At 57.9% G+C, this 50,963-nt stretch carries 68 protein-coding genes and 2 tRNA genes (1 of these 70 running past the window's edge); 34 read left to right on the top strand and 36 right to left on the bottom strand.

Going from position 1 to position 50,963, the window contains the following annotated elements:
- From KGB07_RS18805 to KGB07_RS18790, 4 genes are all read right to left on the bottom strand, one after another.
- On the bottom strand, window positions 1–560 hold the 5' portion of the coding sequence (locus KGB07_RS18805) for a phage antirepressor KilAC domain-containing protein (protein ID WP_317850411.1). The gene continues 133 nt to the left of window position 1, outside the view; 560 of the gene's 693 nt are visible here — the first part of the coding sequence; its start codon is at window positions 558–560; its stop codon lies beyond the left edge, outside the window.
- Between the two features lie 152 nt (window positions 561–712).
- Window positions 713–952 carry a hypothetical protein gene (locus tag KGB07_RS18800; RefSeq protein WP_223466210.1) on the bottom strand — a complete coding sequence of 80 codons (240 nt, stop codon included), beginning with the start codon at window positions 950–952 and terminating at the stop codon, window positions 713–715.
- 20 nt (window positions 953–972) lie between these two features.
- Window positions 973–1,161 (bottom strand): hypothetical protein, encoded by a 189-nt coding sequence (locus tag KGB07_RS18795; RefSeq protein WP_110658565.1) that lies wholly within the window; start codon window positions 1,159–1,161, stop codon window positions 973–975.
- 59 nt (window positions 1,162–1,220) lie between these two features.
- On the bottom strand, window positions 1,221–1,397 hold the full coding sequence (locus tag KGB07_RS18790) for a Cro/CI family transcriptional regulator (RefSeq protein WP_223466209.1): 177 nt from the start codon (window positions 1,395–1,397) through the stop codon (window positions 1,221–1,223).
- A gap of 87 nt (window positions 1,398–1,484) precedes the next feature.
- Here KGB07_RS18790 and KGB07_RS18785 point away from each other — a divergent pair, with 87 nt between their 5' ends.
- Genes KGB07_RS18785 through KGB07_RS18775 form a run of 3 tightly spaced genes read left to right on the top strand, consistent with a single transcriptional unit; the run spans window position 1,485 to window position 3,400 of the window.
- A complete protein-coding gene (locus KGB07_RS18785) occupies window positions 1,485–2,345 on the top strand; it encodes an XRE family transcriptional regulator (protein WP_223466208.1) in 861 nt (286 codons plus the stop codon).
- A 55-nt stretch (window positions 2,346–2,400) separates the two neighbouring features.
- Complete coding sequence (locus tag KGB07_RS18780; protein ID WP_223466207.1) at window positions 2,401–2,697, top strand: hypothetical protein; 297 nt, start codon at window positions 2,401–2,403, stop codon at window positions 2,695–2,697.
- The gene (locus KGB07_RS18775) at window positions 2,675–3,400 is read left to right on the top strand and encodes a hypothetical protein (protein WP_223466206.1); all 726 of its coding nucleotides are present in this window, start codon (window positions 2,675–2,677) and stop codon (window positions 3,398–3,400) included. The genes KGB07_RS18780 and KGB07_RS18775 overlap by 23 nt, the downstream gene beginning before the upstream one ends.
- Before the next feature lie 37 nt (window positions 3,401–3,437).
- On the opposite strand, the gene KGB07_RS18770 is transcribed toward KGB07_RS18775, so the two are convergent.
- Complete coding sequence (locus KGB07_RS18770) at window positions 3,438–3,755, bottom strand: DUF1654 domain-containing protein (protein WP_223466205.1); 318 nt, start codon at window positions 3,753–3,755, stop codon at window positions 3,438–3,440.
- A 459-nt stretch (window positions 3,756–4,214) separates the two neighbouring features.
- On the opposite strand from KGB07_RS18770, the gene KGB07_RS18765 reads away from it, so the two are divergent.
- From KGB07_RS18765 to KGB07_RS18705, 13 genes are all read left to right on the top strand, one after another.
- Entirely contained in the window at window positions 4,215–4,430 is a 216-nt protein-coding gene (locus tag KGB07_RS18765; protein ID WP_223466204.1) for a hypothetical protein, read from the top strand.
- Between the two features lie 752 nt (window positions 4,431–5,182).
- The gene (locus tag KGB07_RS18760; protein WP_223466199.1) at window positions 5,183–5,437 is read left to right on the top strand and encodes a hypothetical protein; all 255 of its coding nucleotides are present in this window, start codon (window positions 5,183–5,185) and stop codon (window positions 5,435–5,437) included.
- Window positions 5,427–5,660: a hypothetical protein gene (locus KGB07_RS18755; RefSeq protein WP_223466198.1), complete on the top strand. Its 234-nt coding sequence runs from the start codon at window positions 5,427–5,429 to the stop codon at window positions 5,658–5,660. The genes KGB07_RS18760 and KGB07_RS18755 overlap by 11 nt, the downstream gene beginning before the upstream one ends.
- Window positions 5,657–5,851, top strand: a complete 195-nt coding sequence (locus KGB07_RS18750; protein ID WP_223466197.1) for a hypothetical protein — start codon at window positions 5,657–5,659, stop codon at window positions 5,849–5,851. Before KGB07_RS18755 ends, KGB07_RS18750 begins: the two co-directional genes overlap by 4 nt.
- A complete protein-coding gene (locus KGB07_RS18745; RefSeq protein ID WP_223466196.1) occupies window positions 5,848–6,048 on the top strand; it encodes a hypothetical protein in 201 nt (66 codons plus the stop codon). The genes KGB07_RS18750 and KGB07_RS18745 overlap by 4 nt, the downstream gene beginning before the upstream one ends.
- A 165-nt stretch (window positions 6,049–6,213) precedes the next feature.
- The gene (locus tag KGB07_RS18740; RefSeq protein WP_223466195.1) at window positions 6,214–7,377 is read left to right on the top strand and encodes a hypothetical protein; all 1,164 of its coding nucleotides are present in this window, start codon (window positions 6,214–6,216) and stop codon (window positions 7,375–7,377) included.
- 10 nt (window positions 7,378–7,387) lie between these two features.
- A complete protein-coding gene (locus KGB07_RS18735; RefSeq protein ID WP_223466194.1) occupies window positions 7,388–8,146 on the top strand; it encodes an ERF family protein in 759 nt (252 codons plus the stop codon).
- Complete coding sequence (locus KGB07_RS18730) at window positions 8,143–8,910, top strand: lambda exonuclease family protein (RefSeq protein WP_223466193.1); 768 nt, start codon at window positions 8,143–8,145, stop codon at window positions 8,908–8,910. Before KGB07_RS18735 ends, KGB07_RS18730 begins: the two co-directional genes overlap by 4 nt.
- Complete coding sequence (locus tag KGB07_RS18725; RefSeq protein ID WP_223466192.1) at window positions 8,907–9,341, top strand: hypothetical protein; 435 nt, start codon at window positions 8,907–8,909, stop codon at window positions 9,339–9,341. The genes KGB07_RS18730 and KGB07_RS18725 overlap by 4 nt, the downstream gene beginning before the upstream one ends.
- 1 nt (window position 9,342) lies before the next feature.
- On the top strand, window positions 9,343–9,699 hold the full coding sequence (locus KGB07_RS18720) for a hypothetical protein (RefSeq protein WP_223466191.1): 357 nt from the start codon (window positions 9,343–9,345) through the stop codon (window positions 9,697–9,699).
- 81 nt (window positions 9,700–9,780) lie between these two features.
- Window positions 9,781–10,092 (top strand): hypothetical protein, encoded by a 312-nt coding sequence (locus tag KGB07_RS18715; RefSeq protein WP_223466190.1) that lies wholly within the window; start codon window positions 9,781–9,783, stop codon window positions 10,090–10,092.
- Between the two features lie 25 nt (window positions 10,093–10,117).
- Window positions 10,118–10,468, top strand: a complete 351-nt coding sequence (locus KGB07_RS18710; protein WP_223466188.1) for a hypothetical protein — start codon at window positions 10,118–10,120, stop codon at window positions 10,466–10,468.
- Window positions 10,469–10,477: 9 nt separating this feature from the next.
- On the top strand, window positions 10,478–10,708 hold the full coding sequence (locus KGB07_RS18705; RefSeq protein ID WP_223466186.1) for a hypothetical protein: 231 nt from the start codon (window positions 10,478–10,480) through the stop codon (window positions 10,706–10,708).
- A 13-nt stretch (window positions 10,709–10,721) separates the two neighbouring features.
- Here the strand turns inward: KGB07_RS18705 and KGB07_RS18700 are convergent, their stop codons facing one another.
- Together KGB07_RS18700 and KGB07_RS18695 are read right to left on the bottom strand one after the other, a co-directional pair.
- On the bottom strand, window positions 10,722–11,234 hold the full coding sequence (locus tag KGB07_RS18700; RefSeq protein WP_223466184.1) for a hypothetical protein: 513 nt from the start codon (window positions 11,232–11,234) through the stop codon (window positions 10,722–10,724).
- Window positions 11,235–11,331: 97 nt separating this feature from the next.
- On the bottom strand, window positions 11,332–12,021 hold the full coding sequence (locus KGB07_RS18695) for a hypothetical protein (protein ID WP_223466183.1): 690 nt from the start codon (window positions 12,019–12,021) through the stop codon (window positions 11,332–11,334).
- 254 nt (window positions 12,022–12,275) lie between these two features.
- Here KGB07_RS18695 and KGB07_RS18690 point away from each other — a divergent pair, with 254 nt between their 5' ends.
- The gene (locus tag KGB07_RS18690; protein WP_223466182.1) at window positions 12,276–12,584 is read left to right on the top strand and encodes a hypothetical protein; all 309 of its coding nucleotides are present in this window, start codon (window positions 12,276–12,278) and stop codon (window positions 12,582–12,584) included.
- Window positions 12,585–12,588: 4 nt separating this feature from the next.
- On the top strand, window positions 12,589–12,951 hold the full coding sequence (locus KGB07_RS18685) for a hypothetical protein (RefSeq protein ID WP_223466181.1): 363 nt from the start codon (window positions 12,589–12,591) through the stop codon (window positions 12,949–12,951).
- A 27-nt stretch (window positions 12,952–12,978) separates the two neighbouring features.
- Here KGB07_RS18685 and KGB07_RS18680 read toward each other — a convergent pair whose 3' ends face one another.
- Complete coding sequence (locus tag KGB07_RS18680; RefSeq protein WP_223466180.1) at window positions 12,979–13,191, bottom strand: hypothetical protein; 213 nt, start codon at window positions 13,189–13,191, stop codon at window positions 12,979–12,981.
- Window positions 13,192–13,273: 82 nt separating this feature from the next.
- On the opposite strand from KGB07_RS18680, the gene KGB07_RS18675 reads away from it, so the two are divergent.
- Complete coding sequence (locus KGB07_RS18675) at window positions 13,274–14,197, top strand: DNA cytosine methyltransferase (RefSeq protein WP_223466179.1); 924 nt, start codon at window positions 13,274–13,276, stop codon at window positions 14,195–14,197.
- Between the two features lie 22 nt (window positions 14,198–14,219).
- Here the strand turns inward: KGB07_RS18675 and KGB07_RS18670 are convergent, their stop codons facing one another.
- Window positions 14,220–14,555 carry a hypothetical protein gene (locus KGB07_RS18670; RefSeq protein WP_223466178.1) on the bottom strand — a complete coding sequence of 112 codons (336 nt, stop codon included), beginning with the start codon at window positions 14,553–14,555 and terminating at the stop codon, window positions 14,220–14,222.
- A gap of 87 nt (window positions 14,556–14,642) precedes the next feature.
- On the opposite strand from KGB07_RS18670, the gene KGB07_RS18665 reads away from it, so the two are divergent.
- From KGB07_RS18665 to KGB07_RS18650, 4 genes are all read left to right on the top strand, one after another.
- Window positions 14,643–15,218, top strand: coding sequence for a hypothetical protein (locus KGB07_RS18665; protein WP_223466177.1), 576 nt, complete (start codon window positions 14,643–14,645; stop codon window positions 15,216–15,218).
- A gap of 130 nt (window positions 15,219–15,348) precedes the next feature.
- Window positions 15,349–15,753, top strand: a complete 405-nt coding sequence (locus tag KGB07_RS18660) for a hypothetical protein (RefSeq protein ID WP_223466175.1) — start codon at window positions 15,349–15,351, stop codon at window positions 15,751–15,753.
- 212 nt (window positions 15,754–15,965) lie between these two features.
- Entirely contained in the window at window positions 15,966–16,382 is a 417-nt protein-coding gene (locus tag KGB07_RS18655; protein WP_223466174.1) for a hypothetical protein, read from the top strand.
- The gene (locus KGB07_RS18650) at window positions 16,283–17,434 is read left to right on the top strand and encodes a tyrosine-type recombinase/integrase (protein WP_223466228.1); all 1,152 of its coding nucleotides are present in this window, start codon (window positions 16,283–16,285) and stop codon (window positions 17,432–17,434) included. Before KGB07_RS18655 ends, KGB07_RS18650 begins: the two co-directional genes overlap by 100 nt.
- A gap of 82 nt (window positions 17,435–17,516) precedes the next feature.
- Here the strand turns inward: KGB07_RS18650 and KGB07_RS18645 are convergent.
- From KGB07_RS18645 to thrS, 9 genes are all read right to left on the bottom strand, one after another.
- Window positions 17,517–17,593: transfer RNA gene (locus tag KGB07_RS18645), tRNA-Pro, on the bottom strand.
- 89 nt (window positions 17,594–17,682) lie between these two features.
- Entirely contained in the window at window positions 17,683–18,039 is a 357-nt protein-coding gene (locus tag KGB07_RS18640; RefSeq protein WP_003179985.1) for a MerR family transcriptional regulator, read from the bottom strand.
- On the bottom strand, window positions 18,020–18,322 hold the full coding sequence (gene ihfA, locus KGB07_RS18635; RefSeq protein WP_002553164.1) for an integration host factor subunit alpha: 303 nt from the start codon (window positions 18,320–18,322) through the stop codon (window positions 18,020–18,022). The genes KGB07_RS18640 and ihfA overlap by 20 nt, the downstream gene beginning before the upstream one ends.
- A gap of 3 nt (window positions 18,323–18,325) precedes the next feature.
- Window positions 18,326–20,704, bottom strand: coding sequence for a phenylalanine--tRNA ligase subunit beta (gene pheT, locus KGB07_RS18630; protein ID WP_223466171.1), 2,379 nt, complete (start codon window positions 20,702–20,704; stop codon window positions 18,326–18,328).
- Between the two features lie 26 nt (window positions 20,705–20,730).
- Window positions 20,731–21,747 carry a phenylalanine--tRNA ligase subunit alpha gene (gene pheS, locus KGB07_RS18625; protein WP_007975711.1) on the bottom strand — a complete coding sequence of 339 codons (1,017 nt, stop codon included), beginning with the start codon at window positions 21,745–21,747 and terminating at the stop codon, window positions 20,731–20,733.
- Between the two features lie 109 nt (window positions 21,748–21,856).
- Window positions 21,857–22,213 (bottom strand): 50S ribosomal protein L20, encoded by a 357-nt coding sequence (rplT, locus tag KGB07_RS18620; protein ID WP_007905879.1) that lies wholly within the window; start codon window positions 22,211–22,213, stop codon window positions 21,857–21,859.
- A gap of 28 nt (window positions 22,214–22,241) precedes the next feature.
- Complete coding sequence (rpmI, locus tag KGB07_RS18615; protein ID WP_002553160.1) at window positions 22,242–22,436, bottom strand: 50S ribosomal protein L35; 195 nt, start codon at window positions 22,434–22,436, stop codon at window positions 22,242–22,244.
- Between the two features lie 60 nt (window positions 22,437–22,496).
- Window positions 22,497–23,048: a translation initiation factor IF-3 gene (gene infC / locus KGB07_RS18610; RefSeq protein ID WP_172668659.1), complete on the bottom strand. Its 552-nt coding sequence runs from the start codon at window positions 23,046–23,048 to the stop codon at window positions 22,497–22,499.
- Complete coding sequence (gene thrS, locus KGB07_RS18605; protein WP_046041582.1) at window positions 23,048–24,970, bottom strand: threonine--tRNA ligase; 1,923 nt, start codon at window positions 24,968–24,970, stop codon at window positions 23,048–23,050. Before thrS ends, infC begins: the two co-directional genes overlap by 1 nt.
- A 383-nt stretch (window positions 24,971–25,353) precedes the next feature.
- Between thrS and KGB07_RS18600 the strand changes: the two genes are divergently transcribed.
- Both KGB07_RS18600 and KGB07_RS18595 read left to right on the top strand, forming a co-directional pair.
- A complete protein-coding gene (locus KGB07_RS18600; RefSeq protein WP_223466170.1) occupies window positions 25,354–25,653 on the top strand; it encodes a hypothetical protein in 300 nt (99 codons plus the stop codon).
- A gap of 292 nt (window positions 25,654–25,945) precedes the next feature.
- The gene (locus KGB07_RS18595) at window positions 25,946–26,158 is read left to right on the top strand and encodes a cold-shock protein (protein WP_003179963.1); all 213 of its coding nucleotides are present in this window, start codon (window positions 25,946–25,948) and stop codon (window positions 26,156–26,158) included.
- 70 nt (window positions 26,159–26,228) lie between these two features.
- Here KGB07_RS18595 and KGB07_RS18590 read toward each other — a convergent pair whose 3' ends face one another.
- Window positions 26,229–26,549 carry an I78 family peptidase inhibitor gene (locus KGB07_RS18590; protein WP_223466169.1) on the bottom strand — a complete coding sequence of 107 codons (321 nt, stop codon included), beginning with the start codon at window positions 26,547–26,549 and terminating at the stop codon, window positions 26,229–26,231.
- 433 nt (window positions 26,550–26,982) lie between these two features.
- Window positions 26,983–27,288 carry a hypothetical protein gene (locus KGB07_RS18585; RefSeq protein ID WP_007975706.1) on the bottom strand — a complete coding sequence of 102 codons (306 nt, stop codon included), beginning with the start codon at window positions 27,286–27,288 and terminating at the stop codon, window positions 26,983–26,985.
- A gap of 132 nt (window positions 27,289–27,420) precedes the next feature.
- Between KGB07_RS18585 and KGB07_RS18580 the strand changes: the two genes are divergently transcribed.
- Complete coding sequence (locus KGB07_RS18580) at window positions 27,421–27,612, top strand: hypothetical protein (protein WP_046041585.1); 192 nt, start codon at window positions 27,421–27,423, stop codon at window positions 27,610–27,612.
- A gap of 54 nt (window positions 27,613–27,666) precedes the next feature.
- Here KGB07_RS18580 and KGB07_RS18575 read toward each other — a convergent pair whose 3' ends face one another.
- The 8 genes from KGB07_RS18575 to KGB07_RS18540 all read right to left on the bottom strand — a co-directional run bounded on the left by KGB07_RS18575 (window position 27,667) and on the right by KGB07_RS18540 (window position 35,367).
- Window positions 27,667–28,695, bottom strand: coding sequence for a nucleoside hydrolase (locus tag KGB07_RS18575; RefSeq protein ID WP_046041586.1), 1,029 nt, complete (start codon window positions 28,693–28,695; stop codon window positions 27,667–27,669).
- Window positions 28,696–28,738: 43 nt separating this feature from the next.
- Window positions 28,739–29,143 (bottom strand): D-ribose pyranase, encoded by a 405-nt coding sequence (gene rbsD / locus KGB07_RS18570; RefSeq protein ID WP_046041587.1) that lies wholly within the window; start codon window positions 29,141–29,143, stop codon window positions 28,739–28,741.
- Window positions 29,140–30,057 carry a ribokinase gene (gene rbsK, locus KGB07_RS18565; protein WP_046041588.1) on the bottom strand — a complete coding sequence of 306 codons (918 nt, stop codon included), beginning with the start codon at window positions 30,055–30,057 and terminating at the stop codon, window positions 29,140–29,142. Before rbsK ends, rbsD begins: the two co-directional genes overlap by 4 nt.
- 92 nt (window positions 30,058–30,149) lie before the next feature.
- Entirely contained in the window at window positions 30,150–31,169 is a 1,020-nt protein-coding gene (locus KGB07_RS18560) for a LacI family DNA-binding transcriptional regulator (RefSeq protein ID WP_046041589.1), read from the bottom strand.
- Window positions 31,170–31,172: 3 nt separating this feature from the next.
- Window positions 31,173–32,150 carry an ABC transporter permease gene (locus KGB07_RS18555; protein ID WP_046041590.1) on the bottom strand — a complete coding sequence of 326 codons (978 nt, stop codon included), beginning with the start codon at window positions 32,148–32,150 and terminating at the stop codon, window positions 31,173–31,175.
- The gene (locus tag KGB07_RS18550; RefSeq protein WP_223466168.1) at window positions 32,147–33,700 is read right to left on the bottom strand and encodes a sugar ABC transporter ATP-binding protein; all 1,554 of its coding nucleotides are present in this window, start codon (window positions 33,698–33,700) and stop codon (window positions 32,147–32,149) included. Before KGB07_RS18550 ends, KGB07_RS18555 begins: the two co-directional genes overlap by 4 nt.
- Before the next feature lie 55 nt (window positions 33,701–33,755).
- The gene (locus KGB07_RS18545; RefSeq protein ID WP_046041592.1) at window positions 33,756–34,712 is read right to left on the bottom strand and encodes a sugar ABC transporter substrate-binding protein; all 957 of its coding nucleotides are present in this window, start codon (window positions 34,710–34,712) and stop codon (window positions 33,756–33,758) included.
- A gap of 193 nt (window positions 34,713–34,905) precedes the next feature.
- Window positions 34,906–35,367 (bottom strand): hypothetical protein, encoded by a 462-nt coding sequence (locus KGB07_RS18540; RefSeq protein ID WP_223466167.1) that lies wholly within the window; start codon window positions 35,365–35,367, stop codon window positions 34,906–34,908.
- A gap of 352 nt (window positions 35,368–35,719) precedes the next feature.
- Here KGB07_RS18540 and KGB07_RS18535 point away from each other — a divergent pair, with 352 nt between their 5' ends.
- The 3 genes from KGB07_RS18535 (at window position 35,720) to KGB07_RS18525 (ending at window position 37,954) form a co-directional block, all read left to right on the top strand.
- Entirely contained in the window at window positions 35,720–36,808 is a 1,089-nt protein-coding gene (locus tag KGB07_RS18535; RefSeq protein WP_046041594.1) for an asparaginase, read from the top strand.
- A 182-nt stretch (window positions 36,809–36,990) separates the two neighbouring features.
- Complete coding sequence (locus tag KGB07_RS18530) at window positions 36,991–37,260, top strand: DUF1654 domain-containing protein (RefSeq protein WP_046041595.1); 270 nt, start codon at window positions 36,991–36,993, stop codon at window positions 37,258–37,260.
- Between the two features lie 4 nt (window positions 37,261–37,264).
- On the top strand, window positions 37,265–37,954 hold the full coding sequence (locus tag KGB07_RS18525) for an endonuclease (protein WP_046041596.1): 690 nt from the start codon (window positions 37,265–37,267) through the stop codon (window positions 37,952–37,954).
- 84 nt (window positions 37,955–38,038) lie between these two features.
- Here KGB07_RS18525 and KGB07_RS18520 read toward each other — a convergent pair whose 3' ends face one another.
- On the bottom strand, window positions 38,039–38,404 hold the full coding sequence (locus KGB07_RS18520; protein WP_223466166.1) for an SPOR domain-containing protein: 366 nt from the start codon (window positions 38,402–38,404) through the stop codon (window positions 38,039–38,041).
- Between the two features lie 250 nt (window positions 38,405–38,654).
- On the opposite strand from KGB07_RS18520, the gene csrA reads away from it, so the two are divergent.
- Window positions 38,655–38,846 (top strand): carbon storage regulator CsrA, encoded by a 192-nt coding sequence (gene csrA / locus KGB07_RS18515; protein WP_007975691.1) that lies wholly within the window; start codon window positions 38,655–38,657, stop codon window positions 38,844–38,846.
- Window positions 38,847–39,030: 184 nt separating this feature from the next.
- Here the strand turns inward: csrA and KGB07_RS18510 are convergent, their stop codons facing one another.
- Window positions 39,031–39,486 (bottom strand): DUF2214 family protein, encoded by a 456-nt coding sequence (locus tag KGB07_RS18510; RefSeq protein ID WP_223466165.1) that lies wholly within the window; start codon window positions 39,484–39,486, stop codon window positions 39,031–39,033.
- A 203-nt stretch (window positions 39,487–39,689) separates the two neighbouring features.
- Here KGB07_RS18510 and KGB07_RS18505 point away from each other — a divergent pair, with 203 nt between their 5' ends.
- The gene (locus tag KGB07_RS18505) at window positions 39,690–40,442 is read left to right on the top strand and encodes a carbonic anhydrase (RefSeq protein WP_223466164.1); all 753 of its coding nucleotides are present in this window, start codon (window positions 39,690–39,692) and stop codon (window positions 40,440–40,442) included.
- Between the two features lie 75 nt (window positions 40,443–40,517).
- Here the strand turns inward: KGB07_RS18505 and KGB07_RS18500 are convergent, their stop codons facing one another.
- Entirely contained in the window at window positions 40,518–40,712 is a 195-nt protein-coding gene (locus tag KGB07_RS18500) for a hypothetical protein (protein ID WP_046041600.1), read from the bottom strand.
- 251 nt (window positions 40,713–40,963) lie between these two features.
- Here KGB07_RS18500 and KGB07_RS18495 point away from each other — a divergent pair, with 251 nt between their 5' ends.
- Together KGB07_RS18495 and KGB07_RS18490 are read left to right on the top strand one after the other, a co-directional pair.
- Window positions 40,964–41,170: a hypothetical protein gene (locus KGB07_RS18495; protein WP_046041601.1), complete on the top strand. Its 207-nt coding sequence runs from the start codon at window positions 40,964–40,966 to the stop codon at window positions 41,168–41,170.
- Window positions 41,171–41,650: 480 nt separating this feature from the next.
- Window positions 41,651–43,075 carry a DUF1254 domain-containing protein gene (locus tag KGB07_RS18490; protein WP_223466227.1) on the top strand — a complete coding sequence of 475 codons (1,425 nt, stop codon included), beginning with the start codon at window positions 41,651–41,653 and terminating at the stop codon, window positions 43,073–43,075.
- Window positions 43,076–43,235: 160 nt separating this feature from the next.
- Here the strand turns inward: KGB07_RS18490 and KGB07_RS18485 are convergent.
- Window positions 43,236–43,312: transfer RNA gene (locus KGB07_RS18485), tRNA-Val, on the bottom strand.
- Between the two features lie 184 nt (window positions 43,313–43,496).
- On the opposite strand from KGB07_RS18485, the gene KGB07_RS18480 reads away from it, so the two are divergent.
- On the top strand, window positions 43,497–44,780 hold the full coding sequence (locus KGB07_RS18480) for an NAD(P)/FAD-dependent oxidoreductase (RefSeq protein ID WP_046041602.1): 1,284 nt from the start codon (window positions 43,497–43,499) through the stop codon (window positions 44,778–44,780).
- A 123-nt stretch (window positions 44,781–44,903) separates the two neighbouring features.
- Here KGB07_RS18480 and KGB07_RS18475 read toward each other — a convergent pair whose 3' ends face one another.
- From KGB07_RS18475 to KGB07_RS18460, 4 genes are read right to left on the bottom strand one after another with little or no spacing between them, the layout of a single operon-like run.
- On the bottom strand, window positions 44,904–45,875 hold the full coding sequence (locus KGB07_RS18475) for an XdhC family protein (RefSeq protein ID WP_046041603.1): 972 nt from the start codon (window positions 45,873–45,875) through the stop codon (window positions 44,904–44,906).
- Between the two features lies 1 nt (window position 45,876).
- Complete coding sequence (locus tag KGB07_RS18470) at window positions 45,877–47,115, bottom strand: cytochrome c (RefSeq protein ID WP_046041604.1); 1,239 nt, start codon at window positions 47,113–47,115, stop codon at window positions 45,877–45,879.
- A gap of 2 nt (window positions 47,116–47,117) precedes the next feature.
- Window positions 47,118–47,657: a (2Fe-2S)-binding protein gene (locus KGB07_RS18465; protein ID WP_007982256.1), complete on the bottom strand. Its 540-nt coding sequence runs from the start codon at window positions 47,655–47,657 to the stop codon at window positions 47,118–47,120.
- Window positions 47,650–50,481 carry a xanthine dehydrogenase family protein molybdopterin-binding subunit gene (locus KGB07_RS18460; RefSeq protein ID WP_223466162.1) on the bottom strand — a complete coding sequence of 944 codons (2,832 nt, stop codon included), beginning with the start codon at window positions 50,479–50,481 and terminating at the stop codon, window positions 47,650–47,652. Before KGB07_RS18460 ends, KGB07_RS18465 begins: the two co-directional genes overlap by 8 nt.
- Window positions 50,482–50,963 lie beyond the last annotated feature (482 nt).

The following is a 50,963-nucleotide window of genomic DNA, read 5'->3' as shown; positions in this document are numbered from 1 at the left end:
TCGATGTGAGGCTGGTAGGCCTGCCATTCGCCGCCCATGCGGTACATGATTTTCTTGTCGAGCAGGAATTCACGGAACCGGGACTCATTGGCCTTGAGTAGCTTGGCGGTCTGGCGGAAGCCTTTGAGGCCGGTGGAGTCGACATAGTTGTCGACGAAGGCGATCTTCGGCGCCGCTTCAATGAGGGCCTGATTGGCGATCTGCTGAAGTTCGAACTGCTCGGCCCAGGCACGCGCGGCGGCAGCGGGATTGGAGAAGTCTGGAAGCGTGGCGATGATGCGCGGACCTTCCAGTTCCTTCAGCTTCTGCAGCACGGAACGGCGAACGGCCTTCGACTCGCGCATGCCGACGAGCATGCATTGATCGAGGGTCAGGTCGTAGCTGGCCATATCAACGCGGCTTTGAGGGTGTGCAATTGTTTTGCACTCCCCCAGCTCATCGCCGAGCTCGTCTTGCACGCGAATAATGAACTGGTCGTTCCGGACTTTTGGCTCGCCAGCCTGGCTGCGCGCCTCGTTGACCATGTCGCGCAGCTCGATGCTTGAAATAGTGCGCGACACGTTTTGCGAATGTAGAAAATGTGTCGCGGACTTTTTAAGGCCCTGTACATCGGTATTAGAGGAATGCATAATCGGCCTCACAGAGTTTTACGCAGTACGCAACTGAAAAAGCCGACCTAGCCCGTCGGTTTTTTTGTGCCTGCGATTTGAGGTCAAACACTTTTCAGGGCCTCATCAGCCCGACTTTTGGGGTGGGAATAGGGTCGCCGGAATGGCTGGACCGTCCCCGTCATTGTCTTGGGTCTCGTCCTGGTGACGATGAGCTTTTCAATCCTCTCCTTGGCCAGCTGCTCAATCGGGATACCGAGCATGATGGCGACTTCGTCAAGAAATTTGATGTCGTCTACGTCCGCGATCTGCCGCAAAAGCAGCTCGCTCTGGTTCTCAGGCATAGAGCCTCCATTGGGGGCCTTCAGGCGATGTCCTGAATCCGGGTAAGCTCATCCCTCATCTGCTGGATCGCAGCCTTCAGAATTTCACGGGCCAGCACGGCTTTTTGAGTGCCGTGGATCTTTGCAAGCGAGCGCAGGTATTCGTCGTACTCATCGCTGAGACGAACCTTTGTTTCGTTGTGATTTAGGTGCTTTGGGTCTTCGTACATTTGTTGCTCCTTGCGGCTTCTGAACGGTTAAAACTGTTGAATTGCAGGTGGCGACATGACTACGCAGCTTGTGATTTCTGCTCAGCTTTCAGCGCGCCCAGGGTGATTCGCTCGATCTGGTACTGGCGCAGTTCAGGCACGCATTCCCACTGGCGAACTGCCTCGTAGGTAACGCCAAGAGCCTTGGCCAGCGCTGAAACAGAGCCGAAATGCTTAATTGCTTGTGTTTTGGTCATGTCGACCTCCTTTGCCTTACCAACATTCAAGCATGCTTGTGTTTGCAAGGCAAGCATGCTTGCCAAGCACTCTTGTAAATTGCGCATATGAAAACCACTGATCGAATTACAAAACTTGTGCTCGCGAGGAAGCCAGATATCGGCGTGCGCGGGTTCAAGCGTGACTTGGCGACCACCTGCGGGGTCAGCTACGAAGCTGTTCGCCAGTGGTTTGCCGGAGACACGGAGAACATCAAGAACGAGAACCTCATCGCGATTGCTGAGGGGTACGACACAACTGTCGACTGGCTGCTATCCGGAAAAGGAGAGCCGCCTCGCAGGAAAGGTGCATCGCCAGAGAGCTCGGACGCAGCGACGGCAGGAACTGGTGCCGCGCAAAAGATGCTTGAAATGATTCGCAAGCATGCGGGCAAAAGCCTCAACGCCGAGGCCCAGGAGAAACTTGCAATGGCGGCGCTGACGGTAGCGAGCGAGTCAGGCGGAAACGTGATTGAGGCCGACTTCTCAGGGCTGCGAGCGCGCCCAGACGAGATCCTGATTCCACAATACGACGTGCGCGCTGCGATGGGGCATGGCCAGGTTCCGGCCGACTACAACGAAGCCATTCGTAACCTGATCGTTCGGGAGGATGTGCTGCGTGAGAAGGGAGTGACCTATACCTCTGCTGCTGCGCTGGCGATGATCACCGGGTGGGGCCAGAGCATGGAAGGCACGATCAATGACAAGGACCCGGTAATCGTAGATCGCGGAGTTAACGAATTCATTGGTGATGGCGTTTACGTGCTCACCTGGCACGGACTCCTTTACATCAAGCGCCTGCAGCAGGTCGACGAGGATCATTTGCGGATGATCTCTGACAACAAACATTACGAGAATCAGACGGCACGGATCGACGATGTAACCATCCATGCGAAGGTTCTGCTGGTTTGGAATGCGCAAAAGGTATGACAAGTTTTTATGGCTAATGCGACAGATGTAGGCCTATGAATTACAGGAAAAAGTCATGACCGTAGAGAACAGAAAACCTCGAATTAACATTGAAAAAATGTCTGAATGGCTGAACGCCCGCATAAAAACTAACGAATGTCCTTTCTGCAAACAAACACGGTGGGAAGCCATAAACGGAACGGCGTTCGTAGGTTGCGCGATACCTTATGGTGACGGGCGAGGTGAAATGTATTTAGGTGGATACCCCGTATTACCGCTTATTTGCACCACATGTAATTTTGTCCGAAACATCGCTCTGACGAGCGAGGTTCTGGAACAAGTGCTCGAGGATGAGCAAATTGCTACTCAATGATGAACATGCGACAAACGTCCACCACCTGAGGCCATGGAGTGAAGGCAGAAGGAAGAAAGCTCCAAATTGGGCCGACATAGCCGTTGAGGGCTTCCAGACAGTTAAACTACCGCCCTATACTGAAGCCATGAACGACATTACTCGCGAAGAATTGAGATCGACGTTGTCCGCTATCGAAGAGCGGATGGATAGGCGTATCGATCGGATGGAGATCTCAGAAGAGAAGCGTTCTGACTCTTACCGTCGTGAACAAGAGTCGAGAGATAGGCTGTACACCGAGCGGTTTGAGGCTATGCACAAACGCCTTGAAGATCGAGACGCTGTGATCGACTCAAAGCTTGACGCTGTAAATACATCCGTAAAAAGGATGAGTGAAAAGGTCGATGGCTTCGAAAAACAACTCGATGGAAAACTAATCGACGTTAAAAGCTCCAATCGAAATGCTGCCTGGGCGATGCTTGCCATCGCCGCAGCCACCGTCGTCGGTATCTGGGGAGTAAACTCAACGATCATCGGTAGTGTTACGGGGTTCTTCGATGCCGGGAAGACCTCTATGGAGAATCAGCAAGGTATCGAAAAACTGTTACAAGACTCGAAGCTTCAAAGCGAAGAGACCTTCAAACTCCTTCAGCAAATACAATCTCAGCAAAATGCGTTACAGAAAGGGTCCCTTCCTCCCAGTTCGGGCGGGAAAGGAAAATAACAAAAAGCCCGCCACTGAGCGGGCTTTTTTGTGTTCATCAGAAAGGTGCCGGTTCTTCCACCTCATCCAGGTCCGCGACCTCAAGCACGCGATCCTCATCTGACCTGGCTTCCCACCGCAGTGTCACCGACTCGTCATCGTTGAACGTCATCTCCAGATCATCTGTTTCGGACAGCAGCCCCATCACTTCCTCCCATTCTTGATCCTCGTCCGTGTCGAGGCGATGGATTGTCACCCAGCGCTGATGTTGAGCGGTCGGGTGATTGATCATCGACGAAACCCTTAATCCAAGCCGCTCTAACCCGGTCATTTCCTGCCGCGCCGCCGGTGCTGCCTTGCCCTTCTGCCTTGCCATGACTCCATCCTTCTTTAGCTGTATATCCATACAGTACAAAAAATAAATACAAGCGTGCTTGCATTCAAATCACCAGCATGCTTTTATTAATGCAAGTTTACTTGCACTTGAAAACACAAGCGCAACGGGACTAGGGCCTCAAAGGGCCTGACCGCTCTTTAACAATCAGCGCAATACGAACAAAGACGGCACTGCCTCTACGGCGACCGGAGATCAGATAGCCCCGAAAGGCTACCAACGCGAGGATCACCTCGACGGCTGACTAGAGCGAAAGGCTCGAACCGCGTGAATGACCCGATAAGCAGAGCCAGCACAAACGGAACATTTCACTGATGCACCTGGTTACCCGGGTGCATTGGGAAAACGACCGAGGGCAGGACGATGTGCGATTGCAGAAGCAAGAACGAAGAGCGGCTAACCGAGCACTTCGCCAAGCAACTCCCTGAAGGAGCAACAGGCTTGAAGGTGAGTCTCGGCGGCTACGCGATGATCTTCAGCGGCCCGGTGAGCATGAAAAACTATTCCGAAGTGACGGCGACGTACAGCACGCAAACCAAGGGCACAGCCAAGAAGCCAAGCCGAATGCGCGAACAAAAAGAGACGGTGAGCCTACTCGGCAACTACTGCATGTTTTGCGGCGAGAAGTACGACAAAGGCGAACCGGAATCGGCATGAAGATTTCACTGGCTGGCCTTGGCGACAGGGCCAGACGGGAAATCAACCGAGGGCAAGACGATGAACAAGGTCATTCACATCACCCTGCGCGGAGAGCTGCAGGTATTCGCCGATGACGACTTGGACGCCTGCATCCGAGAGGCAAACAGGATTAACGCTGAGCGTGGATACACCAGCGGCGTGCACGTAGTTGAGTGCGAAGACGGCCAACGAATGACGGCAGCCGACTGCAAAGCTGCTGCCCGATCCTCTCTATGAGAGCGCATCGGGGTGTGATCTGAGGCTAAGTCTCGGGCGGCGGATGTGCCAACAGGCAGTCTTTAGGGCTGCCCCATCCGCTAAATGCCGGTTGAGCCCCGGCCAGATCACACCCCGATGCGGACGATTCTGCACCGCGCAACGCGGCCCCCTGCATTCCCACAACCAGACAGAACGGAGGATTGGCAGCCATGCAGCAGTAAGCGATTCACCTGCGTGGCACAGCAAGCCTGAAGGCTGCGCCCAACACCTGACAGGCAGCGGACAGTGGGGCCGAGGATGTGACCGCGCATCAACCGGGGACCGGTAGGCCCAACCGAACGACATCGCACATCGCTGATGCTGCAACCCCAGGCCGTCGCCAGTAGCGGGCCTGGGCAACTCTCCATCGACACAACCCGCATGCACTCCCCTCCGCGCCCAACGGCAACCAGCGGAATGGATGAGTGCAGCCGAGTTTTGTTGGATCAACACCCGCCACTCTGGAGGCGACCATGGCAACCAGCTACGCAGACAGTGCGCAGGCCCGAGAGTGGGACAGGCGCTACGACGCTTGGGGGCGCGAGAAGAGATCGCAGCCCGAAGAATTCCACGACTACGAGGCTGTCGAGCAGATCCGGACCCAGGCGCTGGCCGATCGGGAAGCGAGGCGGCTGGAGGAGCGCAAGAGCCTCAAGCGGCGCATTGGCCTGGCCATGGCGAAAATGGAAATGGTCTGCCCACCCAGCGGAGGCGCACATGAACGATGAACAGCGCGACCACCAGACGGCAGTCAACTGGATCGAGGGCGAGATCAACAACATGATCCGCGACCTCGGCAAACCCAACGCCAGTTCCGCGGCGACATCGTCCATCACCCTGGCCTTCATGTTGCGCGCCATCAATGAAGACGAGCACCGGCACTACAGGGCGCGCATTGACCAGATTTACACCACGTATAACGCCCAGTTCGGGCAAGGGGTTGCAGCATGACCACGCCAATCGTGAAAAGCCTGATCGACGAACAGCTCGACGAAATCGAGCGGCGCATCGCCATTCTCGGCTTCGGCCTTCCCTTCAACGAGGTGATCGGCCGCCAGCGTGACGAGCTGGTCGCCAACCTGCCACGGCGCCTGGCGGCGACCATGAAGGGTGGCCGGATCGCGGTGAGGGTTCGGCCATGACCGGCAAGATCAGCGTAGAGGACGGCCTACTAGTTCTGACCAAGACAGTCCTCGCCTGCCGGATCGGGAAGACAGGCTATCCTCCATTTATGGCAATTCGAAAGGACCGCGACCAAAAGCCGTGGGAGTACATCGACGGCGATACTTGCCACACACGGATTACTCACTGGTTTCCTATTCCGGATATGCCGAAATGACCAGATACCAGCGTGCCAAACGCACCGTTCTTTTGCGCGGCTTTGCAATCGCCGTTTCCGCCCTCGTCCTCCTGATGCTGCTCAGCGCTATAGCTGACCGCATTACTCAGTAACCCCCCCTTTTTCCACCTTCAATCGCTGCGTGCATCGCGGCAAGGATTCCCCATGTCTGCAGAAACTCAACTGGCCGCCGTGCCACCGAAGGAAACAGCGCTGGCCGTCTTCAGCGCAGCCAATGGCCTTGAGCCTTGGCTGCAACAGGTCCGAGTGAAGGTCGACGAGTTCCAAAAGATTCTCCCTGACCTCAAAACGCGGAAAGGCCGTGACGCCTACGCATCGATGGCGCACCAGATCGCCAAGTCCAAAAATGCGCTGGAGGCCGTTGGCAAAGAGATTTCCGCTCAGCAAAAGGAAATTCCGAAGAAGATCGATGCTGAGCGCAAACGCGTGTGGGACATCCTGGAGTCGTGGCAGAAGGAAGTCCGCAAGCCTCTTGATGACTGGCAGGCAGCAGAAGATCAGCGTGTTGACGCTCACAACGACGGCATTCAGCGCATCAAGGATATGGCGCTCTTCAGCTCAACCCCGCCAGCCTCAGTGGTTGCCCGGGTAATTGCAGATCTGGAAGCCATTGCGATCGACGACGCATGGGAAGAGTTTCTGCCAGATGCCGCCCAGGCAAAGGACCAGTCCCTGAATAAGCTGCGAGCCCTGCTGGCCGAACGCACTCAATACGAAGCAGAGCAGGCCGAACTGGTCCGGCTTCGCGCAGAGGCCGAAGCACAGGCTCAGCGCGACCGTGAAGCTGAGATTGCCCGCGTGGCGGCTGAGCAGGCCCGTATCGAAGCTGAGCAGCGTGCCCAGGCCGAACGGGACGCGGCCGCACGGCGTGAGCAGGACCTGATCGATCAGGCTGCCGCCGCAAAGCGCGCCACAGAACAGGCTGCGCGTGATGCAGAAGCCGACGCTGAGCGTCAGCGCCTTCAACTGCAGCTCCAGGCTGAGCAAGCCGAACGCCAAGCAGCACAGGCCAAGGCCGACCAGTTGGCCGCTGAACAGCGAGCCGAGCAAGCGCGTATCGACTCCGAGCGCCACCAAGCAGCCGCCGCTGAACGCGCCAGACTGGCCGAAGTGGCCCGTCAGCAAGCCGAGGCCGACGAAATTGCCCGACAGCAAGCAGCGCGAGAGGCCGACAAGGCGCACCAGATCAAGATCATGGGCGCCGCCAAAGAGGCGCTGATGTCGCTGAACATCACCGAAGAGTTGGCCAAGGCCATCGTCCTCAAAATCGCTCGCCGCGAAGTCCCAAACGTCACCATCCAGTTCTGAGGAAGCACGCATGAGCACCGAAATCATCATGCCGGAACAGCGCCGGCAAGCTGTTGTGCCGATCTCCACGGACAACAGCATCATGGCTGTGATCAGTCGCGCTGCCGCAGATCCGACCTGCGACATCGAGAAGATGGAACGTCTGCTCGCCATGCATGAGCGCATGCAGGCCAAGACCGCTGAGCAGGAATTCAACTCGGCCATGGCCGAAATGCAGTGCAACATCCCCACGGTATTTGAAGGCGCCGTAAACCTGCACACCGGCAACTCATACGCCACGCTGGATCACATCACTCACACCCTGAAGCCGATCATGCAGCAACACGGATTCGCCATCACCTTCAAGGTGGAGAACGCGGACAAGGCGATCAAGGTCACTGGGATATTGATGCATCGCGGCGGCCATCGTGAGCAAACAACCATGAGCCTGCCGGTCGATATCGGCAAAGGCCGTAACGACGTCCAGGCAGTCGGCTCTTCCACCACATACGGCAAGCGTTACGTCATGTGCGCCTTGCTGAACATCACAACGGGCGAAACTCGGGACGATGACGGACAGTCGGCGGATGGTTCGGATACGGATGACATGCGTGCCCAGGTCGTCGTGGACATCCTCGAGCGTGTCGAGCAGACCACAACGCCAGATGAACTGAAGGATGTCTGGCAGGCGAGCCTGAAAGTCCTGCAAGCATCAGGTGACACAAACGGGTATTCCACAGTGAAGACCGCCGTCACCGTCCACAAAGCCAAGCTGGAGGCGTCTCAATGATCATCGTCAATTGCACACAAGGCTCGAAAGAGTGGCTGCAAGGCCGCGCCGGGGTCATCACCGCGAGCATGTTCAGCACTGCACGCTCCAAGGTGAATGGCCTCACTACCCAGCAGCGCACCTATGTTGACGCGATGCTGGCCGGTCACAGCGAGGCGCGTTCCCGCGATCTAGCTGGCTACAAGGCGGCGCCCAAGGCGGAAGTGGTTCAGCGCGCCCTGGACGGTGAAACGGTCGGCGAGCCGTCGAACGCTGCCTTGACGTACGCCTTTGAGCTTGCTGTTGAGCGGATCGGCGGCGTCCCACTCGACGGTGGTTTTGAAACATGGCAAATGCGCCGCGGGCATGAACTGGAGCCCGAAGCGCGCATGGAGCACGAAATTCAGACGGGGCTCATCGTGACCCAGGTCGGGCTGGTGAAAACGGATGACGAGGCGTTCGGCGCCAGCGCTGACGGCTTCATCGGTGAGGATGGCGGCTCCGAGTACAAGTGCTTCCTAGCCCCCGACAAGTTGCGCGCCTTCCACATCGACAACGATGCCAGCGAAGTCATCGACCAGGTGCAGGGCTGCATGTGGATCACCGGTCGTAAATGGTGGCACATCGGGATGTACTGCCCGCTGCTGAAGCCCGTCGGCCGCCAGCTCTGGCTGCAAGAGTTCAAGCGCGATGACGACTACATCGAAAAGCTCGAGGAAGACCTGTGGCAGTTCAAGCTGCTGGTGGACGGGTATGAGGAGAAGCTGCGGAGCAAAGCCGCATGAACGCCGCCGAACTGCAGCAAGCGATTGCCCAGTTCGAAGCCTCCGGCGGCCAGGTGCTGGTCGTCGCGGATTCATTCAGGGCCTATCTAGACCCATTGCATGTTTCTGTGCCACCGGTTGACGCCGATCTGGTCGAGGCCATCCGTGGCTTCGCCGACGTCGGGGTCTGCGCCGCCGCAAAGGCCCTGGGCAAGTCGACCCGGACCATCAACTACATCGCCGGCCTGTACGGCATCAAGTTCGCCACAACCACCGCGGCCACGCTCGACGAGCAGCGCAAGGCTGAGGCGAAGTTGGTACCGCGCATCCGCCGGCTGGCCCAGGCCAACATGAGCCAGATCGCCATCGCCGAACAGGTGGGCATCAGTCGCATGACCCTGCGCCGCATCGCCCGCTTCCACGGCCTCACCCTCAACTCCAGAGCATCCTGATATGGACCAAGCATTCGAAGAAGCCGCAAAGCGGCAAAGCGGACTGGAGGCGGCGAAAGCTGCCTTCTTCGCATCTGGGGGTCAGGCTCAGCTGATCCCAAATGGCATTGGCAAGGACAGCCCCGGTGCGGTGCAGTTGCCGAAGCCGCCGTACGGCTATCGCACCATCGAGGCGCCAAAGAACAAGCGCGGGCGACTCTTCAGTGATGAGGAAAAAGCCGCTCTGGCCGCACAGTTGGTGGAATGCAAAGCGGCCGGCATGACGCGGTACAAGGCCAGCAAGCACCTCGGCATCAGCGAAACGCTATGCCGTCGGCTGATTGCCGATTACTCGCTCAACTTCCCGGCTGCGTCCTGATGCGCAGGATGGCACGCGTTCAGCAGCGCAAACGACAAGCCTGGCTGGCATTGCCGGCCAGCGGCATAGAAGAGGTATCCCATGGCAGCCCTACCGAAAGAACGATCGGCAAAGACTGCGACGAAACGAAAGACTCGCGGCGAGGAAGAGTTGCGAATGCATGCCATGGCCGGAACCCGGCAAGCGCTGGCTGACTTAATGGCCTGGCACGGCATCGAGGAACAGGGCGAGGCAATGACGCTGATGATTCATCATCTTCATGGATTAGGGCCTCAAAAGTCCGCGCCTCTGCTGGCCCCGCCGCGACACGAATACGTAATACCCGAAAACGTGTCGCGCAAACTTGAGCTCGCCTACAACCGCGAAGCCTTGCGCATTTGTCACGACGAATAATCACGCACCTGCATTGGAGAACACCATGGATCTGAAAATCAGGGCGCTTTACCAGTGTGGGGCGTGCAGCGAAATTCACGACGATGAAGATGGCGCTATGGAGTGCTGCCGGCCAGACATCATCGAACTCTACGAATGCCCGATCTGCAAGAAGCACCACGACGACGAAGACTATGCGCGAACTTGCTGCGGCGTCGACGCCATCAAATGCCCCTCCTGCTACCGAGACTACGCATCGATTTCACTTTCGTATCAGGCAATCAAGATTGCCGGCCACTGCACCACTTGCAATCCGATGTTCACCATTGACCAGCAGATCGCGATTCAGGATCAGCACTATCAGGAAACCGGCAAGCGCGAACACTTGCACGACTGAGGCGAAAACATGACCCCACAATTCGAAAGCCCCAACGGGCTATGGCGGCGGCTGGGCTACGCCATTGAGCGAGGCCCGCGCGGCGAACGCACGATTCGCCGGCCAGACGGCTCAATGGTAATCATCGATACCGAGCATGGTCACCACACCGGTGAAGTGGCCGCGGCCAGACAAGAGCTGGCGCGCTTGCCACATGGCGAACTCGAGTGCAAAGCCGTACAGATCGACATCTTCGCCTGAACCTACCTAACCCTCAATAGTTGATACCTGGAACAAAATTATGGATTTGCAATAGATCTTGTCGGCGTGACTCAATGTCGACATCGTCTTTAACGGTATCCTGCCAAGCCAGAACTGCGGCGATCATTTCTCTACAGAAAATATCAGTCTGTAGTTGAAGTGCCTTGCCCAACTGATTCAAATGAATTGTATTGTTGTTGGGTGGAGGCTCTATGAAGTGGAACGATTCCAGCACCTGCTTCACTTTGCCTGGCCGAACCTCTCCGTTGCCCGCATGGAGATAACTGCACCGCAACCCCCAGCAGTTCTCAGCGCTTAGGAAGACGTGGCGACCTATCTTTGGAAGGACTCTTGTGTAGTTCGGCTCCATCCATGCCGCGAACCACCTTTTATATCGCACGCCATTACCCGTTTCTGGGGTCTCCAAGGCCCCACAAATATCGGGCATCGTCAACGTTAGCGCTATCGCTGTATACCAATTTTGAGTTTGTACAGAGCTTTCAATCGCATCAGTAAAGCGCTTCATCTAGCAGGTCCCTCCGGCTCCATGCCGGGCCGAACACCAATACCCCACTTCAACGAATCACGCCAGCCGGACTATTTGTATTTGCTGTTGGCAGACATCAATCCTCTCGATGCAGCTTCACACCATCTACCGTCTCAATCACACCGCGCTTAAGTGTAATAGTTTGGGATGCATAGTGCTCAACGGGCACAATTGACGTGATATCACTTAAATCACCTAAATCGAGTTCCAACGCACCTTTGGAATTCAATATTTCAGAATCTGCGCCAAGACAGAACCTATATTCACGCTGCCATTGATACTCCAAATCCTTTCTGAACAGTCCCACAACACCATTGTGAGTGTTCATATCTACGTAGTCTACTTGCCCAAAACCACCTTCAAAAAAAGGCGAACTAAACAGGTGAGGATTAGAGGCAATTGCAGCACTCAATCTCCTTGAAAATTCTTTATTATTTTTTACAACCAAAACATGGTTTCCAAATTCAACGAAACGGTTGCTCAGCGTGACCGATCCTTGCTGCTCCCCGTACATAGTGCCGTCTAGACCATCAGCTAAAGCGGCCATGCAAAAAATAAAAATATTAGACGGCTTAGGCAAATCAACTCGCAACACGGCGTCGGGGCCAAGTGAAATTTGCTCCCCATTGATTTCTACAAAAAACTCACCAACCTGCTTGCCGCCTAGCTGACTATGAAATTTTAAATAATTTTTCTCTAAGACATCCCTTCTTAATGCAGTGGTCTCTTCACCTTTCATCCCTGAAAAAAACTCCACACTATTCATGTACATCTTCCCTTTCTGAAAGTCTTTCAGATGGGAAAGTGAATCAGCCCGAAAGAGTTGCCAACACTGACGGTTTGGGCTCCGATCTGGGAACGCGTCCGTACTAATAGAACCAGAAAACCCCATAACACCTCCCACGAAAACATTCGCAATCGTTTCACTTTTTAATCCGGCATCAGGCCGGGCTATCAATCAATAGCTCAACTCAACGAATCACGCCAGCCGGCGAGGCAGGCGTCTGCCTGGAGAACATCATGGGAATTCCCGCCAACGCTTTAAAGGAAGATGAGCTTTTCCACTACGCCTCCCTAGAGCCGGGCGCCGCCGACGAGTTGGCGCGCCGAATTGCCGCGGGCGACATAGATCCGAACGCTGGCCTGGAAGATCTTCGCGAGGATATTCGCATGCTCGAAAGCCAGGCGGATGACGCCGAGGACGAAGCAAATCTGCTTCGCACCTACATGGCGGAAGCCAGCGAGTTCATCCGTCGGGCAATGAGTCCAGAGGAAAGACAATTTTCAGTAAACGAGTTGCTCGAGAAAGCACTCGGTCGCCTAGAGTAATGCCATGAGCACATTTGCCGTATTCGGAATGAATGAGCACTTCGCCCGCGAAGAGGCGAAGCGCAAGGTTCGCGACTTCAAGATTGAGAAGGGTCAGCGAATCGAACTGTCCATGAGCCAGTGGCTCCAAGCTGTCGAAGACCGCGTGATCAAGATCATGGACGGCAAGCGGGTCGCCCAACTCAGCAGCATGTTTGATGCCCCCCAGTACGCCGCCGACTACGCCGAGCGGATCCGCAAGCTCGGGCGGTGCCGCGACGTGATCATCAGGGCAAAGATCAAGCTGCCGCAGAACGATTTGAGAAGGAAGTCGCCCACCAAGCTTTCGTGGATGGACTACTCGCCGGAGTCGACAGCTGCCGCCTGACTCTCCCTCACTTACTGCACTGAAGCGCTACGAAAGCTTTGTGAAGGAAAACTCCTCAAGGTTGTCGTTCAGATATTGGGCGATTTCCAGAGCCTTATCAAAAGAAGTACCCGCCTTTAAATCGAAGCCGAAAAGATCGTTCGGCATGTCTGCGTCAGCGGTTGCGTACTCAATGCAAATCCATGGGTGCCTGCTCTCGTATTGCTTGACCGTAAAAAGTGGTCGGGCGCGGTGAGTCATACGTTTCTCCTTTCCGGCTTCATGTCGGGAAATCAACCAATAGCCCACAAAAACAATTCACGCCAGCCGGCGAGGATCCCCTATGCAATCAGCAATCGACTTATTTTCCGGCTTCGGCGGATGGACAAAGGGTGGCCGAAACGCCGGCCTCAATGTTCTTTGGGCTGCAAACCACTGGCCTGAGGCAGTCGAGTGGCATACCCGCAACAACCCGGACACAATCCACGCGTGCCAGGACCTGCACCAGGCTGACTGGTCGCAAGTGCCGAAGCATGACGTGATGCTGGCGTCCCCATGCTGCCAAGGCCACACGAAGGCCCGTGGCCTGGCACAAGCTGACCCAAAGCGGGACAACTCACGATCAACAGCATGGGCACCGGTCGGCAATGCCGAAATCAACCGGCCCGATTTTGCCATTATCGAAAACGTACCCGAGTTCATGGACTGGATTCTGTACCCAGCCTGGGCAGATGCGATGCAGCGTTTGGGCTATGCCTTGGCACCGCACATCGTGGACTGCGCCGATCTTGGCGTGCCGCAGCACCGCGTGCGCCTGTTCATGGTCTGTTCCCGCAGCAAGGCGCCACTGCACTTGCAACTTCCTCGCTATCAGCACGTGCCCGCCAGACAGATCATTGATTTCGACGCCGGCAAGTGGTCGCCAATCGAGAAGCCCGGTCGCGCGCCGTCGACGTTGATCCGGGTAGAAAACGGTCGTAAGCGATTCGGCGAGCGATTCGTGATGCCCTACTACGGATCAGGCTCAGGCCTCACGGGGCGAAGCCTGGATCGTCCGATCGGCACCATCACTACCTTGGACCGCTGGGCAGTGGTTGATTGCGACAAGATGCGGATGATCACCGCCGATGAAGCGATGGCCGCCCAGTCATTCCCCGCCGACACCCTTCGACCAGACAACCACCGCCTGACCATGCACATGACTGGCAATGCGGTGCCGCCGCTTGCGGGCCAGAGAATCATCGAAGCGCTCAAAGCAGCCGCTTAATTATGGTTCATCCAAAGATGGGTCAGCGATCAGGAAGGTCCAAGTCGAAAAAATTTTTCGCTGGCTGTTGGTCTTCTCCACCCAGGTTCCACAAATCTTCCTTCGGTCCAAGCGAAGCAAAGACTTTCGGATGGTAATGACACAAATACGCCACTCTGTCAGGCGGCAGACTCACTGCCTTCGCAATTGCCCGTGTCGACCTGTGGTCGAAAGCCCCCGGCTTTTTTGACTCCGCTTGCAGCCAATCGAATATCTTCGCTTTGTCGCGCCTATCGTCCCAGAGCTGCTTGCCTTTCTGAATGGCGAGCACAAGGCCGCCACCAATAGCCCCCGATACTAATTCACTCCATTCCGACATTCCGCAACTCCTTATTGTTTGTTCAAGCGACTTTAGCCGATTTCAACTCAACCCACCGCCCGGGCATGCCCCGGCCAAGGACGCCCCATGCCCACAGAAAACAAACCGGCCGAGCCTGGCTTTGACCTGAACACGCCCGATGGCGGACGCAGTTACATCGCCCACCTGTTCAAGACCGTGCTCAAGCGTCACGACTACCGCCAATACATCAGTGAGCGGCTGGCCGGCGACTTCGCGTGCACGCTGGCGCAACACTTCGAGGATGTAAAAGCTCGCGAGCAAGCCCTGCAGCTGCGCCTGAACGCAGCGGATCAGCGGATTGATGGCTGCTCCGGTACCTGCGAGTGGAGTCGGGAAGACGACAGCGGTATCTGGCATAGCGGCTGCGGCGTGACCTGGTCATTCCATGATGACGGTCCGGAAGAGAACGGCATGCACTTCTGCCACTCCTGCGGGAAGACGTTGGCGGTTGAAGCCACCGCGTCGGAACCCGAGCAGGATGATGACTGGCATATGAACCCCTGCAAGCAAGGTCATCGCGATGTCGGCGCGGCCGGCGGCGTTGCTCACTGCTACACCTGCGACGAGAAGATCACGGCAGCCACCACGCAGGAAGCTTTCGAGCAATGGAATGCAGAACACCCGGCAAGCGTGCAGCCATGAGTCCATTCGATGCCCCTGTCGAAGTCGCGTTCGATGGTTATTTCGGCTTCCCCGTCAGAATCAATATCTCCGAAATGCTGTAACTCCCTCCCCCTTCAAAGTCAGCCGCTATAGCGGCAAGGACGAAGTCATGCCTGAAGAAAATATTTTGCCCGTCGTCTCGGCCGGCATTGAATACGCCTATTCCAACAATGGTGAGGAATGGACTGCTGACTGGTGTTCGTTCCTCAGCCAAAACGATGAGTTCGCACCTGGTGATGAGTGCCAACGAGGCGAAGTCCACTATGCAGATCCTGCCGAGTTCGTCGATTCGGACGCTGTGATTGATGCCATGGCAAATAACGCAGCATCGAGCGACCTTGGCGAGTGGGCCGATGATTTTCCGAACGTCAGCGCCGATGCCAAGCAGGAACTGGAAGACCTTCTTGACGCCTGGGCTCGCAAGAACTGCGACTGCACGTTCTACCGCGTCAAGAACATTGAGACGTTCACGATCAGCGCTGAAGACTTGGATCAGGAAACGGTGACCCCATGATCTTCGCCCCGCTCTACATGCTCTGGCTCATCTACATGGGGCCGCGTCGGTAAGGGTTCACCCCGCCAGCCACCTCAGGGGAGAAAGCGTGTACGCAACTGGCGAGGTGAACCAATAAACCGTAGCTCACCCGCTCAGCTCGACTGACGCCCCTCATCTGATTTCACCGTCCACTTACCAGCCTGCCGATGAGCGGCGGGCGAGGAATCCCTATGTCTAATCGAAGCGCGGCCCAAGTCGCGCCCGTCCCTCCCCGGTTTATCCGAGCCATGGATGCACCTGGCTACCTCGGCATGTGCCGGGACGTGTTCAACAAAACTGTCCGGCCGAACGTTCGCGAATTTCCCATCGGAAAACAGGGCGTTGGCTTCGACCGGATCGAGCTCGACCAGTGGGCGGACGCCTATATCGAAGCCATGGCAATTGAAAAGGCTGCAAATCAGGACAACAATCGCCCTCGCAGCGAGCGCCAGGGCAAGAAGCAAGGAGAATTGCCATGGCCCAAAAAGCAATCACAGGCCTCCAGCAAATGCCGAACGGCATCTGGAAGATCGATAAAAAGTACAGAGGAGAACGAATTCAAGAGAGTACTGGCACTTGTAACCGCGCCGAAGCAGAGCAGTACCTGATTCACAAGCTGGAGCAGCTTCGCCAGCAGAAGGTGTACGGCGTTCGGCGGGTCAGGACTTGGCGGGAGGCTGCAACTCGCTTCCTGCTCGAAGTGAAGGACCAAGCTTCAATCCACATTTCGGCTACTTACATGGAGCAGCTCGACCCATTCATTGGCGATATGCCGCTCACACACATCGACGACGACGCGCTCGCCCCTTACATCCAGTCGAAGCTACACCCGGCTGAAGGTCGGCCCGTCACAAACCGTACGGTGAACATCGCGCTGCAAAGGGTGATTCGAGTGTTGAACCTTTGTGCGCGGAAGTGGCGGGATGAAGAGCGCCGGCCATTGCTCGATGTTGTTCCGATGATCTCTCTGCTGGACGAGAAAACGAACAGCCGGAAGCCCTACCCGCTTTCATGGGAAGAGCAGTCGATTCTATTCGCCGAACTCCCGGCGCACCTGCAGACCATGGCCTTGTTCAAGGTCAACACGGGATGCAGGGAGCAGGAAGTTTGCAAGCTTCAGTGGAATTGGGAGATTGCGGTACCGGAACTCGGAACGAGCGTGTTCCTGATTCCGGCAGGATTTGGGGGCAGAAGTGCCAGGTCTGGAGTTAAGAACCGAGACGAACGTCTGGTCGTTTTGAATGACGTGGCCAAATCGGTGATCGAGAAGCAGCGCGGCAGTCATCCGCTCTACGTGTTCCCGTTTGGCAAGCCTGATGGCGAGGGGAATGAAACGACGGTTCACCGCATGAATGACTCGGCCTGGAAGAAGGCGCGGATCAGAGCGGCAAAGAAGTGGCAGGAGAAGTTCTTGCGGCCGGCACATGATGGCTTTGCCAGAATCCGCATTCACGACTTGAAGCACACCTTTGGGAGAAGGCTACGTGCTGCTGGTGTGACTGAGGAGGATCGGAAAGCGCTGCTCGGCCACAAGAACGGAAGCATCACCAGTCACTACTCGGCAGCGGAACTGGATCAGCTCATTGCGGCGGCAAATAAGGTATCAGCAACCGACTCGCGCGCACCAGCGCTGACGATTCTGAAAAGGAGGGAAGCATGAACAAAAAGGCCAGGGTCACTCGGAAAGTCACTATGGCAGAAACAACAAAGCCGCTCGAAAGCGGCTAAGTCATTGAAAAATATGGTCGGGACGGAGTGATTCGAACACTCGACCCCTAGCACCCCATGCTAGTGCGCTACCGGACTGCGCTACGCCCCGACTAGGCGTGAAACTCATCCCTCATCTCGAGGAACGCTCAAGAATATATCGCAAGCTTTTGAAAACTGGAAGTATTTAAAAGCGAGATTTTATTTCTTGAGTACCACCAGAACATCTTCGAGCTCGGCGATCATCTGGCGGATCATTTGTTTGTATTGGGTGGTGTCGTCTTTGGCTTCATCACCGGACAAGCGCAGGCGCGCTCCGCCGATGGTGAACCCCTGATCGTAAAGAAGCGCGCGGATCTGCCGGATCATCAGTACGTCTTGGCGCTGATAATACCGGCGGTTTCCGCGGCGTTTGACAGGGTTGAGTTGAGGAAACTCCTGCTCCCAGTAGCGCAGCACGTGTGGTTTGACCGCACACAGCTCGCTGACTTCACCAATGGTGAAGTAGCGTTTGCCCGGGATGACGGGGAGCTCGTCGTTATGACTTGGTTCCAGCATAAGCCTCAACTCGGGCCTTCAACTTCTGCCCTGGACGAAAGGTGACCACACGGCGAGCCGTGATCGGGATTTCTTCCCCCGTTTTCGGATTGCGGCCAGGCCGCTGGCGTTTGTCCCGAAGGTCGAAATTGCCGAAACCGGACAATTTGACTTGTTCGTTGTCTTCAAGAGCGTGCCTGATTTCTTCAAAAAACAGTTCGACCAATTCCTTGGCCTCCCGTTTATTCAGGCCCAGCTCTTCATACAGACGTTCCGCCATCTCAGCTTTCGTCAGAGCCCCCATACGTCACTTCCTTAACGTGGCGTTCAACCTTTGTTCGAGCGAGGTGAGGATGTTTTGCGTTGCGGTATTCACCTCATCGTCATTAAGAGTGCGCGATGGATGCTGCCAGGTCAAGCCGACTGCAAGGCTTTTTCTATCAGGATCAATGCCTTTACCCTGATACACGTCAAATAGCCTGAGGTCTGTCAGCCATTCGCCTGCATTTTCACGGATTACGTCCAGTACAGCCGTGGCTGCAACGTCTTTGTGAGCAATCAGTGCAAGGTCACGACGCACTTCAGGAAAGCGCGATAACTCGTGGAATTTTGGCATTTTGCCCGACGCCACTTCCGCCAGAACCAACTCGAAGACGAAGACCGGACGGTCGAGGCCGAGGGTTTTCGACAGCTCAGGGTGGATCGCGCCAATAAAGCCGACCAGACGACCGTCACGTTCGATGCGCGCGGTTTGACCCGGGTGCAGCGCTGGGTGCTTGCCCGGCACGAAAGTGAACGCATCCAGGGCACCGGCGAAGCCCAGCACCGCTTCCACGTCAGCCTTGACGTCGAAGAAGTCGACGGTATCGCGCCCCTGCGCCCAGCCTTCCGGCAGGCGACTGCCGCAAACAACACCCGCCAACATCGGCTCTTGCTTAAGACCTTCGAGCTGACCAACGAAACGAAGGCCGCTTTCGAACAGACGCACGCGGTCCTGCTGACGATTCAGGTTGTGCTGAAGCGCCTTGACCAGACCCGGCCACAGCGACGAACGCATGGCAGCCATGTCATTGGAGATCGGATTGGCCAGCAGCAACGGCTCGACACCCGGATTAAACAGTTCGAACTGTTTCGGATCGATGAAGCTGTAGGTAATTGCTTCCTGATAACCACGGGCAACCAGCAGGCGGCGCAGTTCAGGCAGATCGCTACGGGCTTCTGCCTTGGCTTGCGGCGCCAGACGCGCTTGCGGGTAACGAACCGGCAAACGGTTGTAGCCGTACAGGCGTGCCAGTTCTTCGATCAGGTCGACTTCCAGGCTGATATCGAAGCGATGGCTTGGCACTTCTACACGCCACTGCCCTGCCCCGTCGGCAGTAATGGTCAGGCCCAAGGCATTGAGCAGACGCTCCACTTCGGCCGAATCCATCTCCATACCCAGCATCTGGGTAATGCGCTGGGCACGCAGGGTGATAGGAGCAATTTTCGGCAGGTGCTGTTCGCTGACGGTCTCGATGATCGGACCCGCTTCACCACCCGTGATGTCCAGCAGCAAGCCAGTCGCGCGCTCCATGGCCTCGCGGGCCAGTTGCCAGTCCACACCGCGCTCATAGCGATGGGATGCATCGGTGTGCAGGCCATAGGAACGGGCCTTGCCCGCTACGGCGATCTGGTCGAAGAAAGCGCTTTCCAGGAACACATCGCGCGTGGTCGCGGAAACACCGCTGTGCTCGCCACCCATGACGCCGGCGATTGCCAGAGCGCGGGAGTGGTCGGCAATCACCAGCGTATCACTACGCAGGCTGACTTCCTGGCCGTCGAGAAGCACCAGCTTCTCGCCGTCTTCAGCCATGCGCACACGGATGCCACCGTTGATTTCAGCGAGATCGAAGGCATGCAGCGGCTGACCCAGTTCCAGCATCACGTAGTTGGTGATGTCGACGGCAGCGTCGATGCTGCGCACGTCTGCACGACGCAGGCGCTCAACCATCCACAGTGGCGTAGGCCTGGACAGGTCGACGTTACGAATCACACGACCGAGGTAGCGCGGGCACGCGGCGGGCGCCAGCACTTCTACCGAACGCACTTCGTCGTGCGCGGCAGTAACCGAAGCCACGACCGGACGGACCACCGCAGCGGCGTACAGGGCACCGACTTCACGGGCCAGACCGGCCAGGGACAGGCAGTCACCACGGTTCGGGGTCAGATCGACCTCGATGCTGGCGTCTTCCAGGTCCAGATAAACGCGGAAATCCTCGCCCACCGGCGCATCGGCCGGCAGTTCCATCAGGCCGTCATTGCCTTCACCGACCTGCAGCTCGGATTGCGAGCACAGCATGCCGTTGGACTCAACGCCACGCAGCTTGGCCTTCTTGATCTTGAAGTCGCCTGGCAGCTCGGCACCGATCATGGCGAAAGGAATCTTCAGGCCCGGGCGCACGTTTGGCGCACCGCAAACTACCTGGAAGGTTTCCGAACCATTGCTGACCTGGCACACGCGCAGTTTGTCGGCGTCCGGGTGCTGCTCGGTGCTCAGCACCTCACCAACGACCACGCCACTGAAAACACCGGCGGCCGGCGTAACGCTATCGACCTCAAGACCGGCCATCGACAGACGAGCAACCAGCTCGTCGCGACTTACCTGCGGGCTAACCCAGCCACGCAGCCATTGTTCACTGAATTTCATCCTGCTCTCCTAAGAATTCGTTACGACTAGCGAAATTGCGCAAGGAACCGCAAGTCGTTGTCGAAGAACAGACGCAAGTCGTTCACGCCGTAACGCAGCATGGCCAGACGCTCTACGCCCATGCCGAAGGCAAAGCCCGAGAACTCTTCCGGGTCGATACCGGACATGCGCAGCACGTTCGGGTGAACCATGCCGCAGCCCATCACTTCCAGCCAGCCGGTCTGCTTGCAGACGCGGCAGCCTTTACCGCTGCACATCACGCATTCCATGTCGACTTCAGCGGATGGCTCGGTGAACGGGAAGTACGAAGGACGGAAACGCACCGCCAGTTCCTTTTCGAAGAACACCCGCAGGAACTCTTCGATAGTGCCTTTGAGGTCGGCGAAATTGATGTCGCGATCGATCAGCAGGCCTTCGACCTGGTGGAACATCGGCGAGTGGGTGATATCGGAGTCGCTGCGGTATACACGGCCTGGGCAGACGATGCGGATCGGCGGTTGTTTCGACTCCATGGTGCGGACCTGTACCGGCGAGGTATGGGTGCGCAACAGCATGTTCGCATTGAAATAGAAGGTGTCGTGCATCGACCGGGCCGGGTGGTGGCCTGGGATGTTGAGCGCTTCGAAGTTGTGATAATCGTCTTCGACCTCAGGGCCTTCGGCGATGCCGTAGCCAATACGGGTGAAGAACTGTTCGACGCGTTCCAGAGTGCGGGTGACCGGATGCAGTCCACCGGAGGTCTGACCACGGCCAGGCAGGGTCACGTCAATGGACTCGGCAGAGAGTTTGGCAGCCAGATCGGCTTCTTCAAACAATGCCTTGCGCGCATTAAGGACCTCTGTGACACGTTCCTTGGCAACGTTGATCAGCGCACCGACCTGCGGGCGCTCTTCTGCCGGCAAATTCCCCAGGGTCTTCATCACCTGAGTCAATTCACCCTTCTTGCCAAGGTAGTGAACCCGGATTTGCTCCAGGGCATTGATATCTTCAGCGCTTTGCACAGCCTCTAGGGCTTGAGAGACGAGCGCATCCAGGTTTTCCATGTACAGACTCCAGATACAAAATAGGGGAAGAGCTTGAAGGCTCTTCCCCTATTTATGACGTTTAACACCTGGCCCCACAGATGCGAGGCCGGGTAACTGTCGGGGGTACTTAAGCCAAGGTGGCTTTAGCTTTCTCGACAATCGCAGCAAACGCCGCTTTTTCGTTCACTGCCAGATCAGCCAGAACCTTACGGTCGATCTCGATGGACGCTTTTTTCAGGCCGGCGATGAAACGGCTGTAGGACAGACCGTTGATACGAGCACCAGCGTTGATACGAGCGATCCACAGAGCGCGGAACTGACGTTTTTTCTGACGACGGTCACGGTAGGCGTATTGGCCTGCCTTGATTACCGCTTGCTTGGCAACACGGAATACGCGGGAGCGTGCGCCGTAGTAGCCTTTAGCAAGTTTCAGAATTTTTTTGTGACGCTTACGGGCAATGACGCCACGCTTTACACGAGCCATGAGTTACTTCCTCTATTCTTGACTAAAATTAACGAAGGCGCAGCATGCGCTCGACTTTTGCCACGTCAGACGGATGCAGCAAGCTGCTACCGCGCAGTTGACGCTTACGCTTGGTCGACATTTTGGTCAGGATGTGGCTCTTGAAAGCGTGCTTGTGCTTGATACCGTTAGCAGTTTTCAGAAACCGCTTAGCAGCACCACTTTTGGTCTTCATTTTTGGCATGTTCGGATACTCCGCATTCAGTTGATAAACATAATCAGAAGGCCTGCCGTGCCCTGTTGATTACTTCTTCTTTTTCGGGGCGATGACCATGATCAGCTGGCGTCCTTCCATCTTAGGATGCTGTTCGACCGAACCGTACTCGAGCAAGTCACCTTCAACTCGCTTGAGGAGTTCCATCCCCAGCTCCTGGTGGGCCATCTCACGGCCGCGGAATCGCAAGGATACCTTGGCCCTGTCCCCATCACTCAGGAAACGTACCAGGTTGCGCAGTTTTACCTGGTAATCCCCTTCCTCCGTCCCTGGACGAAACTTGATTTCTTTAACCTGAATCTGTTTCTGGTTTTTCTTGGCCGCAGCAACCTGCTTCTTCTTTTCGAAGATCGACTTGCCGTAGTCCATCAGTTTGCAAACAGGGGGTACTGCATCGGCGGAAATCTCCACCAGATCCAGCTTGGCCTCTTCAGCCTTAAGAAGCGCGTCTTCAATTGACACAATCCCAAGCTGTTCACCTTCAGCCCCAATTAACCGAACCTCGCGTGCCGAGATATTCTCGTTGATCGGGGCTTTCGGTGCAGCTCGTTTATCTTGTCTCATTTCACGCTTAATAATAATTACTCCGAATCTGGGCGACCACGCCGGGAAACCGCTTGCGCGAGAAACTCAGCGAACTGGGCGACGGGCATCGAGCCCAGGTCAGCACCTTCACGAGTACGCACAGCGACAGTCTGCATCTCGACTTCCCGATCTCCGATAACCAAGAGATAAGGAACCTTGAGCAAAGTATGCTCGCGGATTTTAAAGCCGATCTTTTCATTTCTCAAGTCAGACTTGGCACGAAATCCGCTTTCGTTGAGGGTTTTTTCAACTTCAGCGGCAAAATCGGCCTGTTTATCAGTGATATTCATCACCACTGCCTGGGTCGGCGCCAGCCACGCAGGGAATGCACCCTCGTAGTGCTCGATCAGAATTCCGACGAAACGTTCGAAGGACCCCAGGATCGCCCGGTGCAACATGACCGGGTGCTTGCGGCTGTTGTCTTCGGAGACGTATTCGGCTCCCAGACGGACAGGCAGGTTAAAATCGAGCTGCAGGGTACCACATTGCCAGACGCGACCGAGGCAATCTTTCAGCGAGAACTCGATCTTCGGACCGTAGAACGCACCCTCGCCCGGCTGCAGATCGTACGGCAGGCCCGCGCTATCAAGGGCTGCGGCCAGCGCAGCTTCGGCGCGATCCCAAAGCTCGTCGGAACCGACGCGTTTTTCCGGACGAGTGGACAGCTTCATTTCGACATCTTTAAAGCCGAAATCGGCGTAGACGTCCATGGTCAGCTTGATAAACGCGGCGGACTCGGCCTGCATCTGCTCTTCGGTGCAGAAGATGTGGGCGTCGTCCTGAGTGAACGCGCGCACGCGCATGATGCCGTGCAAGGCACCCGATGGCTCGTTACGGTGGCATGCACCGAACTCGGCCAGGCGCATCGGCAGCTCGCGGTAGCTTTTCAGGCCCTGGTTGAACACCTGCACGTGGCACGGGCAGTTCATTGGCTTGATCGCGTAGTCGCGGTTTTCCGACTGGGTGGTGAACATGTTGTCGGCGTAGTTGGCCCAGTGCCCGGATTTCTCCCACAGGCTGCGGTCAACGACTTGCGGCGTCTTGATCTCCAGGTAGCCGTTGTCGCGCTGAACCTTGCGCATGTACTGCTCGAGCACCTGGTACAAAGTCCAGCCGTTCGGGTGCCAGAACACCATGCCCGGCGACTCTTCCTGGGTGTGGAACAGGCCCAGGCGCTTGCCGATCTTGCGGTGGTCGCGCTTTTCGGCTTCTTCAATGCGCTGGATGTAAGCCGCCAGTTGCTTCTTGTCCGCCCATGCGGTGCCGTAGACGCGCTGCAATTGCTCGTTCTTGGCATCGCCGCGCCAGTAGGCGCCGGACAGCTTGGTCAGTTTGAAGGATTTCAGGAAGCGGGTGTTCGGCACGTGCGGACCGCGGCACATGTCGACGTATTCTTCGTGATAGTACAGACCCATGGCCTGCTCGTTCGGCATGTCTTCGACCAGGCGCAACTTGTAGTCTTCGCCACGGGCCTTGAACACTTCAATCACTTCGGCGCGCGGAGTGACTTTCTTGATCACGTCGTAATCTTTCTCGATCAGCTGCTGCATGCGCTGTTCGATGGCCGCCAGGTCGTCCGGAGTGAAAGGACGCTCGAAGGCGATGTCGTAATAGAAACCTTCATCGATGACCGGACCGATGACCATCTTGGCAGTCGGGTACAGCTGCTTGACCGCGTGGCCAACCAGGTGGGCGCAAGAGTGGCGAATGATCTCCAGCCCCTCTTCATCCTTTGGCGTGATGATTTGCAGCGACGCGTCGCTGTCGATGATGTCGCTGGCGTCGACCAGCTTGCCATCGACCTTGCCGGCAACGGTGGCCTTGGCCAGGCCTGCACCGATGGATGCGGCGACCTCGGCTACGGAAACCGGGTGATCGAATGAACGTTGACTGCCGTCGGGAAGAGTAATAGTTGGCATGGCGCCTCCTCTCCTAGTGGTGACCCCTACCAAAGGTCACGTGGGTTGGGATGAGCCAGTACAAGATCCGGTCCAGGCCATTCAATGACGAACGCCTGCCTTACAGCGGCAGGAGCCTTGCGGCCAACCGGAAAACCGAACCAGAGTGACTGGGATTCAAATCAGGGTTAATCGTGCATCTGCCGCCACCGGGACTGAAGGTCCGTCGGAGCCTGCAAACGCCCGAGCGGGGCATGCTAGCACAGATGAACGGTTGTCGACTTGCACGCATTCAGGCCGTGAAGATTTCCTCACTTTTCAGGCGCCGAGTGAACTTGAGATATACGAGCCGCCTCAAATTGACTGAGAATCGCCACAGATATCGACCCCAAGGAGTTCCTGTCATGCGCCTTACCCGTCTTTTTGCCATTGCCACCCCGCTTGCCCTGCTGCTGCCACTGAGCGCCCACGCTGCCTGGCCAGCGGGCCTGAAAGCCAAATACATGACAGATTGCTCGGCGGCTGCCAGCAAAAGCATCAACCCGTCCGAAGCACAAAAGCACTGCGCGTGCGGCGCCGACGTCCTGGACAAGAAATTCACCACGCAAGAGATCGCGCAACTGATGGACCCGAAAACACCGCCATCAAACGAATTGGCGCAGCGTGCACTGACCGAAATCTCCGTGTGCAAAGCCAAGAAATAACGCGTTCAAGTAGAGGTTTTGAAGGTTTCGAAGGCCAAAATCAGCCCAAAAACCGCTGATTCACATAATTTATGCAGCTTTTATGGCTTTTTTTAATCGCCCCTTTTCAGGCGCAAAGCCGCTTAAACCGGGGCCTTCAGCCATTCAGCGCAACGAAAAGTGTGCGATAGCAGAGCAAACAGCTCGCCCGGGGGGCTCCCAAAGCGAACATTTCGACTATGATACCCGGGTGTGCCCAGTTGGCCTGAGCAGCACAGTACTACTGAAAATATATGTTTCTTGGAGATACACCATGTCTAATCGCCAAACCGGCACCGTTAAATGGTTCAACGATGAAAAAGGCTTCGGCTTCATCACTCCTCAAGGTGGCGGTGACGACCTGTTCGTACACTTCAAAGCTATCGAAAGCGACGGTTTCAAAAGCCTGAAAGAAGGCCAGACTGTTTCCTTCGTGGCTGAGAAAGGCCAAAAGGGTATGCAAGCTGCTCAAGTTCGCCCAGAGTAATTTCCAGGCGCACTAAAAAAACCCCGTCCATGTGACGGGGTTTTTTATGAGTGAAACAAAAGCCGAACGATCAGCCGCAGTTGACGCGGGTCACTACCCGGCTGGCATCGGTGTTCAGGTTCAGGCGATCGGAACGGTACTCCAGCGTCACCATATCGGTTGGCAGCAGGAACCGTGCACTTTGCGCCCCTGCCCGGGTACGCGCCTGCTCAAGCAGTTGCGGCGATGCCTGTTTGCCGATGGTGAACTCGGCAGCCTTTGCCTCACAACGACTGTGACCCATGTCAGTCGTAGCAACATCCGGTGTTGCCGACTCCGTAGAGGGAGTGCTGCAACCGGCCAGTGTGGCAACGGCCAACAAAGTACCCAATGACGCGAGCTTCCAAGGCATGAAGCCTCCTTATTCAATGATTAAGCTGAGATCGTGCGACAACCAGACTCGCGTTTGGTTTCACAGGGAGCACTAGGGGGCGTTCTCAATTAGTTTCCCTACCGCGCCGGGTCTGCTGTTGTGCAGGGCAAGGCGTGAGAAGTGCAGTTTGGTCATTCCAAATCAGCTTCGAGCAACACAGCCCTGCACAACAGCAGGCCCGGCCCTTCGGGTTGTGCCTTAAAGCTGGCCATGCTGCGTTGCAGGCCTTGGAAAGGGAACAACCATTCCCAGCGGCCTACGCCTTGCCTGGCCAGCTTTAAGGCGACAACGCGGTGGGGAAACTAATTGAGAACGCCCCCTAGCACCCTGCCCATGATCCGGACGAGCCGCGATTCTGCCTGAGCGTCGCCCTGCCCTTAACCACTGAATCGTGACTGAATATGAACGACGCTCAATAGACGTCGATGTAGTCGTAAGGAGGATTGGGCCAGTTCTCTTTCAAGGCATTGAAGATTTGCATGACCCAGACTTCATCGCTGGCCGCGACCCGCCCGACATAACCGGAGCCCTTGGCCCAGGTTTCGAGCCGGAACAACAACCCGTCGATATCGGTGCCACCCACGACACCCGAGGAAATGTAGGCAATGCCGCCTTTGGTGACTCGCAACTGGGTGTGCTCATCGTCACTGGCGCCGGCCAGCAACTGACGCACCGCTTCAAGGGTCAGGCCATCCGGGGAGTTCAAATCGATCTGCACAGCGTGTTCCTTGAATATTCGTCAGAGACCAAGTGTCGCACAGACCCCCTTTCATGCCTAAGTCGACGTGTCAAAAGCCCCGCAAAATGGTTAACTCGGCACTCAGACTTCCCCGACCTCACGAGCGCCATCATGACCACCGTAAGCATCGACGCTGACATCAAGGCCAAGTGGCAAGACGGCCACAGCTCCTACAGCCCCAGCAGCACGGAAGAGCTCGCCATTATCGGTATCGACCTTCTGGTCAGGGACCTTGGAACCGAAGCCGCCCAATCGTTCATCGAGCAGATTTTCGAGAAACATCTATCGGACCAGAAGACCTAAGCGGTTAGCGCGAGGGAGTGAAACCCGCAGGCAAGCACCTGCGGGAGGTGATGCTTACTTCAGACGGGCCAGGCGCTCGGTCAGCAGATCGAAGAAGCCCTGGGCGTCGCCGCTTTCTACCCAAAAGGCGTTCTTTGGCGCATTCAAGCCGTCGTACCAGTCGACGATGGTTTGTCCAAAGGTCGGTCCTTCGCGGCTGTCGACCACCACGTTGACCGAACGGCCGCTGAACAATTGCGGCTTGAGCAGGTAAGCGACAACCGTGGCGTCATGCACCGGACCGCCTGGAATGCCGTAGTGCTCCATGTCGCCCTTGATGTACTCATTGAGAATGTCGCTCACCAATCGGCTGGCATTGTTATTCAGCGCGGCAATCTGTTGTAGGCGCGCTTCGCTGGTAAGGATCTTGTGGGTCACATCCAGCGGCAGGTAGGTCAGCTTCACACCGCTCTTGAGCACCACTTCGGCCGCTTGCGGGTCGGCGAACAGGTTGAACTCGGCCACTGGCGTGATGTTGCCGCCGTTGAAGTGCGCACCGCCCATGACCACCACTTCCTTGATGCCCTGAACGATACCCGGCTCCTGGATCAGCGCCAGGGCCAGGTTGGTCTGCGGGCCAAGCATGGCGATGGTAATGCTGTGGGGCTCGGCAGATTTCAGGGTATCGATCAGATAGGTGATAGCGCTGCCCTTGGCCAGACCCTTCTTGGGCTCATGCACGGCAATGCCCGACAACCCTTCCTTGCCATGAATGTCCTCGGCGTAGATGGGTGTGCGCATCAGGGGCCTGGGCGCCCCCGCATAGACCGGAACCTCTTCGCGCCCCGCCCACTCCCGTGCCAGTCGCGCATTGCGCGAGGTCTTGTCCAGGCGAACGTTGCCGGCAACGGTGGTCAATGCCCGAACATTCAGTTCGTCTGGCGATGCCAGGGCGAACAACAGGGCAACAACGTCGTCAGCCCCCGGATCGGTGTCGATGATCAGGTTGATCTTTGGTGCCGCGTGGGCGCTGGTTGCGGTCATCAGGGTCAAAAGCAGCAGGCTCCGGAGCAGTGGGTGCAGTTTCTGAGCATAGCGATACATGGCGCACTCCTTGTGCATGGGACATCAAAACGCGGACAGCCAGTCAAAACGTAACGCCGGCGACCAGCACAATGTTGCAGTACGGCTGGCATTCGCCTGTACGAACAATCGCCTTCGCTTGTCGGCTCAAGACCTTGAATTGTTCATGGGTGAGCAACTCACGACGACCCAACACGCCTTCGCCGTTCAGCTCTTCCAGCGCGACCAGGGCTGACGGCTTTTTATCGAAAATTTCCTGAGCCAGCACGTGGCTTTCGACCTGCATCTCACTGAGCACGACCTTCAAGGTGCTGACAAAGTCCGGAATGCCATGGGTCAAGGCCAGGTCGATCAATTCAACGCCCGTTGGAACCGGCAGGCCCGCATCCCCGATGACGACCAAGTCGCCATGCCCCAATGAAGCGATCAGCCGCGACAGCGCAATGTTGAGCAGAGGTGTCTTTTTCATGGAGTTTTAAACGCCTGTACATCGCTCAAGGCGGGAATCGAAGGTTGCGCGCCGGCACGGGTGACCGACAGTGCCGCAGCCACTTGCCCGAAGCGGATCGCCTGTGCCTCATCGTTACCCGCCGCCAGTGCCGCAGCGAAACCGCCGACGAATGTATCGCCAGCCGCCGTGGTATCGACAGCCTTTACCACGGGCGCGGGAAAATGCTCGAAGCGTTGGCCATCGGTAAACAGCGAACCTTGCGCACCGAGGGTGATGATCACCTTGCCGGCGCCCAAGGCAATCAGGCGGGTCGCCGCGGCTTGCGCGGTGTCCAGGGAGTCCACCGACAGACCGCTCAGGGCCGATGCCTCGCTCTCGTTGGGAATCAGGTAATCAATAGACGCGTACCAGTCCGGTGGCAGCGGGCGGCTGACCGGTGCCGGATTGAGGATGACCGTCTTGCCCAGTTCGCGGCCGCGCTTGAGCGCATGACCAACAGAAGCATCAGGTACTTCCAGCTGGCAGATGAGCACGTCCGCCGCGCGTATCACCGAATCAAAACGGTCAATGGCTTCAGCGGTCAACGCCCCGTTGGCACCGGGGACGATCACGATGGTGTTCTGACTGCTGTCGTCGACCACAATCAACGCCACGCCGCTGGAGCCGTCAATGGTGCTCACCGCCTGGCAATCGATCTGCTCGGCCAACAGCGCCCCGCGCAACGCCTCACCATAAGCGTCATTGCCCACGCAGCCGATCATCGACACCTGGGCCCCCAGCCGCGCCGCAGCCACGGCCTGGTTGGCACCCTTGCCGCCGGAGACGGTGGTAAACGACTGACCGATCAGCGTTTCACCGCCCTTGGGCAAGCGTGGTGCCCGGGTCACCAGGTCCATGTTCAAACTGCCTATTACCACTACTTTTGCTGGCATACATTGCTACTCATCGATTCTGTTTCGGCGGCGCTGTTGATTCAGCGGCTTTCTGTTTTCAACGGCTCTCTGCTTTCAACGGCTTTCTGTTTTCAACGGAAGTAGGCAAACACGCCGGCCAGCGGCGCCGTCGATTCACGTATGACAATACTCGGCGTCACGATCCGCTGATCGGTCGCCAGGCCCGGCGTGGCGATTCGCCGCAAAAGCACTTCGGCGGCCATTTCGCCGAGCTGCAGGATCGATTGCCCGACCGTGGTCAACGACGGGTAGACATAGCGACTCATCTGGATATCGTCGAAGCCGATCACCGACAACTCGCTCGGCACGCGAATGTTGCGCTCGGCGGCGGCCCGTAGCACGCCGATGCCGATCATGTCGTTGGCGGCAAAAATAGCGGTAGGCGGATTGCTTGCCAGCAGAATCGCGGCGGCGCTGTAACCGCCGGTGCTGGTGAAATCGCTTTCCAGCGTGCGCTCGGGAGAGACTTCGACGCCCGCCTCCTTCAAGGCCCGGCGATAACCCGCCAGACGCATCTGCGCCACACTGGTGTTTTCCGGCCCGCTGATGGTGGCGATATCCCGGTGCCCCAACTCCAGCAGGTGCCGGGTCGCCAGGTACGCGCCGTATTCATGGTCGATGCGCACCAGGTCCGCATCGACACCGTCCAGTCCTCGGTCGACGATCACCATGGGCGTACGGACGCCTTTCAGACCTTGTACCAGGCCACGGTCGCCACCGGCCGAGGCGACGATCAGGCCGTCGATGCGTTTTTCCAGCAGCACACGCAGGTAACTGCGCTGTTTGTCCGGATTGTCGTCGGAGTTGCACAGGATGACGCAGTAACCGTTTCGCTCGCAGTAATCCTCGATACCCCGGGCCAATTCGGCGAAATACGGGTTGAGGCTATTGGGCACCAACAGGCCGATGGTCGCCGTGGTCTTGGCCTTGAGCGAACGGGCCACGGCACTGGGGACGTAGTCGAGGGTCTGGATTGCCGCCTCGACCTTGATCCGGACTTCTTCACTGACCGGGCGGGTCTTGTTCACCACATGGGAAACCGTGGTGTAGGAAATGCCGGCAAGGGCTGCCACATCTTTGATGGTCGCCATGACTCAGGTCCGCCGGCTTGCGCGTTGACTGCGATAAGTGTCCAGCACCACCGCCACCACGATCACCGCGCCGGTAATGATGCGTTTGGTCGGCTCGGTTGCCCCGATCTGCGCCAGCCCCGCGGCCAGCACGGAAATGATCAGGACGCCAAAAAAAGTGCTGATCACCGAACCGCGCCCGCCCATCAGGCTGGTCCCGCCGATCACAACGGCGGCGATCACTTGCAACTCAAGACCGGAGCCAGCATTCGGGTCGGCGGCTTCCAGGCGAGAAATCTGGAACAACGCGGCAATACCGGCCAGCAACCCCATCAGGCTGAAGACCAGGATCTTGTATGGCTTCGGATTGATCCCCGCCAATCGCACGGCCTCTTCGTTGGTGCCGATACCGATCAGGTAGCGACCGAACACCGTGCGGGTCAACACGGCCTGGGCGACGAAAATGATCAGCAAGGCGATGATGAACGACGGCGAAATGCCAAAGGCAATCGGATTGGACAACCAGGCGAACGCATCGCCGATGTAAGCCGTACGCGAACCGGTCATCTGGTACGCCACCCCACGGGCCATTTCCAGCACGCCCAGGGACACGATAAACGACGGAATCCGCCAGGCCACAGTGATCGAACCGGTGATGGTACCGGCGAGCGCCGCGACGGCCATGCCCAGCAGCGCCGCCGGCAGCACGCCCCAGCCCCAGCCAAGAATCGCCACGCTCACGGTCGAGGCCGCCAAAGCCAGCACCGAACCTACCGACAGGTCGATACCACCGATGATCAGCACAAAGGTCATGCCGACCGCCAGTACCATCAGGTCCGGAATCTGGTTGGCCAGGGTGCTGAACGTATCGTAGGACAGGAAATGACTGCTCAGCACCGAGAACAGCACGATCATCGCCAACAAGGCCCCCGCCAGGCCCAGATAGGTGCCCAGACCGTAGAAGTTGCCACTGCGTTTGCCGGCGAAAGAAGCGGTATTCATGGAAGATCCCTAGGCGCGGCTTCAAAGAGCTGCGCATCACGTTTTTGGTAGCCGGCGAAAGCAGCGGCGAGCAACTCATCCTGGGTCCAGTTGTCGCGATCGAATGTATCGATCAGCCTCCCCGCCGAAAGCACGCCGATCCGGTCGCAGATCAACATCAGCTCGCGCAAGTCGCTGGAGACCACCACCAGCGCCTTGCCCTGGCGGGTCAATTCACCGAGCAGGTTGTAGATATCGAACTTGGCGCCGACGTCGATGCCGCGGGTCGGCTCGTCGAACAGCAACACCGAGCAATCGCGCTCCAGCCAACGGCCGATGACGACTTTCTGCTGATTGCCGCCGGACAGCTCGGACACCAACTGTGCCGGACCGGAGCTGCGAATGCGCATGGCGTCGATCTGACGCTGGGCCAAAGCGTTTTCGCCATCGTTGTCGACAAAGCCCGCGCTGGAGATGCCAGGCATGTTGCCCAAGGCGATATTGGCGCCGATCGATTGGGTCAACAAAAGGCCTTCGCCCTTGCGGTCTTCGGTGATCAAGGCAATGCCATGACCGACCGCGTCCACTGGTGAACGGATACTGACGACCTGCTCCGGCGAACCCAAGGCAATCGTGCCACTGTCGGCGATATCGGCACCGAAGATCAGACGCAGCAACTCGGTGCGCCCCGCGCCGATCAAACCGGAAATCCCGAAAATCTCTCCAGCACGGACTTCGAACGACACGTCGCGAACCTTGTCGGCACGGCTCAGGCCCTTGACCGTCAACACCGGAGCGCCAATCTTGCGCGTCCCCATATCGATGTGTTCGCCGAGCTCGCGGCCGACCATCAGCGTGACCAGTTGCTCGCTGTTGTAGTTGGCCATCGGCTCGACACAGACCAGGTTGCCGTCGCGCAGCACGGCAATGCGTTGCGCGACTCGCGCCAGTTCTTCGAGGCGATGGGAGATGTAGATGATCGATACGCCGCGCGCCTGCAGGCGGGTGATCTGCTCGAACAGCATTTCGACTTCGCGGGCAGTGAGCATCGCGGTCGGCTCGTCGAGAATCAGCACATGACAATCGCCAATCAGGTTGCGGGCGATCTCGACCATTTGCTGGTGGCCGATGCCCAGTTCGCCGACCAGTGTATCCGGGTCAATGGCGTCGAGCCCGACATGAGCCATGGCCTCGATGGCAGCCTTGCGCAACTGCTTGCGACTGATCCACCCGCCCTTGCTGGGCAGGTTGTCGAGAAACAGGTTTTCCGCCACCGACAGGGTCGGCAGCAGATTGAGCTCCTGCATGACCATGCGGATACCCAGCGCTTCAGCCTGAGCCCGGCTACCCGGACGATAGTCCTGCCCCTGAAACTGCATCTGGCCGGTGGTCGACGTGACCAGCCCGCCAATAATTTTCGATAGCGTGCTTTTGCCCGCACCGTTCTCGCCGGTCAACGCCAGCACTTCCCCGCGCATGAGCGTCAGGTCGATGCCGGCCAGGACCGGTTGGGCGTAGGTCTTGCCGATACCGCTGACCGAGAGGACAGCGTTCGGAGCGCAAACTGACATAAAAACTCTCCATGCGCTCGTCCGGCTGGACGAGCGCCGTTACGTCGCCAGAAGGCTACTTGGTGACCAGCTCTACCGGCGTTTCGATCACGCCATTGGCGCCGCCGTCGACCTTCTCGCCCTTGAGAATCTTCAATGCAGTCTCGATGCCGAACACAGCCTGTTTGGCCGCAAACTGGTCCGCGGTGGCCAGCACGCGACCATCCTTGAGCATCGGCTGGATGGCATTGATGTTGTCGTAGCCGACCACTTGCACCTTGCCGGCCTTGCCCGCGGCGCGCACGGCAGACACCGCGCCGACCGCCATGCTGTCGTTGCCGGCCAACAGGGCCTTGGTTTGCGGGTATTCGCTGAGAATCGACGCGGCGACCTTGTTGCCCTTGTCGATCTCCCAGTCACCGGATTGCAGGGACACGACCTTGATCTGCGCCGCCTCCATCGCATCCTTGAAACCTGCGGTTCGCTGCTGGGCATTGGTGGTGGTGGACACACCTTCGATGATGCCGACTTCGTCACCGGCCTTCAGCTGTTTGGCCAGGTAATCCCCCACCAGCCGTGCGCCCTTGCGGTTGTCCGGGCCTACGAACGGAACACTGATGTTTTTGCTTTTGACGACGGCTGGGTCCAGCTGGTTGTCGATGTTGATCACGGTGATGCCGGCATCGATGGCCTTCTTGATCACCGGGACCATGGCCTTGGAGTCTGCCGGTGCAATCACCAGTGCATTGACCTTGGCCAGGATCATCTGCTCGACGATGCGCGTCTGGCCTGCGGTGTCGGTTTCATCCTTGATGCCGTTGGAGATGAGCTCGAACTCGCCGGAGTGATCTTTCTGGTAGGCCTTGGCGCCGTCCTCCATGGTCAGGAAGAACTCGTTGGCCAGGGATTTCATGACCAATGCGACTTTCGGCTTTTCAGCGGTTTCAGCAAAAGCCGAAGAGACAGGCAATGCAGCGGATGCGGCAGCCAGCATAGCGACAGCGAGAAGACGTCCAGCGAATGGCAGCTTCATGGGTTCACTCCGTTCTTATGATTATTGTGAGCAACGCTTGCGCTGGCGTAAGCTTCACGGCCCACAGCGATGAAAAGCCATCATTGGAGCCGCGCAAACGTTTGCGTGAACCAAACTATGCGAACCCTGCCGATATTTGTCAACGACCTGAAAAGCGCTTTCACAGATGCGTGGCGAAAAAACAGCATTCAAATCATGCCGTGGTGTTGACCACCGATCCCATGCCGGACCCCTTGGCCAGCTCCTTGACCAGGCTCGCACTCACTTGCAGGATGGCGCCGTTGGTGTCGGCCACCTGCACCTGAATGGCCGCTACCGCGGTGGTCTTGGCTTCCGGCGCCGGATAGGACGCCGCCTGGGCTTGCGCCAGTTGCTGCTGTTGCTCGCGCAATTGCTGCTGCAACTCCTTCAGACGCTTGAGCAAGACCTTCACCGCAACGCTGGTGTTATCGCTGGTTTCCGATTCGGCCTGTGCGCCGGCACTCTCCCCCAAACCGACCTGGCCCGTCTTGTCCTGGGTGCCGTCGCTTTTATTTGCGCCCCGCGCTTGAGCAGCCGCATCAGCTGCTGCGTCGCTCAAGGCACGAAGGGTAGCGGCCGATTTGCCACCGATGGTGATGCCGGCGGCATTGGGAATGCCAACGGATAACGACATGTGAACTCCTGAAGTAAAAGATCCCTTGAGGGAGCATCGACCGGCGCGGGCGTTTCTTTAGTCGTTAGGGATGATTTGACCCGTTGAAATCTTAAACAAGATCGCGATCCGTTTCGGAGAGCCGAACGCGAAAGCTAAACATGTTCGGCATTCCGGACGCCCCGCCCCCGAAACCGCCCTGGACACAAACAGCAATACCGTTACAAATCATTAAGTTAAGTGTGTTTTTCGATTCAGAGTATTACTGGTACAGATCCTGCTCTTCCTCTCGCACCCCCGGCGTTCAGATTCGCCCGGGGCGTATCTAGATGAACCTGCATCTGCACCGTCTCACAACTAGAAGAGAAAAATAATGACATCTGCACTTAAGACCTTTGTTCCGGGCGCCTTGGCCCTGCTGCTGCTCCTGCCCACCGCCCTTCAGGCCAAAGAAGCCGAAACTCAACAGAAACTGGCCAACGTGGTGATCCTGGCCACCGGCGGCACCATTGCCGGCGCAGGGGCCAGCGCCGCCAACAGCGCAACCTATCAAGCGGCAAAAGTCGGCATTGAACAGTTGATCGCCGGCGTTCCTGAACTGAGCCAATTGGCTAACGTTCGCGGCGAACAGGTCATGCAAATCGCCTCCGAAAGCATCACCAACGAAAACCTGCTGCAACTGGGTCGCCGCGTAGCCGAACTGGCCGACAGCAAAGACGTCGATGGCATCGTGATCACCCACGGCACCGATACCCTGGAAGAAACGGCGTACTTCCTGAACCTGGTGGAAAAAACCGAGAAGCCAATCATCGTCGTGGGCTCCATGCGCCCAGGCACCGCGATGTCCGCCGATGGCATGCTGAACCTGTACAACGCAGTGGCCGTGGCCAGCAGCAAAGACGCGCGGGGCAAAGGCGTGCTGGTGACCATGAACGATGAAATCCAGTCGGGTCGCGACGTCAGCAAAATGATCAACATCAAGACCGAAGCGTTTAAAAGCGCCTGGGGTCCGCTGGGCATGGTGGTAGAAGGCAAATCCTACTGGTTCCGCCTGCCAGCCAAGCGCCACACCATGGATTCCGAGTTCGACATCAAGACCATCAAGAGCCTGCCTGACGTCGAGATCGCCTACTCCTACGGCAACGTCAGCGATACCGCCTACAAGGCCCTGGCTCAATCGGGCGCCAAAGCCATCATCCACGCAGGCACCGGCAATGGCTCAGTATCGTCGCGGGTAGTTCCTACCCTGCAAGCCTTGCGCAAGGACGGCGTGCAGATCATTCGCTCCTCCCATGTCAACGCAGGTGGCTTTGTATTGCGCAACGCCGAACAGCCTGACGATAAATACGACTGGGTCGTGGCCCACGACCTGAACCCGCAAAAGGCGCGGATCCTGGCGATGGTCGCGTTGACCAAAACCAATGACAGCAAAGAACTGCAACGGATGTTCTGGGAGTACTGATTCGCCCTCGCCCGACCGGATCCGGTCGGGCACCCCGTGCGCCATTCGCCAGCCTTGGCGAGTGGCTGCCGCTGGAACTTACATAAAAACTCCCTTCGCCTTACGCCAAACGGAACAAATCGCTGTCAGAGGATTTTCTTGATTTTTAAGCAGTTGCGAAATGTCCTACAGTTAAATACTGTATGCACGTACAGCTTAATAAGGATAATTCCGTGGACACCACCTCTGCCTCTCCTGACACCTATGTACGCATGGGCCTGCGCGTTCAGAAAATCATCAACTCTCCCACCGCACAAAAGGCCAGGGCAGCGCTGATCTTCCGCCTGCCTGACGAACCAGTGGATGAATGGGAACGCTTGCTGGAAGAAATCGACGAAAACGACAACGTCACCCTCGCCTATCGCGACGATGGCGGCGTGCAGATTTTCTGGGTTGTGCCGAAGGAAGATTGAGTCGATGAGTGTCCGCTGGTTTGCTTTGCTGTTTCTGTTTTTTGTCGTGGGTGCGCAAGCCGACGCGCCGCGCACCTTCACCGAAGCGAAAAAGGTGGCCTGGAAGCTCTACGCGCCCCAATCCACCGAGTTTTACTGTGGCTGCAAATACACCGGCAACCGGGTGAACCTTGCCGCCTGCGGTTATGTGCCCCGTAAAAATGCCAAACGCGCAGCCCGCATCGAGTGGGAGCATATTGTTCCGGCCTGGCAAATCGGTCATCAACGCCAGTGCTGGCAAGCGGGCGGTCGCAAGAACTGCACCCGCTACGACCCGGTTTACCAGAAGGCCGAGGCTGATTTGCACAACCTGGTGCCCAGCATTGGCGAGGTCAATGGCGATCGCAGTAACTTCAGCTTTGGCTGGTTGCCCGAGCAGTCGGGGCAATATGGTTCCTGCCTGACCCAGGTCGACTTCAAGGCCAAGAAAGTCATGCCCCGCCCTTCCATTCGCGGCATGATCGCCCGGACCTACTTCTACATGAGCAAGCAGTATGGCTTGCGCCTGTCGAAACAGGATCGGCAACTCTACGAAGCCTGGGACAAGACCTATCCGGTACAGGCCTGGGAGCGCCAACGCAACCAGAGCGTGGGTTGCGTCATGGGGCGCGGCAACGAGTTCGTCGGCCCGGTAGACATGAAGGCCTGCAGCTGAATCCAGAACAGGACACCTGAAACGACAAAGGCCTCGGGGCTAAACACCCGAGGCCTTTTTTGTTTCTTCAACGTCTGCGCTACGTTATTGAGCGACTGGACGCTCAAGCACCAGCAATTCGATGTTCTGTTTCTTCGAGCGAGTGAGCGCCGCGCGGACTTCATCCTGTTTGGCTTCGGCCTCGGCTTTCGAGTTGAACGGCCCCATCAGGATTCGGGTATTGCCATTCTCCTTGACGACGCTGGACATGAAACTGTGCTCGATCAGCCAGCCACTCAGATCGCTGACCGCCTGAGGGGTTTCACCTCGCACTTCAAGATCCCATTGCGGACCGGACACTGGAGCGGGTACAGCAGCCATGGCCGGCTTGGGCTTCGGCGCATCCACACTGCTGCCCTCACCACACCCTGCCAGTGCCAATATCGCGATGACCAAAACCATTTTGCGCACGACGCTTCCCTCTAAATGCATAAAGCGGCGATTTTAACACCCATGAATACTTCAAGAGTGCCGTAAAATGGGCTCAAAACAACGAGAATGATGGTTACGGCCTCTGTATAGTTACGCCTTGGGAATTAATGCCGCATCTGCGCGTCAGAAAGAGGCACCCAAACCGCGAGACTTCGCACTAATCTATACATAACACCGACCTCTGCACTGTCCGAATCAGGTGCCCCACAAAGCAATCAAGGAGAAGACCATGCTGATACTCACCCGCAAAGTCGGTGAAAGCATAAACATAGGTGATGACATTACGATCACCATCCTGGGCGTAAGCGGCCAGCAAGTCAGGATCGGTATCAACGCCCCGAAGGACGTTGCAGTGCATCGTGAAGAAATTTACCAGCGCATTCAGGCCGGCCTGACCGCCCCGGAAAAGCCGCAATCCTGAATCCTGTTGCAGTCAGTAGCCAGCCCGTTCAGTCCGGAATCACGGCTGGCTAAAGATTCAGCATCCCATCGCCCTGCGCATTTACCCCCCCCACCCCCTAGGGGCCGATACTAGCGGCAAGCTTTACCCTATTGCTGTCAGACTTTTCTGGTTTACCCCAGGGAAGGATGCGTTCGCTCCGTGGTTAACCAAGCATTACGCCCCGTGCCATGCCCGTCGCCGCGACTACCATCAGCAGTACCAACAGCGCCTCGATATGACTGATCCGTGCAAACAGCTTCGCACGGCCAGTATCGATCGTCACTTTACGGGCAAGCGCTATCCGCCATTTGATCAGCGTCACCATGGGTGCGATTTCCAGCAGCAAGATCAGGACGAACAGCGTCATCTTCAGATGAAACAGCGGTTGATGCAGGTAATAGTCCGTACCCTTCTCGTACCCGCCAAACGCTCGCATCCCCCCACTGATCAATAGAACGACAGCTGAAATTCCCCAGATATTGTCCGCCATCAGAACACTGCGCACCTCTGCGGCCCCGTCGGCCAAACGCCGAAAAGCCGTGCCCCGAACCAACACCGCCCAGAATCCCAAGGCAAATGCCAGAAGATGAACCGCCGCCAGAAACCAGTGAGTCAGCATCGAGAAACTCCTGCCAGGTCGAAGTTGTATGAGCCAGTCAGTAGTAGTCCATGAAATGGCTGTGTGCACGGTGTCCGTCGACAATGCTCGAAACACAATATGACAGACCAACTAGACTCCACTGCGCCGGTATTGAGCGTCCGCGGCAGTGCCCGCCCCAACAGCAACTCACTCCCACCGCATTGAACTGAGTAAACAAAATCATGTGTGAATCATGTGATTCAAGCTCTGCTTCAAACACAACAGGCCGTCGTCGTTTTCTTCAACTTGCCGGATTGAGCGCAGGCGCCCTGCTGCTGACCGGCACACTGCCCGGCAAGATCATCCAGGCAGCCGAAAAAGCGTCAGCCCCACCCAAACCACAAAACGTAATCAGTCCCGACATGGCGTTGAAAAGACTGATGGAGGGCAATGCACGATATGTAGGCGGTACTTCCACAACGCACGATTTCAAGGCAGAGCGAGAGGCCCTGGTGTCCGGCCAGAATCCGTTCGTGGCCGTGCTGAGCTGCTCCGACTCGAGGATCGCCCCGGAATATGCGTTCGACACCGCGCGCGGCGATCTTTTCGCCATCCGCGTCGCGGGCAACTTCGTTACGCCGGAAGGCCTGGCCAGTCTTGAATACGGAGTTGCCGTACTGGGCGCCCCACTGATTCTCGTACTAGGGCATGAGAGCTGCGGCGCCATCGAGGCCGGCATCAAGGCCGTCAAGGATCAGACGATTTTCCCCGGCCATATCCCGAAACTGACTGACGCACTCAAGTCGGCAGTCGAGGCAGTACTCAAGCAGCCCGGGAACTTGATGGAAAACGCCACCGTGCAAAACGTCAAAAACTCGGTCAACAGCCTGAAACAGGCCTCGCCATTGCTGACCGATGCGCAGAGCAAAGGCATGCTTAAGATCGTGGGCGGTATCTATCGCCTGGCGAGCGGCAAGGTAGAGTTGATCGTTTGATCCGCAACGCGCACGCCCCCAGCATCGGTGCATGACCTCGCATGCAAAGAGCCCAGCGCGACGGCTGGGCTCTGGTTATCTTCGGTTTTGCATCATTTTATCCGCTAGGGTTCTGGCCCTCTCGATCAACAGGTTCTGCCTGTCCTCGTGGGTAGCTCCACCCACAATCGGAGCAGTCAGATTGCTTTCGGCAATCAATGCAGCGCAGAAATATCGATCCCAGACAGCCGAGTCCACAGGTGCCTGCTTGCTCACTTGATCGGTGTTCATAGGCGGCTCCTTTTGATGAGGTCGCTTCGCTAGTTTACGCCTGAATGACAAAAAATCCGGGCCAACACTCACAGTGGCTCGCCATTCGTCGCCTGCCAGAACACCACGATGAATTCGCCCGTATCCGTGGCTTGAGGCTTGCTAAGATCGCGCGTAGCAGCGCCGGAATGACAGGATTCTGACGCCGCAGCCATTCAATCAATGCTTAAGGACTCCAGCGATACGCTTGGTCAGTCACCGGGAGATGTAACGTGTCAACGCTCAACGAAATCGCAATGAACCACGCGAGAATGGCCAAGGAAAAAGCAGGAAAGTCGACCGAACTGAGCGAGCGCCACCTCCAGATCGTAGGGAGCTTCGAAGTACCGTCCATTGAAGAACAGCAGAACATCCCACTGCACCTGATCGCTGGAGCACAGGAAAGCCACCATGGCCTCGCAGCGACCTTTGCCCTCTGACGTCTACTGAAGCTGGCGACGACCTGAACGATTTACTCGGTAATCATCCGGTATCCGTTCAGCAATCGTCGCGCCTTGATAACCCGACACTGCTTTTCTGATCCGGGCATCTCATCTTTCAAATACAGCGAAGTGATTGCCAGCTGGATGCAAGGTTCAGCAAATAACACGCAATGACTTGTGGATTGAAAATCCATGAACTAAACATAACTCCACAGTCAGTTTCCCTGAAAATCGATAATGATTCTGGGTACTAACAAGGGTTTTATGCTCCTTGCCGTACGAGCAAAAAAACGAAGTCCTTCAGCGCATCGAAATTGTTAAGCCTGGCACTACAGCAGGCGCTGTCTGTAGCAGTGAGCATCCTTGGATAAAACAAAGTGCGTTATGCGAGCTCATGCCTTGAGCAAACGCTAGCGCCTGATTCGCAGTTAGTTGATCCACTCACTTATCCGGCTTGACGAATGGAGATGCATGTTCATGAAAAACCCACTACCGAGAGCCCTTGGCGGTACGGTGATATTGCTGGCGTCATTCATATCCACTTTCACACACGCAGCAGATATCACTCCCGCTGAAATGAAGGCTATCGCCACGGAAGGCTACATCTACGGCCTGCCCATCGTGATGAACTACGCGATCATGTACGACTACGCCGTAGACAAAAACTCCGGACAGTTCAAGGCGCCGTTCAACCAGATTCATAGCCTGCACCATGTCGCGACTTACAAGGACACAGCTGTTATTTCACCAAACAGCGACACGCCCTATTCGATGATATTCATGGACCTGCGCAGCGAGCCGATGGTGTTATCGGTACCGGCGGTAGAGAAACCACGGTACTACTCGGTACAACTCATCGACGGCAGCACCTACAACTACGGTTACATCGGCAGCCGCGCCACCGGCAACGAAGCCGGCGACTACATGGTAGTCGGACCCGAATGGAAGGGCGCGACCCCACCGGGCATCAAGAAGGTGTTTCGTTCCGGCACGCAATTCCCCTTCGCGCTCTTTCGCACCCAACTCTTCAACCCGGATGACCTGCCGAACGTGGTAAAGGTCCAGTCAGGCTACAAGGCACAGCCGCTATCAGCCTTTCTCAAGCAACCTGCGCCGCCTGCCGCGCCGGCGATCGACTTCCCGAAGATCAACACGGACCTCGCAAAGACCGGTTTCTTCAAGTATCTCGACTTTGCCTTGCAGTACGCCCCGGCCGCACCGGATGAAGTGGCGATCCGGGCGAAACTTGCCCGGATCGGCATTGGCGCCGGCAAGGACTTCAACTTCCAGGATCTGTCCGCCGAGCAAAAGGCCGCAGTGGTTCAGGGCATGCAGGCCGGGCACGCGCAGGTCGAGGAAGGGATCAAGAATCTCGGCACGAAGATCAACGGCTGGAACATTGTCGGTGCCGGCGGCGACAGCGCCTTCTACAACGGCGACTGGCTGAAGCGTGCTGCCGTCGCGCAAGCGGGCATTTATGCCAACGATGCCGAGGAAGCCACGTATCCGCTGTCCAAGACCCTACCCGATGGCGAGCCGCTTGACGGCAGCAAGCACAGCTACACCATCACCCTTCCCGCCGGACAATTCCCGCCGGTAAACGCCTTCTGGTCAGTGACCATGTACGACGGCAAGACGCAACTGCTCACCAAGAACCCGATCAATCGCTACCTGATCAACTCGCCCATGCTGCCCGAGATGAAGAAGAATGCGGACGGCTCGTTGACGCTGTATATCCAGAAGGATTCGCCCGGCGCAGACAAGGAAAGCAACTGGCTGCCGGCACCGAATGATCTGATCTACCTGGTAATGCGGCTGTATTGGCCGAAGACAGAAGCGCCGTCCATCCTGCCGCCTGGCAAGGGAACCTGGAGTCCGCCCGAGATCGTCAAAGCCAATTGACCGGACGCAGGGTCATACGTCAATCATGACCCTGTCTAGCCCTGAAACAGGTGCAAACCTTATTCAGGACGGGACAACGTTCTGAAGAAATCCAAGACAACAAAAAAGGGCCCACCTTTCGGTGAGCCCTTCTAGACCGCCCAGCAGAGCGGATTTTGTTTGGTAGGCGCGATTGGACTCGAACCAACGACCCCCACCATGTCAAGGTGGTGCTCTAACCAACTGAGCTACGTGCCTGCTGTGAGGCGGCATTCTACGGAATTCCGGAGGGGTGTCAACACCTTTTTTCGAGCTAACCCTATGAATATGCAAAATATTTAATTTTGCCGGTACAAAGAAGATTTTCCGGGTGGCTGGCGGGCGATTTTCAACTCGGGTAGGATCAACGCACTCGTAAAATATATTAAACAGAGGCTGCCGGATGGCTAACACTCCCTACCCAGAATCCTACTACGCCGCATCGGCCAATGCGGTTCCACCGCGCCCGGCGTTGCAGGATGACGTGGAGACCGATGTCTGTGTGATTGGCGCCGGTTATACGGGGCTGTCCTCTGCCCTGTTTCTGCTGGAGAACGGCTTCAAGGTCACGGTGCTCGAAGCCGCCGGGGTGGGTTTCGGGGCGTCCGGGCGTAATGGCGGCCAGATCGTTAACAGCTATAGCCGCGATATCGATGTCATCGAGCGCACGATCGGTCCCAAGCAGGCCCAATTGCTGGGGCAGATGGCGTTCGAGGGTGGGCGAATCATTCGTGAGCGGGTCGCCAGGTACAACATTCAGTGCGACTTGAAGGACGGAGGCGTGTTCGCCGCGATGACCGCCAAGCAGATGGGGCATCTCGAATCCCAGAAGCGCCTGTGGGAGCGTTTCGGGCACACCCAGCTTGAGTTGATGGATCAACGCCGCATCCGCGAGGTGGTTGCTTGCGATCAGTACGTCGGCGGGATGCTCGACATGAGTGGCGGCCACATCCATCCGCTTAACCTGGCACTGGGTGAAGCGGCGGCGGTCGAGTCCCTGGGTGGCACGATTTACGAGCAGTCGCCCGCTGTGCGCATCGTGCGCGGCGCGAATCCGGTGGTGCACACGCCGCAGGGTAAGGTCCGGGCCAAGTTCATCATCGTCGCCGGCAACGCTTACCTGGGCAATCTGGTGCCGGAACTGGCCGCCAAGTCGATGCCTTGTGGCACACAGGTGATAACCACCGAGCCACTGGGTGAAGAACTGGCGAAGACCCTGCTGCCTCAGGATTACTGTGTCGAAGACTGCAATTACTTGCTCGACTACTACCGCCTCAGCGGCGACAAGCGCCTGATTTTCGGTGGTGGCGTGGTGTATGGCGCGCGGGATCCGGCGAACATCGAAGCGATCATCCGGCCGAAGATGCTCAAGGCATTCCCGCAGCTCAAGGACGTGAAGATCGATTTCGCGTGGACGGGCAATTTCCTGCTGACCCTGTCGCGCCTGCCCCAGGTCGGACGCCTGGGCGACAACATCTACTATTCCCAGGGTTGTAGCGGCCACGGCGTGACCTACACGCATCTGGCGGGCAAGGTCCTGGCCGAAGCGCTACGCGGCCAGGCCGAGCGTTTTGATGCGTTTGCCGACCTGCCACACTACCCGTTCCCTGGCGGACAAATGCTGCGTACCCCGTTCGCGGCACTAGGCGCCTGGTATTACGGATTGCGGGACAGGTTCGGGTACTAAGCGGCACGCAATACATTGTGGGAGCGAGCCTGCTCGCGATATCGGTCTAGCAGCCAACGAATATGTTGGATGTTACGACCTCATCGCGAGCAAGCTCGCTCCCACAAGTTTTGGGGGGGGGGGTTAGAGACGATCCCGCGCGATACCGCTGCGAATCCGCAGGATATCCGCCAGTACCGCCAGGGCAATCTCTGCTGGTGTCTTGCTGCCCAGGTTCAGCCCGATCGGCGCGTGAATCCGCCCCAACTCGACCTCCCCCAGACCACCAATGCGCCGCAGGCGCTCGAAGCGCTTTTGCGAGGTCTGCATGGAGCCCATCACACCGATGTAAAACGCCTCGGTGCGAACAGCCTCCATCATCGCCAGGTCATCGATACGTGGGTCGTGGGTCAACGCCACCACCGCCGTATCGCTGTGACAGCCGCCGTCGGCGATGAACACCGACGGCAGTTGGCGACGAATCTCCACGTTTTCCAGCACGACGCCTTCCAGCACTTCGTCCCGCGGGTCACACAGAATCACCTCGAACCCCAGCCCCACGGCAAACTCTGCACAGGCCTGGGCGACACTGGAATACCCCGCCAGTAGCAAGCGCTGGGCCGCGCCGACGCGTACACGCACCCGGTCGATTTCACGCTCGATACGCACACCCTGCTCGCGATCATCGAACAGGCTGCGCGCACCGCTTTGCAGGTCGACTTCGCGGATCAACCGACGCCGGCCCAACAGCGCCGACTCCAGTTCCCGCAGATGCGCTTGCACCTCGCAATCGCCATCAAGCTTCTCGACCAGCACGTCCAGCACCCCGCCGCATGGCAGGCTGACGCGCGAGCGTGGGTCGTCGCCTTCGCCGTAACGAACAACGTTGACCGGATCCAGAAACGCGCCCTCGGCGACGCGCTCCAGAAAGTCTTCCTCGACACAGCCACCGGACAACGAGCCAATCCAGTGCCCCTGCGTGTTCACCGCCAGCAGCGAACCCGGTGCGCGCGGTGCCGAGCCGTAAGTGGCCAGCACCGTACACAGCCAGATGCGCTGTCCGGCCGCCGACCACTCCAGCGCCCGGCGTATCACTTGCAGATCGAGATGCTGCATGTCAGTGGGCCTTGTGCTCGAGCGGCGGCGCATCGGCCCGCAACTTTTGCACGTCGTTCACTGCCAGGTCGCTCGGCTGACCGCCCCACCCCTGACGCAGGTAGTTCAGTAGATCCGTGAGTTGCTCGTCGCTCAATTTCGCGGCGAACCCTGGCATCGGTTGCATGTGTTCGAAACCGGAGAACTTCTGCTCACCGATACCGTCGTCGATCACCCGTACCAGGTTGCGCGGATCTTCCAGGCGCAGCGTGGTGTTGCCGCGCATGGCCACCGCGATGTGCGGCTTGCCCTCACCGCCCGGCGCATGGCAACCGGCGCAGACATTCAAATATTCCTGACGGCCGCGCTGGGCGCTCGGGCTCAGCTTGTCCAGCGGCACTTCGGTGAGCACTTTCGCCGCAGGCGGCTGATCGCCGAGCAAGAAAGTCGCCATCGCCGCCAGATCCGGATCGCTGAGGCCCTGGGTGCTGTTGTGGAACACCGGGAACATCTCGTTGAACATCGTGCCCTGGGCGCTCATGCCGTGCTTGAGGAACGAGCTCAGGTCCTGATGATTCCAGCCACGGGCCGCCAGGTCAGTGGCCAGCAGGCTCGGTGCCAGATAGCCATTGAGAATGCCACCGGTCATGCGCTTGTCCTGTTGCATCGCGCCAGGCAAGCCGCGTGGGGTGTGGCACTCGCCACAGTGACCCAGCACGTCGACCATGTATTGGCCGCGCTTCCAGGCTTCGCTCTTGCCTTCGGCAGGCTCCAGCTTCACGTCCTTGCCGTACATCATGTTCCAGGCCATCAGGCCCAGGCGCACGTTGAACGGGAAGCTCAGACTGGTGACCGGCGCAGCGCGCTCGATCGGCTCGACGGTTTTCAGGTAGGCATGAATCGCGTCGGAATCTGCTCGCGGCATCAGGTGATACGAGGTGTAGGGCATCGCCGGATACAGGTTCGCGCCATCGCGGCGCTTGCCTTCGGTCAGCGCGACAAAGAACTCGTCATCGCTGTACAGGCCGATGCCGTGCTCTTTGCTCGGGGTGATGTTGGTGCCGTAGATCGTGCCGAACGGCGACACGATCGGCAGGCCGCCCGCGTACGGCGCACCACCCGGTGCGGTATGACACGCCATGCAGTCGGCGGCGCGGGCGAGGTACTCGCCTTGCTTGGCCTGTGCATCATCCGCGTGAGCCGCCACCACAGGCGCAGCCAGACCAACCGCCAACGCCAGGCGGCTAAGTAGAAGCTTCATGCTTAACCCTCCTTGACCAGGCCGAGATCGGTCAGCACGTTGCGGGTGGCGCTGTAGTAGCGCACGTACCCGGTGCAACGGCAGATGTGATGACCCAGGCTGTCCTCGATGACTTTTTCCAGCTGGCTTTTGACGATGGGCTGACGCTGCAGTTTTTCCACCAGCACGGTTGCGGCATTGACGAAGCCCGGAGCGCAGTAGCTGCACTGGAAGGCGAATTCATCGACGAAACGCTGCTGGATCGGGTTCAGCTCGGTGACCTTGCCCTGCTCGTCGCGGGTCGCATGGCCTTCGATAGTCCGAACCTTCTTGCCTTCGAAATAGTGCGCGCCGGTGATGCAGGTGCGCACTTCTTCGCTGGTGCCGTCCGGGTTGTCGACGATCACCACGCAGGCGTGGCAGATGCCCTGGCCGCAGCCCAGGCGCGAGCCGGTGAGGTTCTTGTACTCGTGCAGGTAGTCGATCATCGGCAGGTCATCAGGGATGTCCACCGGGCCGACGGATTGACCGTTGAGGGTCAGTTGAAGCGGACGGTTAGCCATTGAGGGCCTCCTTGATGCGTGCAGAAGTGATAGGCAGGTCGCGGACACGTTTACCGATGGCATGGGCCACGGCGTTGCCGATGGCACCGACCACCGGGATCATCACCACCTCGGCGATACCCTTGGATGGGTCGCTTGGCGACAGTGGCGGCAGGATGTCCGCCGTCTGTTTCCACACTGCGACGTGACGCGCCATCGGCAGGCGGTAACGGTTGAAGTTCCAGTCACCCTCCCCCGGCCCGCCTTCGTACAGCGGCATCTCTTCCATCAGCGCATGGCCGATGCCCATGGCGATACCGCCTTCGAGCTGGCCCCTGACCAGTTCTTCCACCAGCACCCGACCGCACTCGACCCACGAGTGATGGTTGAGCACCGACACTTCGTTCGAACCCTTGTTGACCTTCACTTCCACCAGCGTCGCGACCGGGCTGTAGTAAGTCACCGCCGCGTTGTTCAGCTGGGTCGCCGGGTAGGCGATGCCCTGCCGATCCAGCAGATGGAAACCGGCGCTATTCATCTGCGCCTTCTTCGCCTTCGGTGCACCGTCGCCGTACTTCACCGCCAGGCCGTCGAGCGGCAAGCGCTCACGCACGCCGTCGATGCTGAACTCGGCCTCGGCCCAGCTCCAGCGGTTGAAACCGTGCACGGTGGCGCCACTCACCAGGCCACGCTCGTGAACGCGCTTGGCCAGCATGGCGAATGGCAGTGGCTCCATCCCGTTGGCCGTGAGCTTGCCGTCGACCCAATGGGCGTCTTCGCGGCGCACTACGTAAGGGTTGGCCTGACCTCCGTAAGGGCCTTGTCGCCAGATCTCCAGCGCCGCCGGCCACAGGCCGTGGTTGAACAGCACGCGCGCCGCTTCACGGGTGGCGTGGCTGAAGTAGTACGCCGAGTTGGTGGCCGACGAAGCCGAAGCGACCTTGCCGACCCAGCGTGGGTTGCGCAGGAAATTGTCCTGCTCGGCCTGGCTCATGATGTACGGGTTACCGCCACTGACCAGCTGCAACTCTTTCCATTCGGTTTCGCCGGTCTTCACTTCGTGCGCTGGAATACCAAGGAAGTCGGCCACGACCATGGCTTGCGAGGTGGACATGCCGGTGCCGATTTCGATACCGATGTGGCGCAGGCTGATGCGACCTTCGGCAGTGAATTCAATGCTGGCCATCGGCGCTTCGGAACCGGTGCCGAAGTCTTTCTGGCAGATGGCGAACCCCACCCCGTACCAGTTGTCCGGATCGGCGGCTTCGCGTTGCTTCTTGATCGCCTCGCGGTTTTTCCAGGTGTCGTGGACGGCCGCCTTGTCGAGAATCTCGTGCAGGCGCAAGGCACCGGCCGGGATCGCACCCTGGGTGTTTTTCATGCCCGAGCGCAGTGCGTTCTTGCGGCGCAGTTCGATGGCATCGACACCCAGGCGATCGGCGATTTCATCGACCATCATCTCGGTCGCCGCCATGCTTTGCAGGGTGCCGTAGCCACGCATCGACCCGGCTTCAACGGCGCGGGAGTGATAAGCCGTGACCTGCAGATCGTTCTGCGGCATGTAGTAGATCGACTGTGCCGCCGTGGCGCCCACCGCAGCCACCGACGGGCTGTAGTTGATTCGCCCACCACCGTCGACGCTCATCTCGGAGCGGAAAATCTTGAAGCTGTGGTCGTTCTTGTCCACCGCCAACTGGTAGCGGATGTCGAACGGGTGACGCTTGATGCCGCTCTGGAACTGCTCGTAGCGGTCGTTGGCCAGGCGCACCGGCACACCGGCGCCGTACAACGCGGCCAACGCTGCGTAGTAGACGAAAATGTTGTGGTCCTTGGAGCCGTAACCGACGGTGTAACCCGGGTGCATGTTCAGGTTGGCCAGGCCGAAACGCGACGGCGCGATCATCTTCGCGGTTTCGGTCGCCGCTTCCAGCGGACACTGGGTGGCAACGACGAAATGCAGGGTCTTGGTGGCCGGGTCGTACCAGCCGTTGCCGTTGTCCGGCTCCAGGGCGGCCGGCTCGATCGACGGGGTCTTGTAGCGCTCGTCGAACACCAGCCAGTTGTCCGGCGGCGTATCGATCTGCTGCTTCATGCGCTCGGCGTAGAACAACCCTCGCTCGGTCAGGTTGCCGTGCAGGTTCGGCTGGGAGTTCCACACCGGACGACGGTTTTTCAGCATCGGGAACAGGATCGAATCCTTGAGGCTGGCGAACTCGTCTTCGTCCGCCGAGGTCGCGCCGCCGACGCGCACGTAGCGGAAGCTGCCGTAAGGATCGCCTTCATAAAACGGCGCTTTATCGCCGTAGCGGATTGCCTTGTCATTGAATTTGAGTTGGTTCTTGGCCTGACGGAAGCGCTCGAAATCGTTCCAGATCAGGATCGCCACCGGGTGGCCGATGAACATCGGCACCTTGCCGGCCGGCAACAGCGGATCCGGGGCGTGCTCCTCAGGGAACACGATACCGTCCTTGACCAGGTCTTCGGCGGTGACGATGCGGTCCGGCTGCAACCCGGCACCGAGCCACGACAGGTCGATGCCTGCAAAGATGTGGTCGGCCTTGATGGTTTTCAGCAGCATGGCGTGGCCTTGCTGCTGCGGCCAGCCCGGCATGTCCTTGGCGCGGATGTCGCGGGCAAAGACCTTGCTGCCGCAGACCTTGGACAAGGCATCGTTACGGGCGCGCGCCTTGCCATTGTTGCCGAGCCACTGCTCGGACGGCACGGTCACGCTGTTTTCCATCAAGGCGGCCAGCGCCTGGCTGCTCAATGGCGTGAGCGTCACGCTCACGCCCGCTACCAGCCCGCCCTGAAGGAACGAGCGCCGGGATATATCACGGTTGGACATGGATCATCCTCTGGGCGGTTATGGGGTCCGCCCTTCTGATTATGTACTGGAAAATCTCGAGTCTTGCAGAAGCCCCTTTTGACGATACAAAGGGCTGTTGTTGACAGTGCAAAGCTGACCGAAAGGTTAAGTTTATAGGCTTATGGCCTTACGGAAAACTAAAAACTGACCAGCAAATCAAAAAAACGCGACGATTCGACGCAGCACAGTAATAGTAGCCGTGAATCTCGGTAGCGCGAGGTCAGAGGTGCCGCTGAACGACGGCGTCGTCAGCACCCAATCGGCCAGTCCTGCAAAGAGGTGCGCAGAAAGGTCCGACTGGAAAAAGGCGAGAGGAGAAAAAACTGAATTCCAGATCGAGTAGGAGGCGGATTTACATCCGCCGTCCTCTCACACCACCGTACGTACGGTTCCGTATACGGCGGTTCAGGTTAAGCGGTTAAGCCGGGTTATCGTGTCCAGTATTGAGACCAGCCCGAGTC

This window comes from Pseudomonas sp. GL-RE-26, assembly GCF_019956275.1.
Classification (GTDB): Bacteria; Pseudomonadota; Gammaproteobacteria; order Pseudomonadales; family Pseudomonadaceae; genus Aquipseudomonas; species Aquipseudomonas grandcourensis.
This window is presented reverse-complemented; position numbering and strand designations above follow the sequence as displayed.

Excerpts from the sequence above, each read along its gene's own strand:
- KGB07_RS18575 (WP_046041586.1), bottom strand. The coding sequence starts at position 28,695 with ATGTATCGCTATGCTCAGAAACTGCACCCACTGCTCCGGAGCCTGCTG.
- KGB07_RS18480 (WP_046041602.1), top strand. The coding sequence starts at position 43,497 with ATGGCTAACACTCCCTACCCAGAATCCTACTACGCCGCATCGGCCAAT.
- pheT (WP_223466171.1), bottom strand. The coding sequence starts at position 20,704 with ATGAAATTCAGTGAACAATGGCTGCGTGGCTGGGTTAGCCCGCAGGTA.
- KGB07_RS18500 (WP_046041600.1), bottom strand. The coding sequence starts at position 40,712 with ATGAACACCGATCAAGTGAGCAAGCAGGCACCTGTGGACTCGGCTGTC.
- KGB07_RS18690 (WP_223466182.1), top strand. The coding sequence starts at position 12,276 with ATGGGAATTCCCGCCAACGCTTTAAAGGAAGATGAGCTTTTCCACTAC.
- KGB07_RS18730 (WP_223466193.1), top strand. The coding sequence starts at position 8,143 with ATGATCATCGTCAATTGCACACAAGGCTCGAAAGAGTGGCTGCAAGGC.
- csrA (WP_007975691.1), top strand. The coding sequence starts at position 38,655 with ATGCTGATACTCACCCGCAAAGTCGGTGAAAGCATAAACATAGGTGAT.
- KGB07_RS18680 (WP_223466180.1), bottom strand. The coding sequence starts at position 13,191 with ATGACTCACCGCGCCCGACCACTTTTTACGGTCAAGCAATACGAGAGC.
- KGB07_RS18660 (WP_223466175.1), top strand. The coding sequence starts at position 15,349 with ATGCCTGAAGAAAATATTTTGCCCGTCGTCTCGGCCGGCATTGAATAC.
- KGB07_RS18800 (WP_223466210.1), bottom strand. The coding sequence starts at position 952 with ATGCCTGAGAACCAGAGCGAGCTGCTTTTGCGGCAGATCGCGGACGTA.
- KGB07_RS18685 (WP_223466181.1), top strand. The coding sequence starts at position 12,589 with ATGAGCACATTTGCCGTATTCGGAATGAATGAGCACTTCGCCCGCGAA.
- KGB07_RS18670 (WP_223466178.1), bottom strand. The coding sequence starts at position 14,555 with ATGTCGGAATGGAGTGAATTAGTATCGGGGGCTATTGGTGGCGGCCTT.
- ihfA (WP_002553164.1), bottom strand. The coding sequence starts at position 18,322 with ATGGGGGCTCTGACGAAAGCTGAGATGGCGGAACGTCTGTATGAAGAG.
- KGB07_RS18675 (WP_223466179.1), top strand. The coding sequence starts at position 13,274 with ATGCAATCAGCAATCGACTTATTTTCCGGCTTCGGCGGATGGACAAAG.
- KGB07_RS18535 (WP_046041594.1), top strand. The coding sequence starts at position 35,720 with ATGACATCTGCACTTAAGACCTTTGTTCCGGGCGCCTTGGCCCTGCTG.
- KGB07_RS18760 (WP_223466199.1), top strand. The coding sequence starts at position 5,183 with ATGGCAACCAGCTACGCAGACAGTGCGCAGGCCCGAGAGTGGGACAGG.
- KGB07_RS18770 (WP_223466205.1), bottom strand. The coding sequence starts at position 3,755 with ATGGCAAGGCAGAAGGGCAAGGCAGCACCGGCGGCGCGGCAGGAAATG.
- KGB07_RS18530 (WP_046041595.1), top strand. The coding sequence starts at position 36,991 with ATGCACGTACAGCTTAATAAGGATAATTCCGTGGACACCACCTCTGCC.
- thrS (WP_046041582.1), bottom strand. The coding sequence starts at position 24,970 with ATGCCAACTATTACTCTTCCCGACGGCAGTCAACGTTCATTCGATCAC.
- KGB07_RS18525 (WP_046041596.1), top strand. The coding sequence starts at position 37,265 with ATGAGTGTCCGCTGGTTTGCTTTGCTGTTTCTGTTTTTTGTCGTGGGT.
- rbsK (WP_046041588.1), bottom strand. The coding sequence starts at position 30,057 with ATGCCAGCAAAAGTAGTGGTAATAGGCAGTTTGAACATGGACCTGGTG.
- KGB07_RS18705 (WP_223466186.1), top strand. The coding sequence starts at position 10,478 with ATGACCCCACAATTCGAAAGCCCCAACGGGCTATGGCGGCGGCTGGGC.
- KGB07_RS18655 (WP_223466174.1), top strand. The coding sequence starts at position 15,966 with ATGTCTAATCGAAGCGCGGCCCAAGTCGCGCCCGTCCCTCCCCGGTTT.
- KGB07_RS18540 (WP_223466167.1), bottom strand. The coding sequence starts at position 35,367 with ATGTCGTTATCCGTTGGCATTCCCAATGCCGCCGGCATCACCATCGGT.
- KGB07_RS18545 (WP_046041592.1), bottom strand. The coding sequence starts at position 34,712 with ATGAAGCTGCCATTCGCTGGACGTCTTCTCGCTGTCGCTATGCTGGCT.
- KGB07_RS18470 (WP_046041604.1), bottom strand. The coding sequence starts at position 47,115 with ATGAAGCTTCTACTTAGCCGCCTGGCGTTGGCGGTTGGTCTGGCTGCG.
- KGB07_RS18510 (WP_223466165.1), bottom strand. The coding sequence starts at position 39,486 with ATGCTGACTCACTGGTTTCTGGCGGCGGTTCATCTTCTGGCATTTGCC.
- KGB07_RS18700 (WP_223466184.1), bottom strand. The coding sequence starts at position 11,234 with ATGAAGCGCTTTACTGATGCGATTGAAAGCTCTGTACAAACTCAAAAT.
- KGB07_RS18475 (WP_046041603.1), bottom strand. The coding sequence starts at position 45,875 with ATGCAGCATCTCGATCTGCAAGTGATACGCCGGGCGCTGGAGTGGTCG.
- KGB07_RS18490 (WP_223466227.1), top strand. The coding sequence starts at position 41,651 with ATGAAAAACCCACTACCGAGAGCCCTTGGCGGTACGGTGATATTGCTG.
- KGB07_RS18580 (WP_046041585.1), top strand. The coding sequence starts at position 27,421 with ATGACCACCGTAAGCATCGACGCTGACATCAAGGCCAAGTGGCAAGAC.
- KGB07_RS18740 (WP_223466195.1), top strand. The coding sequence starts at position 6,214 with ATGTCTGCAGAAACTCAACTGGCCGCCGTGCCACCGAAGGAAACAGCG.
- KGB07_RS18795 (WP_110658565.1), bottom strand. The coding sequence starts at position 1,161 with ATGTACGAAGACCCAAAGCACCTAAATCACAACGAAACAAAGGTTCGT.
- KGB07_RS18665 (WP_223466177.1), top strand. The coding sequence starts at position 14,643 with ATGCCCACAGAAAACAAACCGGCCGAGCCTGGCTTTGACCTGAACACG.
- KGB07_RS18755 (WP_223466198.1), top strand. The coding sequence starts at position 5,427 with ATGAACGATGAACAGCGCGACCACCAGACGGCAGTCAACTGGATCGAG.
- KGB07_RS18720 (WP_223466191.1), top strand. The coding sequence starts at position 9,343 with ATGGACCAAGCATTCGAAGAAGCCGCAAAGCGGCAAAGCGGACTGGAG.
- KGB07_RS18725 (WP_223466192.1), top strand. The coding sequence starts at position 8,907 with ATGAACGCCGCCGAACTGCAGCAAGCGATTGCCCAGTTCGAAGCCTCC.
- KGB07_RS18775 (WP_223466206.1), top strand. The coding sequence starts at position 2,675 with ATGAGCAAATTGCTACTCAATGATGAACATGCGACAAACGTCCACCAC.
- pheS (WP_007975711.1), bottom strand. The coding sequence starts at position 21,747 with ATGGAAAACCTGGATGCGCTCGTCTCTCAAGCCCTAGAGGCTGTGCAA.
- rplT (WP_007905879.1), bottom strand. The coding sequence starts at position 22,213 with ATGGCTCGTGTAAAGCGTGGCGTCATTGCCCGTAAGCGTCACAAAAAA.
- KGB07_RS18735 (WP_223466194.1), top strand. The coding sequence starts at position 7,388 with ATGAGCACCGAAATCATCATGCCGGAACAGCGCCGGCAAGCTGTTGTG.
- KGB07_RS18465 (WP_007982256.1), bottom strand. The coding sequence starts at position 47,657 with ATGGCTAACCGTCCGCTTCAACTGACCCTCAACGGTCAATCCGTCGGC.
- KGB07_RS18505 (WP_223466164.1), top strand. The coding sequence starts at position 39,690 with ATGTGTGAATCATGTGATTCAAGCTCTGCTTCAAACACAACAGGCCGT.
- KGB07_RS18785 (WP_223466208.1), top strand. The coding sequence starts at position 1,485 with ATGAAAACCACTGATCGAATTACAAAACTTGTGCTCGCGAGGAAGCCA.
- KGB07_RS18710 (WP_223466188.1), top strand. The coding sequence starts at position 10,118 with ATGGATCTGAAAATCAGGGCGCTTTACCAGTGTGGGGCGTGCAGCGAA.
- KGB07_RS18650 (WP_223466228.1), top strand. The coding sequence starts at position 16,283 with ATGCCGAACGGCATCTGGAAGATCGATAAAAAGTACAGAGGAGAACGA.
- KGB07_RS18640 (WP_003179985.1), bottom strand. The coding sequence starts at position 18,039 with ATGCTGGAACCAAGTCATAACGACGAGCTCCCCGTCATCCCGGGCAAA.
- rpmI (WP_002553160.1), bottom strand. The coding sequence starts at position 22,436 with ATGCCAAAAATGAAGACCAAAAGTGGTGCTGCTAAGCGGTTTCTGAAA.
- KGB07_RS18790 (WP_223466209.1), bottom strand. The coding sequence starts at position 1,397 with ATGACCAAAACACAAGCAATTAAGCATTTCGGCTCTGTTTCAGCGCTG.
- KGB07_RS18460 (WP_223466162.1), bottom strand. The coding sequence starts at position 50,481 with ATGTCCAACCGTGATATATCCCGGCGCTCGTTCCTTCAGGGCGGGCTG.
- KGB07_RS18715 (WP_223466190.1), top strand. The coding sequence starts at position 9,781 with ATGGCAGCCCTACCGAAAGAACGATCGGCAAAGACTGCGACGAAACGA.
- KGB07_RS18745 (WP_223466196.1), top strand. The coding sequence starts at position 5,848 with ATGACCGGCAAGATCAGCGTAGAGGACGGCCTACTAGTTCTGACCAAG.
- KGB07_RS18555 (WP_046041590.1), bottom strand. The coding sequence starts at position 32,150 with ATGAATACCGCTTCTTTCGCCGGCAAACGCAGTGGCAACTTCTACGGT.
- KGB07_RS18560 (WP_046041589.1), bottom strand. The coding sequence starts at position 31,169 with ATGGCGACCATCAAAGATGTGGCAGCCCTTGCCGGCATTTCCTACACC.
- KGB07_RS18595 (WP_003179963.1), top strand. The coding sequence starts at position 25,946 with ATGTCTAATCGCCAAACCGGCACCGTTAAATGGTTCAACGATGAAAAA.
- KGB07_RS18695 (WP_223466183.1), bottom strand. The coding sequence starts at position 12,021 with ATGAATAGTGTGGAGTTTTTTTCAGGGATGAAAGGTGAAGAGACCACT.
- KGB07_RS18600 (WP_223466170.1), top strand. The coding sequence starts at position 25,354 with ATGCGCCTTACCCGTCTTTTTGCCATTGCCACCCCGCTTGCCCTGCTG.
- KGB07_RS18750 (WP_223466197.1), top strand. The coding sequence starts at position 5,657 with ATGACCACGCCAATCGTGAAAAGCCTGATCGACGAACAGCTCGACGAA.
- KGB07_RS18590 (WP_223466169.1), bottom strand. The coding sequence starts at position 26,549 with ATGCCTTGGAAGCTCGCGTCATTGGGTACTTTGTTGGCCGTTGCCACA.
- KGB07_RS18780 (WP_223466207.1), top strand. The coding sequence starts at position 2,401 with ATGACCGTAGAGAACAGAAAACCTCGAATTAACATTGAAAAAATGTCT.
- KGB07_RS18550 (WP_223466168.1), bottom strand. The coding sequence starts at position 33,700 with ATGTCAGTTTGCGCTCCGAACGCTGTCCTCTCGGTCAGCGGTATCGGC.
- rbsD (WP_046041587.1), bottom strand. The coding sequence starts at position 29,143 with ATGAAAAAGACACCTCTGCTCAACATTGCGCTGTCGCGGCTGATCGCT.